Source organism: Pseudomonas sp. NFX98, from assembly GCF_047784845.1.
Taxonomy (GTDB): Bacteria; Pseudomonadota; Gammaproteobacteria; order Pseudomonadales; family Pseudomonadaceae; genus Aquipseudomonas.
This window is the reverse complement of sequence record NZ_JBLNNF010000008.1, coordinates 1-55345: the sequence shown is the minus strand read 5'-3', so window position 1 is coordinate 55345 and position 55345 is coordinate 1. Positions and strand designations below refer to the sequence as shown.

The following is a 55345-nucleotide window of genomic DNA, read 5'->3' as shown; positions in this document are numbered from 1 at the left end:
GTTGTAGTCGCCGAACAGCACGTCGGCGATGGCGTTGCCGCCTTCGGTACCGCTGAACCAGGTTTCCAGGATCGCGTCAGCCTGCTCTTTCTCTTCGAGGATCGACAGCGGACGGCCGTTCATCAGCACCAGCACCAGCGGTTTGCCGGTGGCTTTCAAGGCGCGGATCAGTTCACGCTGGTTTTCCGGGATGTTCAGATCGGTACGGCTCGACGATTCGTGGGACATGCCACGGGATTCGCCCACAGCCGCAACCACCACGTCGGCATCCTTGGCGGCTTTCACCGCTTCGTCGATCAGCACGTTCGCCGGGCGCGGATCATCGACCACTTCCGGGGCATCGAAGTTGAGGAAGTTCAGGTAGTCGAGGATTTTCTTGTCGCTGGTGATGTTGGCACCACGGGCATAGATCAGCGTCGATTTATCACCCAACGCAGTGGTCATGCCGTCGAACAGGGTCACCGATTGCGCCGGTTTGCCGGCAGCAGCCCAGCTGCCCATCATGTCGATTGGTGCCTTGGCCAGCGGGCCGACCAGGGCGATTTTCGCGGTCTTCTTCAGCGGCAGGGTTTCGTTCTGGTTCTTCAGCAGCACCAGGCTGCGGCGCGCGACATCGCGGGCCTCGGTACGGTGCAGGCGGCTGTCGGCGTAAGTGTCGGCCGGATCATCCTCGGCCTTGCCGATGCGCAGGTACGGGTCCTTGAACAGGCCCATGTCGTACTTGGCGTCGAGCACCGCACGCACGGCGTTGTCGATGTCGCTCTGCTGGATCTCGCCGGATTTCAACAACCCCGGCAGTTCTTTGCCGTACAGGGTGTCGTTCATGCTCATGTGGATGCCGGCCTTGATCGCCAGCTTCGCGGCTTCGCGACCGTCAGCGGCGACGCCGTGCTTGATCAGCTCGAAAATCGCCCCGTGGTCGCTCACCGCAAGGCCCTTGAAGCCCCATTCCTTGCGCAACAGGTCGTTCATCAGCCAGGTGTTGGCGGTGGCGGGCACGCCGTTGATCGAGTTCAGCGCGACCATCACGCCGCCGGCACCGGCATCGATCGCCGCGCGGTACGGTGGCAAGTAGTCCTGGTACATCTTGACCGGGCTCATGTCGACCACGTTGTAGTCGCGGCCACCCTCGACCGCGCCATACAGGGCGAAGTGCTTGACGCTGGCCATGATGCTGTCGGCCGCATTGGCGCCCGTGCCCTGGAATGCCTTGACCATCACACCGGCAATGCGCGAAACGAGATAGGTGTCTTCGCCGAAGCCCTCGGAGGTACGGCCCCAGCGCGGATCGCGGGAGATATCGACCATCGGTGCGAAGGTGATATCGAGGCTGTCGGATGCGGCTTCCTTGGCGGCGATGCGCCCGGACAGACCGATGGCGTCCATGTCCCAGCTCGACGCCAGGGCCAGCGGGATCGGGAAAATGGTGCGGTGGCCGTGGATCACGTCATAGGCGAAGAACATCGGGATCTTCAACCGGCTGCGCATGGCCGCGTCCTGCATCGGACGGTTTTCCGGACGGGTGATCGAGTTGAACGTACCGCCGATGTTGCCGGCCGCGATCTCTTTGCGAATCAGCTCCCGGGGCATTTCCGGGCCGATGCTGATCAGGCGCAACTGGCCGATTTTTTCATCGAGGGTCATTTGCTTCATCAAATTGCTGACGAAGGCTTCCTTGTTCTCCAGAGGTGCGGGCGTCGTGGCGGCCAATACGTTATGACTGGCCAGGCTGACGAACAGGCCCAGCAAACACAGCTTCTTCATGAATAGTTTTCTCAAGGGCCCAAACGGCGAGGTACACGCCGGCCAGCCAAAATTTAGGGAGCGACTATTGTTGTTCGGGTGCCGGTTCAAAAAATGCCGGATGCAGTTTTTTGCGCAGGGCATCTTTTAGCCCATTGCCCCGATGCAATCCAGTGGCGCGGCCGATTATGCCCGAAGAGCCGGCCGAGAGGGTTGCCGGTTGTTTTTTCAATGACTGTGAAGGGAGCATCACTGATATGAATGTACGAGAGTCTTACCGGTCGAGGCTGCAAATCGCCACCTTGCTGGTGCTGGCCACGCTGCTGACCGCCTGCGGCATCAACAACATCCCGACCCTCGATGAGCAGGCCAAGGCCGCTTGGGGTCAGGTGCAGAACCAGTATCAGCGCCGCGCCGACCTGATTCCCAACCTGGTGGAAACCGTCAAGGGCTACGCCGCCCATGAGAAAGAGACCCTGACTGCGGTGATCGAGGCGCGGGCCAAGGCCACTTCGATCCAGGTCGACGCCTCGACCCTCGACAACCCGGAAAAACTCAAGCAATACCAACAGGCCCAGGATCAGCTCAGTGGCGCCTTGAGCCGGTTGATGGTGGTGTCCGAGCGCTATCCGGACCTGAAGGCCAACCAGAATTTCCTCGCATTGCAATCGCAGCTCGAAGGCACCGAGAACCGGATCAGCGTGGCGCGGCGTGATTTCATCCTCGCGGTGCAGAACTACAACACCGAGATTCGCACGTTCCCCGGCCGCCTGTGGCACAGCGTGATGTACAGCAACCTGCCGGTGCGCGAGACCTTCGAAGCCACGCCGGGGTCGGAAAAGCCGCCTGAAGTTAAATTCTGATCGGTGCGTCACCACGGACGAGGTTCCCCATGCGCGTGTTGAAAGCTGGCCTGGTGTTGTTGCTTTGGGTGTTTGCCCTGGCGGTCCAGGCCGAATTGAAGTTCCCGGAGCTGACCGGGCGGGTGGTGGATAACGCCCAGATGATCGAGCCCTCGGTGCGTGAGCAGCTTGCCCAGCAGTTGCAGGCCCATGAGAAAGTCACGGGTGAACAACTTGTGATCGTGACGTTGCCGGACTTGCAGGGCGCCGACATCGCCGACTTCGGCTATCAACTGGGCCGCTACTGGGGCATCGGCCAGAAAGACAAGAACAACGGCGCATTGCTCATAGTCGCCCGTGATGAGCGCAAACTGCGCATTGAAGTCGGTTATGGACTGGAAGATCGCCTGACCGACGCCCAAAGTTCGGTGATCATCAATCAGGTCATCACCCCGGCGTTCAAGACCGGTAACTTCAGCAAAGGCATCAGCGACGGGGTGGCGGCGATGCTGGTGGTGCTGGGCGGCAATCCGCTGGACGAACCGTCGACGGTGTATGAATCCGGCGGCGACCCGAGTGACGATTTTCTCTCGCGGCATCCGGGGCTGTTCGTGTTTCTGGTGTTGCTGTTCATCCTGACGGTGTTTGTTTGCCAGATGCTCGGTATCCTTCCCGCCGGCCGTGGCGGCTCCGGTGGTTCCGGGGGCGGTTTCGGTGGCGGTGGTGGTTTTGGCGGCGGTGGAGGCGGGGGCTTCAGCGGCGGTGGAGGCAGTTTCGGTGGCGGTGGTTCGTCCGGCGGCTGGTAACAATAAAAATGAGCAGGCACTTCACAACATGGCATTACTGACTGAACACGAACAACGCAAAGTCGCCGAGGCAATCGCCCGGGTCGAGCGCGACACCGACGCGGAACTGGTGACCGTGCTTGCGGCGCGCGCCGACGACTATGCGTACATCCCGCTGCTGTGGGCCAGCCTGCTGGCGCTGGTGGTGCCGGGGATCGTGCATTACCTGACAGGCTGGCTGACCCTGCACAACCTGTTGCTGGTGCAATGGATCAGCTTCATCGTCCTGTGCCTGGTGTTCCGGATTCCGAAAGTCACCACTCACCTGATCCCTCGTTCAGTGCGGCACTGGCGCGCCTCGAACCTGGCGCGCCGGCAGTTCCTGGAGCAGAACCTGCACCACACCGTGGGCAGCACCGGCATCTTGATTTTCGTCTCTGAAGCCGAGCGTTATGTGGAAATCCTGGTGGACGAGGGGATTTCCAGCCGCCTCGACAACAAGAACTGGGACGCGATTGTCGCCGCATTCACCCAGCAGGTGCGGCAGGGGCAAACGCTGCAAGGCTTTGTCAGCTGCGTCGAGGCCTGCGGCGAACTGCTCAAGGTGCATGTGCCGGTGACGCATGTGCGCAATGAGTTGCCGAACCGTTTGGTGGTGCTCGGCTAAGCATTCTCCCGCGAGCGCTTTTGTGGCATTGGTCGATACAACTTCCGTGCGTTGTCCGGGAGGCGACGTGTCTTCAACATCTCTCTATTAGCGAACGCTCTGAACGGGGCGTTCTGACGTAGAGGGAGTTCTCATGTCAAAACAACAATCGCTCTACCCTCATGTGAGGGTGACACTCGAAGACGGTAAAGAAATCCCTCCGGCACAGCTGACGGCGAAAGAGACACAAACCTTGATGTGGTGCCTTAAAGGTAAAACGTCTTGGGAAATCGCCAGGATTCAGAACTGCTCGGAATCCACAGTCAATTTCCACTTCTCCAATATTCGCCGCAAGTTTGCCGTCAGCTCTCGTAGCGCGGCCCTGTTCAAGGCGATTGAGTCGGGCGCCATTACCGTTGAACCGGACGATCAGCGAGGTGCGCATGGGCCTGACTGATTCGACCTATAACAGCATCAGCGGGCTCCTTTTGGGAATGGGGATCGCAACGTTACCGGTGATTGACGGCGAGGTACTGTTCGGTGCCTCCCTCGGGGCGTGGCTGGTGACCACGACGCGCGCCAACTTCAAGGCCTGGCAGCGTATCGGCTCGTGGTTCTTGTCGGCGGGAGTCGGCTATCTGTTTACTCCCGTCGCGCTGCCGTTGGCACCCTTTTTGACGGCCGGCGTGACCGCTTTTCTGTGCGCGATGATCGTCATTCCCATCAGCATCAAGCTCATGCAGTGGATCGATGGCGCCGGTATCGGCGAAATCATTCGACATCTGAGAGGGCGAGGGTGATGGGCAATGAACTGGTTGCGCTGACAGGTGTAACGGGGATTGCGCACTTGATCAGTGCCTTCAGGCTGGCGTGTTACCAGCGCGATGAAGCGCGTCACGGCTGGCGTGACAGACTGTTGACCAGTCTGTGCGGGGGGATGTTTTGCCTGGCCGGCTTCGATGTGTTGCTGACTTTCGCCCCGGTGAGCCCATGGCATGCCGGTGTGAGTGTTTTGTCATGCGCGCTGATTGTTCGCAGCGGGGGAAATATCATTGAGTTGTGGCGTGCCTTGAGGCAATGAAGTGTCGAATGGCGGGTGCATTCAGATTTCGGTCGAGCGTGTCAGTGACGACAGGATGGTCGCCATTTCCGACAGTTTGAGTTCGAGGTCACGCAGGCGGCGCTTTTCTTCCAATGCGTTTTGTATCGCGCTGCGATCATCTTCATCGAGCATTCGCCAGAGCGCGAGGATGGTGTTTTCTCGCGTCGTACTCTCCTGATCAATTGCACAGGAGTCGGGCTGTACCTGCCGCAGGATCGGGCCTTCACCCAGCAGCAGCCAGTCGAGAGAAATGCCGCGAGTTTGCGCGAGATCTACGCATAATGAGTATGGTGTGCTGTCGCGACCTTTCCAGCTGCTGAGGGTTTGCGGACTGATCTGTAGCGCGGAGGACAAGGAAGCATCGGTTTTTGTACCGGTGACTTGCTTTAGGCGAGTCAGAACAGCTTGTGATTTTTTGCTACGCAATTTGAGCCTCTTCCTTTTGACATATTCTTTTTGAGTGCCTAGCGTATGCGCAATGAGTACTTTTTTTCTTGTAAGTAATCAATCATCAACTATGAAGCAGAAGAATACGATGTCGAAACTTCCTAATGGTATCAGGGTGATTTCCTACGAGCATGGCTCGTACCTATTGCGCGTCTGCCCGATGCACTTCCTTTTGTCGGACAGACGTTTTTCGCAAGACCGGACCGTCGCGATCAACGATTGCAGCAGTATTGCGTTTGATCAGAACGATTACCACCAGATGACCGCCGGGATTCAAGCATGAGTACCTATAAAATGGTGTGCCCACACTGCTTGAGCAGAATGCGCATTCGCACCAGCGAGGGCCGGCATATTTTCCTGCGGGTGGCGTATTTGCAATGTACGTCGGAAGCCTGTGGCTGGTCGGTTCGGGCCGAATTTGAAATGACCCATGAGCTTTCGCCCAGCGGCATGCCCAATCCCGCCGTGCATCTGCCTTGCGCCGGGCCGGAGTTGCGCCGTGCCGCCCGCCCAGTCGTCGTGAGCCCAGCGGCGACCCCTGCGCAACCGGAGACATGAACATGAAGGGAATGGATGACGATGCGGATTTGAATGAGGAACTGCTGGCGATTGCCCAAGCCTTTCTGGCCCGCCATGAAAGTGAAGTGGCGGCCGATGATCAGGTGATGTTCTGTCGTGCAGTGAAGCATTTGCAAAGCGTGGATGTGCCGATGCACCTGGCGGAAAGGCTGGTCAGCCATGCCTATGGGACACTCAAGTCCAGCAACGATCGCCGACGTCTGGATATCGCCGCAAGCTCCGAAACCGTGGCAGTGGTCACTGACCCCGCCAACGGCCTGACCTGGGCGGTGCCGGTAGGGCTGATTGTCAAATACGTCATCAACTCGCCAGTCAACCGCAAACTTCGACTGGTGGAATCCTGAGGTTTCAACCGGGTATTCAGGTCTTGGGCGATACGACCAGGACCTGCCACAAAATAACCCCGTGCCCAAAACCCCCAACCCCCCTAAAATACCCGCCATTCCTGATTCGCATTGCCCGAGGCCGTTTTTTCATGTCTGTCACCATCACTCCCGCCAGCCTCGCGCCGGATCATCACGCCCAATTCATCGAACTGCTGCAAACCAGTCTCGAACAAAACGCCTTCATCAAACTGGTTCTGGCCAAGTACGCAGGCACCGAGACCGACCTGCAGCGGATCATCATCAAACCGGTGACGGTCAAGGCGCAGCCGTGCCTGTCCTTCGTTTACCGCTACAAGACCCGCGACATCACCAAGAATCTGCCGCTGGAAGAAGGCGTCGCGCACATTGCCGACCTGCTGCCAGCGTCATTCAAAAATGCGCATTTACTGGCTCTGACCGACGAAGCCCAGCTCGAATACAGCAAAAAGGGCAAGAGTTCGCTGTTCAAGAGCAAGCCTCAGCAATTACGCGAAGTGCCATCCGCCGAGCACAACCGTGAGAAAAACCGTTTCCTGGACTTGAGCCGGCCGTTCCTCGCTGACCTCGGCGTGACAAACAGCAAGCACGAGCTGATCCCGGCGATGTCGCGCAAGTGGAAGCAGATCAACAAGTTCATCGAAGTCTTCAGCCATGCGCTGACCTCGTCGCCGCTGGCGCTGGACAAACCGGTACGGGTAGCGGACTTCGGTTCGGGCAAGGGTTACCTGACCTTCGCCATCCACGATTACCTGCGCAATACCTTGAACGCCGAAGGCGAAGTGACCGGCGTCGAACTGCGTGAGGACATGGTCACTCTGTGCAACACCGCGGCTGCCAAACTTGAGCACCCGGGGCTGGTGTTCAAATGTGGTGATGTGCGCAGCGTGGCGCCGAGCGAACTGGACGTGATGATTGCGCTGCACGCCTGCGACATCGCTACCGACTACGCGATCCATACCGGCATTCGCTCCGGCGCATCGATCATCATGTGCTCACCGTGCTGCCACAAGCAGATCCGCCTGCAAATCCAGAGCCCGGCACTGCTCAAGCCGATGCTGCAATACGGCTTGCACCTGGGCCAGCAAGCCGAAATGGTCACCGACAGCTTGCGTGCGCTGTTCCTCGAAGCCTGTGGCTACGAGACCAAGGTGTTCGAGTTCATCTCGCTGGACCACACCAACAAGAACAAGATGATCCTGGCGGTCAAGCGCGCCGAGCCGGTTGATCCGGCCCAGCTGTTGGTGAAGATTCAGGAACTGAAGGATTTCTACCACATCAGCGAGCATTGCCTGGAAACGCTGTTGCGCGCCGACGGTTACCTGAGATGATCGCGCCCCTGTAGGAGCTGCCGAAGGCTGCGATCTTTTGATCTTGATCTTTGAAATCAAAAGATCGCAGCCTTCGGCAGCTCCTACAGGGTTTATGTGGTGGCAATACGTGCCGGTATGACCGCCGTCTTGCGCCCAAGCACCACCGTCACGATCACCCCGGCCGCAAACAGCCAGGTAATCGGCTCGACGTGTTCACCGAAGAACAACGCTGAAAAAGCGATGGTGAAGAAAATTTGCAGCAACTGAATCTGACTGACCCGGGCAATGCCACCCATGGCCAGCCCGGCGTACCAGGCAAAGAAGCCGATGAACTGCGAAAACAGCGAGACGTAACCGAAGGCCCACCAGGTCTTGGTGGAAATTTCACCCTGATGCTGCAACGCCAGATACAGCACCGGGCCAATCAGCAGCGGTGTCGACAGCACCAACGCCCAGCAGATCACCTGCCAACCGCCCATCTCCTTGGCCAACCGGCCACCTTCGGCATAACCCAAACCGCCCACCGCAATCGCCCCGAGCATCAGCAAGTCACCGGCCTGAATGCTGCCGGCACCGCTGATCAGCGCATAACCGAGCACCAATGCACTGCCCAATGCGGCGCAGGCCCAGAAGGCTTTTGACGGACGTTCATGGGACAACCACGCCGCATACAGCGCCACGCACAGCGGTTGTAGGCCATTGACCAACGCGCCGTGGGACGCCGGCAAGGTTTGCATGGCCCAGGCTGACAACACCGGGAAACCGAGGATCACGCCGGCAATCACCAGGCTCAGGCCTTTGACCTGTTTCCAGGTCGGCCACTTTTCCCGGCGCCACAGCAACAGTAACGCTGCCGGAACCGCCGCGAACAATGCGCGGCCGAGGCCGTTGAGCAGCGGATGGAGTTCCTGCACGACGATCCGTGTGAAGGGCAGGGTGAGGCTGAAGATCACAACGCCGAGCAGGCCCAGGGCCATGCCGGTGTTTTCGCGGGAGGACATGATGGCAACCAGAATGTTGGGTGATGGAGTAAGGCTTCATATAGCCATAAACCGTGGGTTTCCCGCTGTTACAGCTAGGTACAGAGTTATCCGTACAGTTGGGAGCGAAGCTCCCAACGTAGGAGCTGCCGAAGGCTGCGATCTTTTGATCTTGTTTTTAGAATCACAATCAAAAGATCGCAGCCTCGTTTCACTCGACAGCTCCTACAAGTGATTTACCGTAGTAGCCGGTTGTTACCCGACCCGCCGGAATCGGACTACCTTGAATACTCCTACGCATTTTCCAGAGGAGTCCTCCCCATGGCAGCGAAAAAAATTCTGATGCTGGTCGGCGATTTTGTTGAAGACTACGAAGTGATGGTGCCGTTCCAGGCGCTGCTGATGGTCGGCCACACCGTTCATGCGGTTTGCCCGGACAAAACCGCCGGCCAGACTGTACGCACGGCCATCCATGACTTCGAAGGCGACCAGACCTACAGCGAAAAACCCGGTCACCTGTTTGCCCTGAACTTCGACTTCGCCAAGGTCAAGGCGGCGGATTACGACGCGGTGCTGATCCCGGGCGGTCGTGCGCCGGAGTACCTGCGGCTGAATGAAAAAGTCCTGGAACTGGTACGCGACTTCGACAAGGCCGGCAAGCCGATTGCCGCGGTGTGTCACGGTGCGCAATTGCTGGCGGCGGCAGGGATTCTCGAAGGTCGTGAGTGCAGCGCTTACCCGGCCTGCGCTCCGGAAGTGCGTCTGGCCGGCGGTACGTTCATCGACATCCCGGTGACGGACGGCCATGTTCAAGGCAATCTGGCCACGGCGCCCGCCTGGCCTGCCCACCCGAACTGGCTCGCCGGTTTTCTTGGACTGCTGGGCACGAAAATCACCCTGTAACGAGGAACCTGTGCATGTGCGAGCTCTACGTCAAGGCCGACCCGATTCTCTACGAATCGCGCTCCCGCTCGCTGCGCATCTGCGGGGTGGTGACCACGCTGCGGCTGGAGAATCAGTTCTGGGACATCCTCAGCGAAATCGCCGAGGTCGACGGCATGACCACCAACCAGTTGATCGCCAAGCTGTATGAAGAAGTGATGGACTATCGCGGCGAGGTGGTGAATTTCGCTTCGTTCTTGCGGGTGAGTTGTACGCGGTATTTGAGTCAGCGGCGGGTGGCTGCTCCGGAATTGTCGGTGGTGCGGGCAGTGGTGAAGTAGGAACACCGCATCGACCCCATCGCGAGCAAGCTCGCTCCCACAGGTTCAGCGCAATCCCTGTGGGAGCGGGCTTGCCCGCGATGGGGTCCATATAGGCGACAGAAATCCCGGCTTGGTCTTTACTCTGAAGCGCGCAATCTCTCAATCGCCAAGGAGAAACAGCATGTCCGGATGGTACGAAGTGAGCAAAAGCAGCAGCGGTCAGTTCAGGTTTGTGCTGAAGGCGGCGAATGCCGAAACCATTCTGACCAGTGAGCTGTACACCACCCGCGCCGCAGCCGACAAAGGCATTGCCTCGGTCCAGGCCAACAGCCCGCTGGATGAGCGCTACGAGAAGAAAGCCACCAAGGATGGCCATCCTTATTTCAATCTGAAGGCCGGTAACCACGAGATTATCGGCAGCAGCGAATCGTATTCCTCCGATGCCGCGATGGAGAAAGGCATCGCCAGTGTGAAGGCCAACGGGCCGACCAAAGTGATCAAGGACAAGACCTTGCCGGTCCTCTGAATCCAACACACATCCCTTGTAGGAGCGAGCCTGCTCGCGATGAGGCCATAACATTCAACATCTATGTTGACTGCTACACCGCCATCGCGAGCAGGCTCGCTCCTACAGGTTTTGTGTTTTAACGCAAGGTCTCGATCAACCCTTGCAACTGAGCAATCCCCGCCTCACCCAACGGAAACACCGGCAACCGCGGATCACCCACCTCCAGCCCGGTTTGGCGCAACCCCGCCTTGATCGTCGCCGGCAAACCGCCCTTCAGAATGAAATCGAGCAACGGCAACTGGCGATAGAACAGGTCGCGCGCCTTGCCCAGATCGTTGGCCCGCACCGCTTCATACAAATCCAGGTTGAGCTGCGGGATCAGGTTCGGTGCCGCCGTGCACCAGCCTTTGGCCCCGGCCGCGAAGGCTTCCAGTGCGAGCGGGTTGCAGCCGTTGTAGAACGGCACCCGGCCCTCGCCCAGGCGTTGCAGTTGATGCATGCGCTGGATGTCGCCGGTGCTCTCCTTGACCATGGTCACGTTTTCCACGCCGTTGACGATGCGCAGGATCAGGTCCACCGACATGTCGGTGCCGCTGGTGGCCGGGTTGTTATAGAGCATGATCGGCACGCCGATGCTGTCGCCGATGGCGCGGTAGTGAGCGAGGATTTCCGCTTCGCTGAGTTTCCAGTAGGACGTCGGCAGCACCATCACCACGTCGGCTCCGTGGGCCTCGGCGAAACGTGCGCGGCGGACTGCTTTGGCGGTGGTCAGGTCGGACACGCTGACGATGGTCGGCACGCGTTTGGCCACATGCTTGATGCTGAATTCGGCGACCTGATCCCACTCCGCGTCGCTCAGGTAAGCGCCTTCGCCAGTGCTGCCCAGTGGCGCGATGGAATGCACGCCGTCGTCGATCAAGCGATTGATGGAGCGCCCGAGCGCGTCAAGATCAACGCTTTCGCCGTTGGCGGTGAACGGGGTGATGGTGTAGCCGATGATGCCGTGAATGTTTGCGGTGGACATGGTGTCTCTCCGTTGAAAAAGGTCTGGATTCAGTTCAGGCAATCGGCGTGTTGACGCAGGTTCTGCCGAGCGTAGTAATTGAAAGCGGCGGCGTGGCGCTTGGGCCGGGCGATCCAGTCATGGGCTTCACGGCCCAGCTCTGGAATGATCGGCTTTATGGTCCCGGCGCTCATCGCCAGCAGCTGCAACTTGGCGGCGCGTTCGATCAGCTGCGCAATCACACAGGCTTCCTCGATGGTGGTGCCGGTGGACAACTGGCCGTGGTGGGAAAGCAGGATCGCCCGTTTGTCGCCCAGTGCGCCGGCAATCAGGTCGCCTTCTTCGTTGCCCACCGGCACGCCTGGCCAGCCTTCGAGAAACGCACAGTCTTCGTAGAGCGGGCAGAGGTCCATGTGCGAGATCTGCAGTGGCACTTCGAGCATCGACAGTGCGGCGACATGGGTCGGGTGGGTGTGAATGATGCAGTTCACATCCGGCCGCGCGCGGTACACCCAGCTGTGGAAGCGGTTGGCCGGGTTGGGCATGCCGTGGCCTTCAAGCACTTCCAGGTCTTCGTTGACCAGCAACAGGTTGCCCGCGGTGATTTCGTCGAAACCCAGGCCCAGTTGTTGAGTGTAGTAAGTGCCCGGTTGCGGGCCACGGGCGGTGATTTGCCCGGCCAGACCGGAATCATGGCCATTCTCGAACAGAATGCGGCAGGTCAGGGCCAGCTTTTGCCGGTCGGTCCACGTATTATCCGCGAGGGTATTTTGCATCTGGCTGAGCGCTTGCTTGACCAGTTGATCTTTGGGCAGTGCTAATGTCTTCGCCATATCGGAGTCCTCTTTGGCAGGGTCATGCGGATGACACGAAAGATGCTATATGACACTTTGTGTCATGAGCAAGGACAATTTGTCGCCTCCTTGATGGATTAATCGTTTTAAATGTCTATCCGTTTGAAATTATTGAGAAAAAAACTTGGCGTAACCCTTGAGGCACTGGCGGAAAAATCCGGCATGACCAAGAGTTACCTGTCAAAGGTCGAACGCGGGCTTAACACGCCGTCAATTGCGGCTGCGCTGAAACTGGCCAAGGCGTTGAACGTGAAGGTCGAGGAGCTGTTCTCCGAAGACAAGGTCAGCCTCGACAGCTACAGCCTGGTGCGCAGCCACGAGCGCCAACCGTTGGGAGCCAGCGACGAAAGTCCGGGATACGCGGTGCTGGCCCATCAGGTTAGCGAGCGCAGCCTGTTGCCGTTCATCATCTATCCGCCGACCGAATTCACCGACAAGGCCTTCAAGGAGCATTTGGGCGAAGAGTTTTTGTTCGTCCATGAAGGGCAGGTGGAAGTGGATTTTGTCAGCGAACGTGTGCTGCTGAGTCGCGGCGACGCGCTGCACTTCAACTCACAGAAACCGCACCGGATTCGCTCGGTGGGCGAGGTGCAGGCGCAGTTGCTGGTGGTGGTGCATAGCGCGGAGGAATGAGGCCCGCTAAAAGATCGCAGCCTTCGGCAGCTCCTACATGGATCGGTGTAGGAGCTGCCGAAGGCTGCGATCTTTTGATTTTGTTCTAAACCTCGACTGGAACCGTCAGCTTCGAACTACCCAAAGCATGCGTCTTCGAATCAAAAAACCGCAGCTCAACCCCGGTCCCCTCAAACACCTTCGCGTAATGCCGCTTCTGATGCTGGATGAACGCCTTGCTGCGCGGATAAATCGAGATCGCCACCACGGCCGGTTTCGCCAGACGCAAGGCATGGATGATGTGACTGTCCTGCTCACCCAGCGCATGCCCGAAAATGCACAAACCATCACCATGGCCGAGTAACTGCTGGTAGCAGAACGACAGGTAATCCGAACTGCGAATGGTCTTGAGCTTGTCCGCACTCGGCCCTTCGTTGACGAACAACGGCACGTCGTCGAGGGTCTTGATCGTGTTGTTGATGGCGAAATTACCGAGCAACGTGCCCTCGGTCGACATCAGCTTGCGCGCCGTGCCGTCCTGGTTGCGCACCAGGTGCAGGCCGCCGTGCAGGTACAGCAAACGGGTTTTATCGGTGGCGGTGGCGCTCAGGTCGAAGGCGGGTTCGGCACCCTGGAACAGATCGGTGATCGACTCGGGCTGGTGTTGCAACGCCCAGTAGTTAAGCAAGTCGTAATTGGTGGTAAACACCGTGCGATAGCTGGCCAACTCCTGATTGATCGTCGCCAGCGTCGAAGGCACGACCAACCGCCAGGGGATGTGCACCGCATGCACGGTATTGATTAGCGCTTCCTTGATCGCGTAGTAACGATTGCGCGGCGCGGCGGAACTGACGGCCAGGGCCTTGTTGACCCGGCTGGTGGTTTTCAGCGCGCTCAGCACTTGTTCGAAACTGCGGCTCTGCATCGCCTCGAACACACTCAGCTCCGAGGGGCTCAGCGGTTTTTCTTCAACGGTGCGGGCATTTTCGAACAGCGAGTCGTAGCCGAAATCGTCCCACACCGCGCGGCTGGCGCCGTTGCCCACCAGCAGGCCACCGAACGCGGCGCTCGTGCGCAGGGCGTTCCAGTCTTCAAGTTGGGCATCGACATCCTGGAAATCGGTCATTGCGTTGTTCGACTCACGGCAAAAAGGGGCTGATGGGCGGCGACTTTATCACGGTCGCGTGGGGAGCCTGGTCAGCATCACGCAGATCATCGCCGCCAAGGCCAGCAAGTTGCAGAACAGCGACAAGGGCCATGCCTGCGCACTGGCGATGAAACTCGCCATCGCCCCGATGGTGGCAGCCATCAGTTGATGGATGAAGCCGCTCAGCGCCATCGCATAGGCACCGCCGATCGGCGCGCCATCGTTGGCCAAAGACAGGCTGATGGGATAGTTGAGTGATTGCCCGAGCACGGCAAAGCAATAAGGCAACCAGAACAGAAGCGCTATGGAGGTGGCCGCTACGCTCCCCAGCAACATCACGGCGGTTCCGGCCAGCACCAGTCCGACACCTACGGTCATAAGCCAGAGTCGACCAGTGCGAAGTACCAGACCGTTGACCCCCAGCGCCCCCAGAAAGTACGCCGCGCTGATGGGCCATCCCAACAATCCGTACTCTACGGGTGACCAATAGAACGGTCCTTGCAGAATCACGGGTGCAGCGGTGTTGAAGGCAATGATTACTCCGTAGCCCAATCCCCCGGCCAGCGCCGGCAACAGAAAGTCCCGATGGCGAAGAATCTGCCAGTAGCTCGGCCAGGTGGATGACCGGGCATTTTCCTCCACGCGGGTCGCAAAAGTGATCCGCGCCACGACCACCGCCATCGCGAGACTGACGCCACCCAACCAGTAGAAAATTGCCGGCCAGCCCAACGCCACTTGAATGATCGACCCCAGGTACTGGCCGATACCCAGTGCCACAACAAAAGAAATGGATAGCCAGGACAACGCCTTGGCCAGCAGGTCACCGCTGAAGCTGTCGCGGATCAACACCCGGGCCATCACCGAAATGCCGCTGGCCCCGACTCCCTGAAGCAGGCGCAGGACCAGAAAAGACTCCAGTGTCGAGCCCAGGGGCAAAGCGAGATTTCCCAGACCGTAAATAACCAGTGCCGCCAGCAACACCGGTTTGCGGCCGATACGCTGGGCCAGGCTGCCCCAGAACAGCATCGGCAGGGCCATGCCGATCAGGTACACCGCCAACCCCCATGAAACCAGCGAAGCGTCGACAGTCAGTTCACGTGCAATGTCGGGCAATGCCGGCAGGTAAATGCTCATGCCCAATTGAGCGAGAAACACTGTGCTACAGGTGACGAGGAGGGTGGTGGTGCTCTTCATTGAATCGTCCTTGGGATCAGCGGCAGACATCCCGACCATGAGCCTGCAGCAGCTCGGCGATGAGTCCACAAAAATGGCGAATCAGCATGGGCTCCATATCGGCCCGCAAGGTGATTCTGATGGCGGCGTTACCTTGCGCAACCACCGGAAAGAAAACAGCCGAGGTAAAGAAACCGAGATCGGCCAGTTTAATGGCAATACGGTTCGCCAACGTCGCTTGCCCGCAGGGAACCAACCGAATGGCCATGTTGCTTTGGTGCTGGTCGGTTTGTATGAGGCTGTCAAAGAGCTGGATGTTGGCCTGAAGCTTTTCCTGCAACGCGATAAATTCTTGCGTGCGATGCAAGACGATAGAGGCTCTGCCCGCGCCAATGGCCGCACTGTTCAGACTTTGTGACCAATTGCTTGGGCCGCCGTAGCGCTGAATCAGCTTCTTTTGCCGCTCACTGCCCAGCATGACTACACCACCGCTGGCGCCAAAAGATTTCGCCAACGATGCAACGATCAGGCAATTATCATCCAGCGAGTGAAGCCTGGGACGTACCAGACCAACGCCGAATTTTCCTATGGCGGACAGAGCGTGGGAATCGTCCATGTAGAGAAACAGCCCGTAGCGGTTCTTCAAATACAAAAGACTGTCCAGGTCCGCGACGCCCCCCATGCTGTAGGCGCCATCGGCGATGTACGCAACTGTCGGGTGTTGTCGGCATTGCTTCTCCAGAAAATCCATGTCGTTGTGCGGGCAGGTCACAACCTTGGTTTCATCGGCACAAGCGGCCTTGAGATGGTTCATCGAGTAATGCGCCATCCGGTCAAAGACCATCACGGGCGGACGATTCTGCGTGAACACGCCACTGGCCAGCAACGGTAGCAGTCCGGCGCTCGCTGCACTGCACGACAAGGTGCTCAGGCAATGGGCGCCGAACAATGCCGAGAGCTCGGCTTCGTAATGTTCGAGAACCGCCAGCTTGCAACGATTCTTTGAGTTGGCGACTCGCAAAGTGCCGGTTTCCCATAGCGTGGTCATGGCCCCTTGAAGCAGGGCAGGGTGATGATCCAGACCCAGATAGGACGTGGTACAGAAGTGATGGAACGCACGTCCGTATTGGTCAACCATTCGGTTCGCGCTCTTGATCTCGACATTGAGCCCGGCGATCTTTCCGGCTTCGGCGGTTTCCCAGTCATGATCTGCCAGCGAGATCAGTTTTCGATAGTTGGTGAAGGTATTTGCCGCAAATGCTGTCTGGTCCATTGGGATGAATCCGTCCTTGAGTGATGTAACTGTCCGTGTGTATTTCCAGACTTTACGTGGCGCGTGCAGGACTTTGAATCGGCTGATTCCGGTACGCTTGAGTGTTACGAGAGATTTACGTGTAGGGCGTTGCCTTGTGATGTTGTGGTCCATTTGCTTTGGCAGCCCAGGCCTGAATAGGGCTATCCTGCCGACTCAGATGAACGCCAAGCCCTCGAGCCCCCCATGCTGCAAAAAAGCCTGATCCGCCGCCTCGACCTGATCACCCTGCAACTGTTTGTCGCCGTCCACGAAGAGGGCACCCTGACCCGTGCAGCCGCGCGCGAAGCGATCGCCGTGTCGGCGGCGAGCAAGCGCTTGATGGAATTGGAGGAAGCGCTGGGCATCAGCCTGTTCGTGCGTCAGGCGAAGGGCATGACGCTGACGCCGGCCGGCGAAACCCTGTTGCACCATGCGCGGCAGATGTTGTTCAACGTCGAGAAAATGGGCCTGGAGTTGGGCGAGCACAGCCACGGCGTGCGCGGTTATGTGCGGATGCTCGCCAACCTGTCAGCGATCATTCAGTTCTTGCCCGAAGACTTGCGGGACTTTTCCGAGCGTCATCCGCAGGTCAAGACTGACCTCGAAGAACGGCCCAGCGCCGGGGTGATTCAGGGGGTTCTGGATGGCGTGGCGGATCTCGGGATCTGCTCCATCGACAGCGACATCAAAGGCCTGCGCAGCGTGTTGTACCGTCAGGACAAACTGGTGGTGTTGATGCCGCCGCATCATCCACTGGCCGGCCATTCGAGCGTGGCCTTCGCCGATACGCTGGCCAGTGATTACGTCGGCCTGCACGCCGCCAGTTCGATCAACATGCGCACTCACGCGGCGGCGCGTGAGGCCGGCAAAGTGCTGCGGGTACGCATTCATGTGCCGGGGTTCGACGCCATGTGCCGCATGGTCCAGGCCAATATGGGCATCGGCGTTCTGCCGCAGCGGGCATATGAATTGTTTGGTCGAGCGCTGGGACTGACGGCGGTGCCGTTGACCGACGACTGGTCGGATCGCGCCTTGATTGTGGTCGTGCGCGATGAGGCCTTGCTGTCGCCGGTGAGCCGGATGTTGTTTGAGCATTTGCGTGGACCAGCCTGAAGATCCCGGTTGGTAGCATTGGCTCCATCGCGGGCAAGCCCGCGATGGCGGCCTGGAGGTCACGATAATTTCCGCAGGCGTTCGCATTTCGCGAACGCCCGTTGCCAACTGAAGGTTGGATTCCTTTGCCCCCGGTCCTCTAGCCTTGGCATCAATTCCAAGAACAACTAGAGGTACCCCGCGATGACTGCCCCCCTGAGTGCAATCAAAGTGATCGAGATCGGCACGCTGATCGCCGCGCCATTCGCCGCGCGCATGCTCGCCGAGTTCGGCGCCGAAGTGATCAAGATCGAAGCCATGGGCCAAGGCGATCCCTTGCGCAAATGGCGCAAGCTGCACGAAGGCACTTCGCTGTGGTGGTACCTGCAATCGCGCAACAAGAAATCCCTGGCACTGAATCTGAAATCCCCTGAAGGCATCGAACTGGTCAAGCAACTGGCGACCAGCGCCGACGTGTTGATCGAAAACCTGCGCCCCGGCGCCCTGGAGAAACTTGGCCTCGGCTGGGACGTGCTGCATGCCCTCAACCCCAACCTGACGCTGGTGCGGATCTCCGGTTACGGCCAGACCGGCCCGTACCGTGATCGTCCGGGTTTCGGCGCCATCGGCGAGGCCATGGGCGGGATTCGCTACACCACCGGCACCCCCGGTTCGCCACCGGCACGGGTGGGTGTCAGCCTCGGCGATTCGCTGGCGTCGTTGCACGCAGTGATCGGCGCGCTGATGTCGCTGCTGCGGGTCAAGACCGGGCAGGGCGGTGGGCAGATTGTCGATGTGTCGCTGGCCGAAAGCGTGTTCAACGTCATGGAAAGCCTGGTGCCCGAGTACGACATGCTCGGCCATGTGCGTGAGCGCAGCTGCGGGGCCTTGCCGGGCATCGCGCCGTCCAACACTTACCTCACGGCGGATGGCGCCTACGTGGTGATCGCCGGCAACAGCGACCCGATCTACAAGCGCCTGATGGAAACAATCGGCCGCCGCGATCTGGCCGACGCGCCTGAGTTCGCCCATAACGACGGGCGTGCAGCCAAGAGCGGACTGCTCGACGCGGCCATCACCCACTGGACCAGCAGCCTGCCAATCGACGACGTTCTGGCCGCTCTGGAAGCCGCCGAAGTCCCGGCCGGGCGCATCTATTCGGTGGCCGACATCGTCGCCGATCCGCACTATCAAGCGCGGGACATGCTGCTCAACGCCGAGCTGCCGGGCGGTGCCACAGTGAAGATGCCGGGCATCGTGCCGAAACTCTCGGAAACCCCCGGCGGCGTGAACTGGTCCGGTCCCGGTTTGGGCCAGCACACCGACAGTGTTCTCGCGCAATTGGGCCTGACCGCAGCAGACATCGAACGCCTGAAAGTTGAAGGAGTGGTGCAATGATCGCTGATTATTCCGGGCGCCTGATCGTTCAGGAAGTCTCCCCGCGCGACGGCTTGCAGATCGAGCCGACCTGGGTTGAAACCGTCGACAAAATCGCCCTGATCGATCAACTGTCGCTGGCGGGTTTCGGCCGCATCGAAGCCGGTTCATTCGTATCGCCAAAAGCCATTCCGGCATTGCGCGATGGCGAGTTGGTGTTCAAGGGCATCACCCGGCAACCGGGAGTGATCTATGTTGCGTTGATCCCCAACCTCAAGGGCGCGCAACGGGCGTTGGCGTGCAGTGCCGATGAACTGAACCTGGTGATGTCCGCCAGCCAGACGCACAACCTGGCGAACATGCGCATGCGCTGCGAAGATTCGCTGGCCGCTTTTGGCGATATCGTGCATTTCGTGCACGGCTCCAAGGTGCGACTCAACGCCAGCATCGCCACCACGTTCGGCTGCCCGTTCGAAGGCAAGATCGATGAGGACCGCGTGTTGAAAATCGTCGAGGCCTATCAGGAACTCGGCATCCAGGGCATCACCCTGGCCGACACCACCGGCATGGCCAATCCGCGTCAGGTTGATCGGTTAGTCCGACGTGTTTTACAGCGGGTATCACCAGCGGATTTGACCCTGCATTTCCACAACACCCGAGGTCTTGGCCTGTGCAATGTACTGGCGGCCTACGAGGCTGGCGCACGGCGTTTCGACGCGGCACTGGGCGGGCTCGGCGGTTGTCCGTTTGCGCCGGGTGCGTCGGGCAACATCTGCACTGAAGACCTGGTGAACCTGTGCGATGAAGTCGGCATTCCAACCGGTATCGACTTGCCGTTGTTGCTCAAGTTATCCCGAAAATTGCCGGCGCTGCTGGGGCACGAAGTGCCCGGTCAACTGGCCAAGGCCGGACGCAATTGCGACCTGCACCCCGTGCCTTCCTGACCCACCACATTCCCCTGTAGGAGCCGAGCTTGCTCGCGATGACGGCATCACATTCGACTCAGATGGCGACTGATGCACCGCTATCGCGAGCAAGCTCGGCTCCTACAGAAAATCGCCTCTAAACCAGACAACAAAAACAATCGGACACCCCAAGGGAAGTCCGCCTGGAGAACCACAATGAGCCTCAATGCACTGGAGGCCGGCGCGAGCCCGGCCGTTAGCCACGATGAAGAAAAAGCCCTGGTCAGCAAGGTCGCCTGGCGCCTGATGCCGCTGATCATGGTCTGCTACCTGTTCGCGTTTTTTGATCGCATCAACATCAGCTTCGCCAAGTTCCAGTTGCAGACCGACCTGAGCCTGAGCGACACCGCGTACGGCCTTGGCGCCGGGTTGTTCGTGGTCGGTTACGTGATTTTCGAAGTGCCGAGCAACATGATGCTGTACAAGGTCGGCGCTCGTCGCTGGATCGCCCGGATCATGATGTCCTGGGGCCTTGCGACCGCACTGATGGTCTTCGTCAACAGCGAATGGCAGTTCTACACCCTGCGTTTCGTGATCGGTGCGATGGAAGCCGGTTTCGCCCCCGGCGTGCTGTATTACCTGACGCTGTGGTTCCCGCAGCACTATCGCGGCCGCATCACCTCGATGCTGTTTCTGTCCTCGGCCTTCGCCGGTCTGGTCGGCGCGCCGTTCTCCGGTCTGGTGCTGCAACACCTCGACGGTTTCATGGACATGCGCGGTTGGCACTGGTTGTTCCTGCTCGGCGGTGTGCCGTGCATCGGCCTCGGTTTGCTGGTGCTGACCTTGCTCAAGGACCGCATCGAAGACGCCCATTGGCTGACGCCGTCAGAGAAGACGCTGCTGGCCAGCCGCATCGCTCACCATGAACCACACAAGAGTGGCGGCTCGCTGCTCGCGGCGCTGCGGATTCCGGGCTTCCTGACCCTCGGCTTGATCTACTTCCTGATTCAGGTGGCGTCCTACGGCTTGAACTTCTGGGCGCCGCAACTGATTCGCAGCGCTGGGACCGAGAGCCCGGTGATGATCGGTCTGCTGACTGCCATTCCGTACATCTGCGGCGCGATCAGCATGGTGGTGATCGGGCGCTTGTCCGATGCTTCCGGCGAACGCCGCAAGTTTGTCGCCGGACTGGTCGCGGTGGGGGCCATCGGCTTCTTCTGCGCGGGGATTTTCGCTAACCACACGACGTTCCTGATTGTCGCGCTGGGCCTGCTCGGCGCCGGGATCATCGCCTCCATCCCGAGCTTCTGGACACTGCCGCCGAAACTGCTGGCCGGTGCCGGCGCGGGGGCTGCGGGCGGGATTGCGGTGATCAACACCCTGGGCCAGTTCGGCGGCATCGTCAGCCCGGTCATGGTTGGCCGGATCAAGGACCTGACCGGCAGCACAACTCCGGCGCTGTATGTCATTGGTGTCTGTGCGCTGATCGCCGTGGCATTGCTGATGTGGGGACTGCCGCAGAAGCTGCGTACCCTCGACAAGTTTTAAAAGATCGCAGCCTTCGGCAGCTCCTACGCGGACCACGCATCCCTGTAGGAGCTGCCGGAGGCTGCGATCTTTTGATCTTCAAGAAGTCGCTACCACTGCTTTCCCCGCCGCCCCACCAAACTGAATCAACACCACCCCGCCAATCAACAACACCGCTCCAAACACCTTGGGCAATGTCACCTGCCGCTCCACCAATCCAAACCAGCCAAAGTGATCGAGCAACAGCGACGCTACCACTTGTCCCGCCAACGCCAAAGCCATGAACCCCGATGCGCCGAGCTTGGGCAACAACACCAGCGCCAGCGAAATAAAACACACACCAAACGCGCCACCCGCCCACATCCACAACGGCGCCTTACTGATAAACGCCAGCGAAGGCAGCGGCAAACGCAGCGCCAGCATGATTGGCAACAACACCAGAATACTCACCACCAATGATGCCAATGTTGCCCACAACGGATGACCCAAGCCGCGCCCGAGATTGACGTTGATTGCACTCTGAAACGGCACCACGGCCCCGGCGAACGCGGCCAGCAGCAACAGGCCGGCCCAATGCAACGTACTCATGTTCATTCTCCAACAGGTTTTGCTGGACTCTAGAGTATTCGTCGCGCAGATTTAAATTCCGTTTTGCTATACAGAGCATGCATCAGATGAATGATCTGCGCCGCATCGACCTCAACCTGCTGGTGATCCTCGACGCCTTGCTCAGCGAGCAGCACGTCACCCGTGCCGCCGAACGTTTGCACCTGAGTCAACCGGCGGTCAGCCATGCGTTGGCGCGATTGCGCGATTTGCTGGGTGATCCGCTGCTGGTGCGCGCCGGTGCCAGCCTTGTGCCGACGTCGCGAGCGCTGGAACTGATGGCGCCGCTGGCCGAAGCCCTGGCCCAGGTGCAATCGCTGTTGGCACCGAACGCTTTCGATCCGGCCACCGCCAAACGCACCTTTCGCCTGGCCATGTCCGACTACGGCGCCGCCATGGTCTTGCCGGGACTGATCCGCACGCTGCGTCGCGAAGCCCCCGGCATCGACCTGCAAATCAGCCACGCCAGCCGCGAAGGCATGCTCGACGGCGTACTCAACGGTGATATCGATATCGCCGCCGCCGTATTTCCAGAAATCCCCAACGAATTACGCAGCACCTCACTGTTCGAAGAGCACTATGCCTGCCTTGTGGATCGCAGCAGCCTGCCCGCAAACGGCGTCCTCGATCTGCCGACTTATCTGAGTCGCCCCCATGTCCTGCTGGAAATGCGCGGCAGCGGCACCCCGGAAATCGAGCGTGCCCTGACCAGCCTCCGTGAACGCCGCCGCGTCGCCGTCAGCCTGCCGCACTGGCGCGTAGCCCCGGAGTTCATCAGCGGCACCGACCTGATCCTCACTGTCGCCTCCCGCGCATTGCGCGACATCGACACGTCAACGTTGGTCGTCGTGCCGCCGCCGTTTGAGATTCCGCCGTTTACCTTTGTTTTGGTGTGGCACAAGCGGCGGGGCGGGGATCAGGCGTTGAATTGGTTGAATGAGCGGATTACCGAAGGGATCAAAGGCTGATGAAGTTCTTCGACGATCAGTCAGTCGGCAACCAAAGACCTGATATAGACTGGCGACCATTCACCAAACAGTTCAAAAGGACTTCCCATGACCCCCTCGCTGCTGATGGCCGTGCTTGCTTCGGGATTCATTTATGGCATCACCCCGGGACCGGGCGTGCTGGCTGTGTTTGGCATTGGTGCGGCGCATGGGCGACGGGCGGGGGCGGGGTTTCTTTGTGGGCATTTGCTCGGCGATGTGATCTGGTGCAGCACTGCGCTGGTGGCGATTGTCGGCGCGCGGGAAATCGGCAGCACCGCGTTTGACGTGCTTGGCGTGCTGAGCGGGCTCTATCTGTTCTGGCTCGGCTGGCGTGCGGTGCGGGCGCGTCGCAACGCTGCCGAGGCGCCGCAAGGCCCGGCGCGTCAGCCGTTCTGGCATGGCATTCTGTTCGGCTTGACCAATCCCAAGGCGTACCCGGTGGCCGTGGCCACGTTCACGGCATTGTTGTCGAGCCGCGCCGAGTTGCTGACCTGGTCGATGCTGCCATGGCTGATCTTCCTGAGCTTCGTCGGTGGCCTTTTCGCCTACGCTATCCTCATCGGCATTGTCGGGGCGCGCCGGGTGCGCACCTTGTACCAACGCCACGAACTGGCGATTACCCGGTTGTGCGGGGTGATGTTCATCGGTTTCGCCATCAATGCTTTGGCCCATGCACTGCCGGGGCTGGTGACGAACAAGGCTTGAAGCTGATCGCAGGGTTGCATCAGTTGCACACGTGTTATTGGTCAGGGATGGTTTTTTGTTTGCAGCATTGTTCGGACATTCGCTCGGCACCATGACCACCAGAAATTCCGCTCCCTTGGCGAGCTACATCGACCTCTTGCTGGACGCCGTTTGCGCGGTCGACAAACAAGGTCGCTTCGTTTTTGTCAGCGCAGCCTGTGAGCGCATTTTCGGCTACAGCCCTGACGAATTGATCGGCCAGCAAATGATCGATCTGGTGCACCCGGCCGATCGCCAGCGCACCCTTGATGCTGCACGCGAAATCATGGGCGGCGATCCCAAACTCAATTTCGAGAACCGCTACCTGCGCAAGGATGGCCAGGTGGTGCACATCCTCTGGTCTGCGCGCTGGTCGGAAGTCGATCAACTGCGCATCGCCGTCGCCCGCGACATCACCGAGCGCAAGCAGGCCGAGTCCCGGCAAGCGGCGTTGTATGCGATTTCCGAAGCGGCGCATGCGGCGGAGGATTTGCTGGCGCTGTTCAAGCGCATTCACTTGATCATCGGCGAGTGGTTGCCGGCACTTAATTTTTCCGTGGCGCTGTATGACGAACATTGCGCGCAGCTGAATTTCCCCTATCACGTCGACGACCACGAATCAGAACCCGAACAGCCCGGCACCATCACCGGGCGGCTGTGCGCCGAGGTCATCCGTACCGGCCTGCCGATCCTGCTGACCCCGGACCAGGAAAATCCACCCGAGGGCTTCGAGGTTCTGGTGACCGGGCAGAACTCGCCTTGCTGGCTGGGCGTGCCACTGAATTCGCAGAACGGCACCATCGGCGCACTGATCGTCAAAAGCATTCCCGGCGGCGAGCGCTACACCGAGCAGGATAAAGAGCTGTTGCAGTACGTCTGCGCCCAGGTCGCGACGGCGATTGAGCGCAAGCAATTGCATGCGCGGCTGCAACGTATGGCCCAGTACGATCAATTGACCCAACTGCCCAATCGCGAATTGTTGCGTGACCGGCTGAAGCTATCAATCGAGGCGGCCCGCGCGGATTGCGGACGCATGGCGTTGTTGTATGTCGATCTCGACCGCTTCAAGCAAGTCAACGACACACACGGCCATGCGGTCGGCGATATGTTGCTGCAAACCGTAGCCAATCGTCTCAAGGGCTGCGTGCGCGAAACCGACACCGTGGCGCGTATTGGCGGTGACGAGTTTGTGGTGTTGTTGCACAGCATCCACGCCTCGGGCGATGCCGACTGCGTGGCCGGCAAAATCCGCCAGGTGCTGGCCGCACCGCTGCGCCTGGACGGACACAGCCTGCATATCCAGCCAAGCATCGGCGTGGCTCAATACCCCGAACACGGCACGGAAGAAAAGCAGCTATTCCGTCACGCCGATGAAGCGATGTACACCGCCAAGCGCGAACATCACCTGCGGCTCGTCTGAAAAAAATCGCCACCGTTCGTCGTGGCGATTTCAGGTTTTCTAAACCTTTTGGTGCGCGAAAATTCAGATTCTATGCGGGCTCAAGCTCGCCGCGATCATTACCAAGAGGTAGAGAATCATGCCTAACTCAAGAAACTCGAACTCGGGAAACTTCGCCAACGATCGAACGAAGGCGTCTGAAGCCGGTCGCAAAGGTGGGAAAACCACCACCACGACTGTCGATAAAGAGCCTAAACCCGATATAGGCCGCAAGCCCGCACAGAAATCGAAGTAATGGATGAAGGTAGTTTTGATTGAGAAGCGGGGGCGAAAGCTCCCGTTTGAATTTGAAGAGGAGGGCGCGACCATGAACCGCATGGCCACCCGATTACGCAACAGCGGTTTTGCCGTGTTACTGGGCCTGATTGCCAACAGTGCCTTCGCTCAGACACCCACCGAATTCATCAACGATGCCTCGGCCAAAGGGGTGGCCGAAATCGAAGCCAGCCGCTTGGCGCATCAGAAGTCCGAATCCAAAGAGGTCAAGGATTACACCATCGTCGTGATCAACGACCGCACCACCGCCAACCAGCACCTGGCGAAAATCGCCAAGCAACTGGATCTGCCGGTGGCGCCGCGAGAGGAAGTGGTGGAAAAAGCCAAGACCTTGATGCCAGAGGTTTTGGAAGGCACGACGTTTGACGAGGCCTACGCGGCGAGCCAAGTGAAAACCACTCAGGAAGCCATCGAGCAGCTTGAGCAAACGGCGCAAACCACCGACGTGCCGGAAATCAAAGCCTTCGCCGAAGAAACCCTGCCCAAACTGCAAAATCATCTGCAGATGGCCAGGGCGCTGCAGGCCAGTCGCTAGCCACTGATCAGCATTTATTCAGATCCTGCTTGCCATTTTCCTGGACGACGGTGCCGTCCAGGGAAACGGTCTGGCCCTCGCCAAGAGTTCGATACTGCTTTCTCAGCGCCTCCAGTTCCTTGAGGTCCAACGCCTCAAGCCCGAGCATCGCGTTCTGCGCTTCCTTGGTCACCCGCAACAACTCATCGACCTTCAAATGCAAAATGTCCGTGTCGCGGTTCTGCGTGTTCTGGATCAGGAACACCATCAGGAACGTGATGATCGTGGTCGAGGTGTTGATCACCAGTTGCCAGGTGTCGTTGTAACCAAAAAACGGCCCACTCACCGCCCACAAGAAAATCAGAATGATCGCCCCCATGAAGGTGGTGGGGCTGCCGGCCCACAGGGCGAGTTTCTGCGCGACTTTTGCGAATTTCATGGCCGTGTTCCTTATGAGAGGGCGCTTGAATTTCAGACAGTGGCGGCAAGGTGAAAATTCGATATGACTGAACAACCGGTTTTCTGAAACCTTTGATGATGTTCAACGCGGTATCGTAGCGACCCGAGGACAACACACCGACAGGAGAACGCAATGAGTTGGTCCGCCAAACAATACGTCGCTTTTGAAGATGAACGCACCCGTCCAGCCCGTGACCTGCTGGCGGCAATTCCCGCCGGGGATGTGCGCTCGGCCATCGACATCGGTTGTGGTCCGGGTAACTCCACCGAGTTGCTGGTGGAGCGTTTTTCCGGCGCTGCGGTCCGTGGCTTGGACAGTTCCACCGACATGATCGAGGCCGCGCGCAAGCGCTTGCCGAATGTGCAGTTTGATATCGCGGATATCGACACCTGGAACGACAGCGGTCCGTTCGATGTGATTTTCGCCAACGCGGTATTGCAGTGGGTGCCTGATCACGCCACGTTGCTGCCTGCGCTGGTGAACAAACTTGCGCCCGGTGGCAGCCTGGCAATTCAGATGCCGGACAATCTCAACGAACCTTCACATCGCTTGATGCGCGAAGTCGCCGCTGATGGACCGTGGGCAGGCAAACTGGCGGGCGCTGCTGGGCAGCGAACTGACATGGAAAGTGCCAGCGGCTACTACTCGATACTGAAAGCCTGCTGCACCCGCGTCGATGTGTGGCGCACCACTTACCATCATCCGCTGGCGGACGGTGCCTCGGGCGTAGTCGAGTGGTTCAAGGGCAGCGGTTTGCGACCGTTTCTCGAACCGCTGAATGAGGTGGAACGGGCGCAGTATCTGAAGCAGTATCAGGCGGCTATCGAAAAGGCTTATCCGGCGCTCAGCGATGGTTCGGTGCTGCTGCCGTTCCCACGTTTGTTTTTGGTGGCAACGCGCTGATGTGAAAAAGGGACAGATGACCTCGAGAGTCATCTGTCCCTTTTCTTGACCGCCCGAATCATTACGGCAGCTTGTTCTTTTTTGAGCGGCGGGCGCTCAAGTATTCAAATGCAAACGAGGCAAAGCCGAACAACCCGATCATTGAAATGATCATGATCCCCAACTCTGAACTGGCCATGTTGATCTCTTAGCGATAGGTGAGCCGGGAGAGTAAGTGATCTTTCTCCGGGCTCAACGCCTTGCTACTGCATCTTTACTGAGAAGCGAGGATCTATACGAAAACTATACGAGCGCCAGGGTGGCAGGGGCGTCTTCAGCGTTGAACCGCGACCAACATCATCGGCCGCTCCCGTTCTTCGGCAAGCGCCGCTTGTGCGGCGACGTTTTGGGTCATCAGTGGGAAGCTTCGGTTAATTCAATTTGTACGCATCTTTATGTCCACCAGCGCCCACACACAACCGGCATATTTTGGATTGGCCGCATGCAGCGCAACTTCGTTGGCTGATGGAATCGGGTCACCGTCTTCGAAGAGAATCTCGAAATGACCCTCAATGGCTTCGCGAGCCATGGCCATTACATTCCCCAGATCTTCGCCAGCAGAAAAACAACCAGGCACGTCGGGCACTTCTGCGCCCCACGCCTGTTCATCATCACCCTTTGAAATCGCAATCGGATAAAACATGTTCATCGTCCTCCATGGACTTCGCCCTTGGCGCTCTGAAACATAAAGGGCGCCTGGAAAGGCGCCCAATCAATCATCAAGCCTGCTCTGCATCCATGCGCCGAGCGATCACATCCAGCACATCGCAGCCGTCACGCAGAGGGATGCAGCACAACAATGCGAAGTCGCTGAGAATGACCGAGTCGGTGTTGATTTCACCACGCATCGCGAGGTTTTCGAGAACCTGCGTCACCGCACCGATTCGGTATCGGGCGCTGCTGAGCAATGAGTGCAACGGTTGGGTGGTGTTGACGTAAAACGAGGGGAGATCGTCGGCGTTGCTGGTTAAAGCCATGAACTCTTGCATGAGTGATTTCCGTGTAATTTTGAATTAACCACTCCATCGTCGCCAAACAAAGGGTGGCAGCTGTACGCGGGTTGGCGAACCGGGACACGGCAAAACCGGCAGATCCTAAGATCTCCCACGCACAGCTACCAAAAAACAGGCAGCACAGTGCGTTCAAAAGCGCACCGATTAACCACTCGGAAGCTTCTGCACCGTATCGTCGAGTCGCCAAACCCGACACGCCATTTGGGCGCGTTCGGACTATAGGGCTCATGACAAAGACACAGCAATGCGCAAGTGTACGGACATTTCCCAGACTATTGTAGGACGTTGCTTTTTCTATAAAACGGCTTCGTTTTCGCGCTCAAAGGTCGGGTGGTTCACGAAACCCCGGTCAAAAAAAACCGGCCACATGGGACCGGTTGATTTCTCGCTGACGCAATCTCATCAGCCCTGCTGCAACACCTTAAGTGCCGCCGACGCCAGAAAGCCCGAACGGCTTTTCTCCTCCGGATGGTGCAGTACATATTCATCAATACGGTTGAGCAGGTAGCCGGGGAGCGTGATGTTCAGTTTCTGGGCTTTGCCCAGGTATTTGGTCACGTCAATGTCCACCAACGCCCACGCACACCCCGCATATTTTGGATCAGCCGCGTGCAAGGTCACTTTGTTGGCGGGCGGAATGGGCGAACCATCTTCGGCCAGAATCTCGAAATGGCCTTCAATGGCTTCGCGGGCCATCGCCATCGCGTCATCAAGATCTTCCCCGGCGGAAAAGCAGCCCGGAATATCGGGGACTTCAACGCCCCAGGCGTGCTCGTCGTCGCCCATTGAAATCGCAATTGGGTAAAGCATGTTCATTGTCCTCCGAGGACTTAGCGCCTAGCGTTCGTCAAAGCAGCGCCTGTTGCAAAATACTGATGGCCGTTTTCTTGAGCAGATCTTTCTTCGGGTGAGGGACGGTCACCAACCCCGGCTTGGTCGGGTGCTTGAAGTGGTGATGACTGCCTCTGATTCGTACCAGATACCAACCGTCCGCAACGATTTGGCTTATCAAAAATCGGCTATTCACATCACCTCCCTGTGGTGTGCTTGTGGTTACTATACCTACTGATTTTTTGTAATCAACACTATAACCACCAAACCTTCCTGGTTCGGTGATGCAGCGATAGGACTCGAGTCTAGGAGGGCCCTGCCGAAATGGGTTTGTGCAAGGTTGGGTTTACGTGTTTTGTGTATTGCGAGGTTTTTCCGCTGGGCAATGCTCGTCTTCGTACTTTTCGATGAGCGACGCAAGAATCTCCAGCTCATCGCCTTCCGGAGAGCGGACTTCCGAGCCCCACAATTGCTCAACACGGGCAAGTGCAGCGGTCAGGTCTTCTTGGCTGCGAATAGGTTTAATGTTCATCACACAGTCTCTACGTTGAGCTGGCCTTACTGGGTGTGGGGCCGTCGGATCGTATGAAAAAAGATCAGTAGCCGGTATAAGGTATTTGTTGCTACCGATTTCAAGGACGAAATTCGTTACCGAGACAAGTAAAACGTTAACAAAACGCAGATCTTGCGGAAAAACGCTAATTTTCCGTTTATGGAAAAGCGAACCAAATCGCGCCCATAAAAAAACCGGCCATCAAGGCCGGTTTTTTCTGTCTCTACATCCCCCGTCAAAACCCTCTTAACGTGAGACCAAAATTCGATTGGAGCGGGTGAAGGGAATCGAACCCTCGTTATCAGCTTGGGAAGCTGGAGTAATGCCATTATACGACACCCGCTCAGAGCGGTGACTTTGTACCAGATGTGCGCGTGGAAATGAAGTTTTTCTTTATACCAGACGGCTTTAGCGCAGATGACACGGGGCATCGACCGCATGACGGTCTGTCGCGGGCGAGCCTCGCATCTACAGGAATGCGTTCAACACTGTAGAGCGAAGCTTGCTCGCGATGACGCTGTTTCAGATGGACAATGCATGGTGGTCCTGGACGTAGTGGTAACGCGGTCGGCTTTCGTGCTGTGCCGGTTTCAGGAACCCCATCAGTGCGTTGCGGCTGTCTCGGCAGGCGGCTTTGTGTTCCATGTCGAGAAAGTGGCCGGTGGCTTCAAGAGTGGTGAAGGTGGCGTGTTGCACGTGGTTGGCGAACAACCGGGCGCCATCGGCGGCGGTGTATTCGTCCCACTCGCCGTTCATGAACAGGACCGGCACGTTGATTTTCTGTGCGGCTTTGAAAAAGCACTGGCGATCACTGTGCAGCAGGTCGCTGATGTGGAAGTGCATCTGCCCGTATTCATGCTCGGCCAGGGAACTGACGTGCCGATAATTGAAGCGCTTGAATAACGTTGGCAGGTGTTTGCCGATGGTGCTGTTCACCAGGTTGCCGACCCGGTCGCCGTCCCGGCTGCCGAGGTAATCGACGCCGCGCTCGAGGTAGTCGAGCATGTGCGAGTTGATTTCCGGGGAGAACGAGCTGATCACGGCTTTTTCGATGCGTCGTGGCTGTTGCGACAGCGCGACCATGGTCGCGGCACCACCCCAGGAAAACGACAGCACGTGTTCGGCGGCGAAGTGGTCGATCAGCTCCAGGAGGATCTGCCCTTCGATTTCCTTGGTGAGCATTTTCTCATGCAGGTTGTGGGCTTTTGACTTGCCCGCGTAGGGCTGGTCGTAGCAAACCACGTTGAACTGCGGGTGAAGGTTTTTCACGGTTTGTGCAAACGACGCAGTCGTGGCCATCGAGCCGTTGACCAAGATAATGGTCTTCTCTGCGGCGTCTGCGCGATAGAACTCCGTGTAAACCCGATACTGACCCTGTATATCCAGCACAGCGATTTCTGGCCTCATGTCATAAGACTCCTGGCAAGCGGGTATGCGCGCAAAAGAGATTGCACGAGCTTTGTGACAGGTAGGCATATGCCTGGAATTTGGAGGCCCATGTCGATCCAGTGCAGTCCGGTCGACGGGTATTGTTATTGGCGGGCAGTCTGCCGGGTGAGGCCGGAACCAAAGGGTTCCTACCGGCAAAAAGTTTCTTAGAAGTATGTTGTGACTCGTCGGTCACATTTCGGCCGACGTCCTGATTCAAGCAGGGGTCACATCATTGCGCAAGTGCCTTTGGTAAATTGTTCGACAACTTCTGCTGAGCGGTAGGCTGCTTAGATCAATCCGATCTCTTCATCGGTCAGTGGGCGGTATTCGCCCGGTTTCAACGCATCGTCGAGCACCAAGGGGCCCATGCGTTCGCGGTGCAGGCGCATCACTTTGTTGTTGAAGTGGCCGAACATGCGCTTCACCTGGTGATAGCGGCCTTCGACGATACTCAGGCGTGCCGACTTCGGCCCGAGCAGCTCTAGCCCGGCCGGTTGGGTGGTGAGGTCTTCGAACGCGAAGTACAGCCCTTCGTTGAAGGTGATCGCGTATTCGGGGCCGATGTCCTGCTCGGTTTCAACGTAGTAGATCTTCGGCAATTTGGTCTGCGGTTGGGTCAGGCGGCGCGACCAGCTGCCGTCGTTGGTGATCAGCATCAGGCCGGTGGTGTTGAAATCCAGGCGCCCGGCGATGTGCAGTTCGCCCTTGTCCGGTTCGTGGATCAGGTCGAGCACGGTCGGGTGTTGAGGATCGCGGGTGGCACTGACGCAACCGGCGGGTTTGTTCAGCATGAAGTGGCGCAACGGTTTGCCGACTTGCAGCAATTCGTCGTCGACCTCGACGCGGCTGAACTCGCGGACTTCGCTGTGCGGGTCGCTGACGATATTTCCGTCAATCCGGACGCGCTTTTCGACCAGCAACAGGCGCACCTGCTTACGGTTGAAGCGGGGCAGGTTGCTGAGGAAACGGTCGACGCGCATGGCTAAGGATCGGCGAAGAAAGGGCTGCGCATCTTACGTGATCGGCCGCGCCGCTGCTTGCAACTGCACTTCGACTTCAGCACAGCGCGGACACAGGCACGAGGCGTTGCGCAGTTCGGCGGGCAGCGCTTCAAGCACTGCCGGGTCGATGCTGACGCCGTAGCACCAGCACGCCCGGTCAGCGGTTCGCGGGTCGGCCAGGGCGCAGTCGTTGGGTGCGCCGCAGGCGGGGCAGAGGTCAGGCGGGTTCATAGCTGGAGTAAGGCTTTTCCACACAAGTTCGGTTGCGGCCACTTTGTTTGGCCCGGTACATCGCATGATCAGCCCGCGACAGTAGGGTGTGCAAGGTATCGTCGGTTTGCAGGGTGGTCAGGCCGATGCTGACGGTCAGATGCAGGGTGCTGCCGTTGTATGCATATCGCTGTTGTTCGACATGATGACGAATTTTCTCGGCGATCATCAGACCGGTCTCACCGTCGGTGTCCTTGAGCAGCACGATGAATTCTTCACCGCCCCAGCGGCAGACGATGTCGGAGTGCCGCAGGCAGCTCTCCAGGTCGCGGGCGAAGCCGATCAGCACCTGATCGCCGGCCAGATGACCGTAGGTGTCGTTCAAGGCCTTAAAGTGGTCCAGATCCAGCAACAACGCCGTCAGCGGTTTCGGCTCGCGCTGAGCCTCGTGCATCGCTTGCGCGGCCAGCAGGTCGAAACCGCGACGGTTGGGCAGGTCAGTCAGGCTGTCGAGGGTGGCCTGGGCCTGAATCTTGTGCTGATAGCGCTTGATCACCCGATTGAGCAGGGCCAGCACGGTCAACGTGACGATCAGGCAGATCAGCAGGTTGAGGTACAGCGAGCGACGGATGTCACTGAGGTCGCCGTCTTCGCGTTTGTCGACGAACAGGTACCAGTTCAGCTCGGGGATGAAACGAACGTTGAGGAAATGTCCCTGGCCTTCGCCGGAATATTCGTAGCTGCCGCTGTGGGGTTTTGGCAACTGGCTGACCAGGTTCTTCATGCTGTCGAGTTCGCCCAGGGTTTGCCCGATACGTGCGCCATCCGGCCCACCCTCTGCGCCGGTCAGCACCACGCGTCCAAACGTGTCGACGAAGTACACGCTACGCTGGTAGCGCTGCTGGTATTTGTCGATCAGTTTTATCACCGCATCGACCGTCAGCCCGACACCCGCAGCGCCGATGAAACGGTCGTTGTAGTCGTGGACTTTGTAATTGATGAAGACGGTCAGGTTGTCCTTGTTGGCGAGGTCCGGGTCGACGTTGATCTCGTAGGGATCCTTCATGTCGCGCACACGAAAGTACCAGGCATCGCGCGGTTCCGTGGCCTTGACCTGCTTGAGTACGCCCTTGGCGTGGTAGTAAGTCAGGCTGGTGTTGGAGACGAAGAACGCGGTGTAGGCGCCGTAGTGGGTCATGACCTCGTTGAGGTAGCGGGTCATCTGGTCGGAATCTTTTTCACCGTTGACCACCCAGTCGCGCATGAAGGTGTCGCGGGCCATCATCGAGGAAATCAGGATCGGTCTGACGAGGTCTTTCTGGATTTCCGAATAGACCGTGTCGGATGTCAGCGGCAGTTCGGTGTTGACGATGTTGTCGCGGATCGACGCCCGCGAAGCGTAGTAACTGAGGAATGACGTGGCGAGGAAACCCGCGCCCAGCAACGCGACCAGCGTAAGGACCAACGAACGTTGAGAATACAGCGGTGAGCGAAGCGGCATGGCAATTCCATTGTCAGTATTCCGATGGCATGCATTCTAGTGGCACTGCCCGGAAATAACTGCTCTATGTGCGCCGCGAATGGTCGTTCCTACATTCCTTAATGGTTACACCCGTCCCTGTAGGAGCTGCCGAAGGCTGCGATCTTTTGATCTTTAAAAACAGAATCAAAAGATCGCAGCCTTCGGCAGCTCCTACAGGATTGTTGTCAGGCGAGGCTTTTAAGGTAGGCACGCCATCCGCCGAGGTGGCTGATGTCGGTCGCCCCCTCCAGCCCATACGCCTCACAGATAAACCCGCTCTCCCACCGGCCATCCGCCAATTGCACCTTGCCCAACCCCAGCGGTGCCGGAATCCCGGTCAGGAACGAGCCCAACTCACTGCTCGGCAATTCCCACACTTCCACGGCAATCGATACGCCGCCGTCCTTCACCCGGACCATGCCCGGACGAAACGGTGGGCCACCGGCCAGGGCGTAGAGTTGATAGTCAGGTGAGCTGAATGTCGTTTCCACCCATCGGGCGCCGCGCTGCTTGAGCTGCCAGTTCAGCGCCAAGCCGTCCAGGTGGGCGCCGCAGACCACCAGCCGCGCACGGTCATTGCGTGCAACAGTCGTCGACGCAGGTGCAGCCGAAATCTGCTGGCGCTGCAAACCATCCGCCACGCTCAACAGATATTGATCGGTGAACGCACGTCCAAACAGCGTCACGCCCCACGGCAAACCGTTGCCCATGAAACCGCTCGGCACGGCGATGGCGGCGTAGTCGAGCAGGTTCATGAAGTTGGTGTAGTAGCCCAGTTCGGAGTTGCGCAGCACCGGTTCGGCGTCGAGTTCTGCCAGGGTGACCGGGCGGCCAATGGTTGGCGTAACCACGCAATCGAGTCCATCCAGCGCTTTGTCGCACAGCGCTTTCAACGCTTGCAGTCGATACTGGGCACGGAAGGTTTGCACGCCGTTGACGACCGGCGCCTTGGCCAGTACGGCGCGGATCACCGGCAACACGGCTTGGGGATTTTGTTCCATCAGTTCGCCAGCGACGCTGTAGCGCTCGGCCACCCATGGGCCTTCGTAAAGCAGGCGTGCCGCTTCAAGAAACGGCGTCAGGTCCAGTTCCACCGCTTCGCCGCCCAAGCGCTTTAGTTGATCGATCGCACCACCGAACAACAGCGGTCCTTCAGCGCAACCGAAAAATTCCAGGTCTAGCGCGCGGGGCACGCCGAAGCGGAACGGACGCGGTGCGCCGAATGCCGAGCCGTCATTCCACAGCGGATTGCTGCGGCTGTATTCGTCCCGTGGATCGAGTCTGGCGGTCAATGCCAGTAACTGACTTGCTTCCTGGGCTGTGGCTGTAAACGTGGTCACGCAATCCAGCGTGCGGCAGGCCGGCACCACCCCAGCGGTGGAAATCAAACCTTTGGTGGCTTTCATTCCCACCAGATTGTTCAACGCCGCCGGCACGCGTCCGGAGCCTGCGGTGTCGGTGCCCAACGAAAAACTCGCGACACCGAGCGCCACCGCAAGCGAAGAACCGGCGCTAGAGCCACCCGATGGATACTCCGGCAACACGCTGTTCGGGCACGCGCCATAGGGCGAGCGACTGCCATTGAGACCAGTGGCGAATTGATCGAGATTGGTCTTGCCCAATGGCACCGCGCCCAACGCCAGCAGTTGCTCGACGATGGTTGCCGAGCGTTCAGGTATATAAGCAAATGCGGGGCACGCCGCTGTGGTCGGAATGCCCGCCAGATCGATGTTGTCCTTGATCGCGAACGGCACGCCGTACAGCGGCAGGCTGTCGATTTCGCGACCGTCGAGGGCGGCGAGGTGCGGTTCCAGTTCATCGACACTCAGTAAGTGAATGAACAAGTGATAGTCCGGGTTCAGCGCGGCGGCTTTGTCCCGCAGGTTCAGCAGCAGTTGCCGGGGCGTGGTGCTGCCGTCGCGGTAAGCGTTGCGCAGGGCGTCGAGTTGCAGATTGATGTTCATGGCGTGAGTCCTTTTCAAAATGGGTTCAGTCGAGTTCCAGCACCACGACGCGCTGTCCGGCGCGCACGGCCGAACCGGGTTGCACGCGAATCTCGCGGACCACGCCGGCCATCGGCGCGAGCACGGGGATTTCCATCTTCATCGACTCCAGAATCACCAGCACATCACCGGCCTCGACCCGACTGCCGGTCTCGACCTGAACCTGCCAGAGGTTGCCGGCGATGTGGCTGTCGACGCTCTGTTGACCGCTGCCCAGCGGTGCGTCTTCGGTCGCTTCCGGGGCCAGTTCCTCGCTGTCGAAATGCGCTTGGCCGCTGGCGATCCAGCGCTCGCGCTCGGCGTTGAATGCAGCTTGTTGCTGATCGCGAAAAGCGCCGATGGTTTGGGCCTCTTTCGTCAGAAAATCCTGGTAATCCGCCAGGTTCAGCTGGCTGTGTTCGATGTTCAGGTCGAAGCGCCCAAGGGGGAAATCCCGGCGAATACGCAGCAGTTCATCAGCGCTGACCGGATAGAAACGGATCTGATCGAAAAAGCGCAGCAGCCATGGTTTGCCATCGAACGCGGCCACGTCGCGGTAGCGGTTCCACATCTGCAAGGTGCGGCCGACAAACTGATAACCGCCGGGGCCTTCCATGCCGTACACGCACATGTAAGCACCGCCGATGCCCACCGAGTTCTCGGCGGTCCAGGTGCGGGCCGGGTTGTACTTGGTGGTCACCAGGCGATGGCGCGGGTCGAGTGGGGTGGCCACCGGCGCACCGAGGTAAACGTCGCCCAGACCCATCACCAGATAACTGGCGTCGAATACTGTGCGCTGCACCTCATCGAGGTTCGGCAAATCGTTGATGCGGCGGATGAACTCCAGATTGCTCGGGCACCACGGTGCGTCCTTGCGCACGGTGGTCATGTATTTTTCGATCGCCAACTGACACGCCGGGTCGTCCCAGGACAGCGGCAAGTGCACGATGCGCGACGGTACTTGCAGGTCCTTCGCGGCGCACACCGCGTCCCATTCACCGGCGATGATGCCGAGCAGATCGGCCTGTGGTAGTTGTTCGGGTTGGTAGTGGATTTGCAGTGAGCGGATGCCGGGCGTGAGGTCGATCACGCCGTGCAAGTGTTTGCTTTCCAGGGCTTGCATCAGGGCGTGGGCGCGGAAGCGCAGGACGAGGTCCAGTTCGGGGGCGCCGATTTCCAGCAACAGGTGGGTGTCGCCGGAAAGGCGTGCCACCAGCCGCGTATCGTCCTGGCCCAAATCCAACACCACAGGCGACACAATCCACTGTAGGAGTGAGCCTGCTCGCGATTGCGGTGTTTCAGTCAAAGAAATTTCGGATGCGATGTCCTCATCGCGAGCAGGCTCACTCCTACAGGGGGGAGTCCATTTCAAGGCGAGGTTGCGGGCGGTTTTGATATCGACCGGCAAGAACTGCACCTTGTCCCCAGCCTTCAACTGCCCCAACTGCCAAAGATCCGCCTCGATCACCGTCACCGGGCACACGAACCCGCCAAGGCTCGGGCCATCGGGGCCGAGGATCACCGGCATGTCACCGGTGAAATCCACCGCGCCGATTGCATACGGATTGTCATGAATATTCGATGGATGCAAACCGGCCTCGCCACCGTCGGCACGCACCCATTCCGGTTTCGGTCCGATCAGACGCACGCCGGTGCGGCTGGAGTTGAAATGCACTTCCCACTGCGTGGCGAAGAACGTGCCGATGTAGTTTTCAGTGAAGTATTCCGGCGCACCGTGGGGACCGTAGATCACTCGAATTTGCCGCACTGCCGGTAGCTCGGTGACCTGTTCATCGTCCAGTTGTTGACCGGCGCTGCGGTCAAGCAAGGCGGGTACATGCAACACGTCGCCGGCCCGCAACGCGCGACCGCCATGACCACCAAACTGACCAAGCGTGAAGGTGCTTTTGCTGCCCAGATAGTCCGGCACTTGCAGGCCACCGCGAAGGCACAGGTAGCTGCGCGCACCGGCGCCTGCGATGGTCCCGAGGCTCAACGTCGCCCCCGCCGCAATCTGCAGCCCAGTGTTCATCGGCACGTTTTCACCGTTCAATGTCAACGGAATCACCGCCCCGGTCACCGCCACCACGGCATCGCAGTTGAAGCGCAACAACGGCCCGCTCATGGTGATTTCCAGCGCTGCCGCGCCTTCGTCGTTGCCCAGCAAACGGTTGCCCAGACGCAATGCGCGACTGTCCATCGGTCCCGACGGCGGCACGCCGACTGCCCAGTAGCCGAGGCGACCGGGATAGTCCTGCACGCTGGTCTGGGTGCCGGCGCTGATCACCTCGAACGTATGGGCCTGATACACCAGACCTTCCAGGCAACGGGTCCATGGCTGGCCGCTGGCGAAGGGCGCATCGAGCAGAATCTGCCGCAGGTAATCGCGGTTGGTTTCCACGCCATACAGCTGGCTGTCGCCGAGGGCTTGATGCAAATCGGCGCGGGCCTCTTCGCGAGTCGGTGCCCAGCTGATGACCTTGGCGATCATCGGGTCGAAGTACGGCGGAATCTCACACCCGGCCTCGACCCACGTGTCGATGCGCAGTTGAATGCCATTGGCTGGTGGGAAATTCACAGCAGTGAGCAAGCCCGGGCTCGGCTGAAAATCCCGCCCCGGATCTTCTGCATACAGCCGCGCCTGAATCGCATGGCCGTCCGCTTTCAAACCCCTGATCAGTTCACCCAGCGGCGGCAAATCACCGGCCGCCAGTTGCACCATCCAGCGCACCAGATCAACGCCCCACACCTGTTCGGTGACGCCGTGTTCCACCTGCAAGCGAGTGTTCACTTCCAGAAAATAGAAACGCTGGGTCTCGCTGTCGAACACGAATTCCACAGTGCCGGCGCTGCGGTAACTCACCGCTTTGGCCAGTTTGATCGCCGCTGCACACAGCTCTTCGGCCATGCCGTCGGGCAGGTTCGGCGCGGGGGTTTCTTCGAGGACTTTCTGGTTGCGGCGTTGCACCGAGCAATCGCGCACGCCGAGGGCGATCACTTCACCATGACCGTCGCCGAACACCTGCACTTCCAGATGCCGAGCGCGCTGGATGTATTTCTCGATGAACACCCCGGCGTCGCTGAAATTGTTCTGGCCCAGGCGTTTGACCGCTTCGAAGGACTCGCGCAACTCCGCCGCACTGCGACACACGCGCATGCCGATGCCGCCACCGCCAGCGGTGCTTTTGAGCATCACCGGGTAGCCGACGTGTTCACCCGCGATCAGGGCTGCGTCGAGGCTGTCCAGCAGCTCGGTGCCTTCAAGCAATGGCACGCCATGTTGCTTGGCCAGTGCGCGAGCGGTGTGCTTGAGGCCGAATACGCGAAGCTGTTCGGGCGTAGGGCCGATGAAGGCGATGTCGGCGGCTTCGCAAGCTTCGGCGAACGCGGCGTTTTCCGAGAGAAAACCGTAGCCGGGATGGATTGCCGTAGCGCCCGCAGATTTGGCGATGGCGAGGATTTTATCCACCGCCAGGTAAGTGCCGGCGGCCGCGCCTTCACCGAGGCTGTGGGCCTCCTCGGCTTGCAGGATGTGCAAGCTGGCGGCATCGGCTTCGGAGTACACGGTAACGCCCTGTACTTCGAGCTCACGCAGGGTGCGCAGAATGCGACAGGCGATGGCGCCACGGTTGGCAATCAGGACTTTTTCGAACATGGCATAACCCCTGATGGGGATGCGGGCCGTCCCGCAGTTTTTTGACAGTCCCCCGGGCCGTCCCGGATGACAGAAACTGGCACCATCCCCCGTAGGAGCTGCCGAAGGCTGCGATCTTTTGACTTTGATTTTTTAAGATCAAAAGATCGCAGCCTTCGGCAGCTCCTACAGGGGTGGGTTATTTAATGCACTGCCCGGAACGGGCCTGGCACAGGGCAAACAACCAACGCCGCAACCGCGAAAATTTCAGTTCCATACCAGCAGCTCCGCAGGCGTCGGGTTGTAGGCGTTGCACGGGTTGTTCAGCTGCGGGCAGTTGGAGATCAGCACGATCACATCCATCTCGGCGCGCAGGTCGACGTATTTGCCCGGTGCGGAAATACCATCCTCAAAGGTCAGCCCCCCATCAGCGGTGACCGGCACGTTCATGAAGAAATTGATGTTCGGCCCGATGTCGCCTTTTCCCAACCGCCCGTCATGCACGCAGGCACGCAGATAGTTGTCGCGGCAGCTGTGCATGTAGCGTTTTTCCAGGGCGTAGCGCACGGTGTTGCTCTCTTGCGCGCAGGCGCCACCGAGGGTGTCGTGACGCCCGCAAGTGTCGGCGACGATGGTCAGCATCGGCTTGCCGAGGTTGGAATACAGCACGCTGCCGGTGCTCAGGTACACGCTGTTCTGCCGGCGCAAAGTGCGTTGCACGTCGTAGCGTTCTTTCGGGTTGGCGACGCTGTAGAACAGCGTGTCGACGGCCTGATTGCCTTCCAGATCGAGGATGCGCAATGTCTGGCCGGCCTTGACCTCCATCAGCCAGGGTTCGCCGGCGGGGATGGTGGCGCGGTATACGGCCGTTTCAGGCGACTGTGGAGCGGTGGCGATAGCGAGTGACATGGCAGCGATCCTCAGGCGAACAGACGGTCGGTGTTGATGAAGCCGCGCTCGTTTTCCGGGCGCGACGTGCGGCAGTGTTCGGCGACGCTGGCGTCGGCGTTCATCCAGCTGAGCTTCAGTGGTTTTGGTGCGTACTCCGGCGATGGATCCATCGGATGCTGCAGGGCGGTGAGCACCACCAGCGTGTCCATCGGTGCGTACAACTCGATGTAATCGCCAGCCTTGGAGTTACCCTCGACAAAATGGAAGCGCCCGGCGTCATCGACGTTGACGCGGCTGAACAGGTTCAGGGTCATCAGCAAGTCCGACAGGCCCAAACCCCACTTGCCCAGTTCAACCAGCAGATTGTCGGTACCGTTGCGGAAGAAGCCGTTGCGCAGTTCCTGATAGCGGCCCGCACCGTATTTTTCGGCGACCTCTTCAGCGCAGAGCACGCCGCCGAGGCTGTCGCTCCAGCCGCAGGTATCAGCGGTGATCGCAGCCAGCACACGACCCATGTCCGAGTACAGGCAATGGCCGGTGGTGAGCTTGGCGGTGTGTTGGCATTTGAGGCTGTCGGGCAGGTTCAGGCGCTCGGTTTTTTCATTGGCGTTGAGCAGTGTCAGGCTGGCGTTGGCGCCGCCGCGAATATCTGTCAGGCGCAGCAGTTGGCCGCGTTTCAAAACGAAGGAACGATGGCCGCCGCCGGGGAGCATTTCTTCGGCGAACGGTGGGAACAGTTGAGTCGAATCAGTCATTGTCAAAATTCCTCTAAGCGATACGAAGCGTGCCCGCCAGTTGCACCGGCAAGGCGTCGACGGCGGCACGGGTGGCGCGGCGGTCGCTGTTCAAAGGGATGTCGTAGGTGATGCGCGCGCCATAGGCGCCGGGGGCGTGCGGGTCGATGCGGACCTTGTCGAACACCAACAAACGCGTACCGAGGCTGAAACCTTCGGACAGGTCATGGGTGACCATGAACACCGTCAGTTGCGTCTCGCGCCACAGTTCCAGCAGCAAGGCGTGCATGTCTTTGCGGATGCCCGGATCGAGGGCGCCGAACGGTTCGTCGAGCAGCAACACGCGGGGCTTCATGATCAGCGCCTGGGCGATAGCCAACCGTTGTTGCATGCCACCGGAAAGCTGCGCCGGGTACTTGTCCAGCGAATGCCCGAGACCGACTTTGTGCAGCAGCACCGAGGCCTGTTCGCGGGCGTCTTTTTTCGCGTTACCGAACAAGCGACCGAGCAATGGCGAGCGCGGCAGTTCGAGGCCGAGGGCGACGTTGTCCAGCACGCTCAGATGCGGGAACACCGAGTAGCGCTGGAACACCACGCCACGGCTGGCATCCGGCTCACCGGCCAGCGGCTGACCGTCGAGCAGGATCTCGCCGCGACTGGCTTGTTCCTGGCCGAGCAGCAGGCGCAGGAAGGTCGATTTACCGCAACCGGACGCGCCCACCAGCGTGCAGAACTCACCCTCGTTGACGCTCAGGTTCAGGCCTTCGAGCACAATCTGATCGGCGTATTGCTGCCAGACGTTTTTCACGGTGATGAAGCTCATGCCCGGGCTCCTTCGTACCAAGGGAACGCACGCTGGGTCAGGCGCTTGAGGCCCCAATCCATCAGCCAGGCGAGCAGGGTGATCCACACCACGTACGGCAGGATCACGTCCATCGCCAGGTAGCGGCGCACCAGGAAAATCCGGTAGCCGAGGCCATCAGTAGAGGCAATGGCTTCGGCGGCAATCAGGAACAGCCATGCCGAGCCCAGCATCAAGCGCAGCGAGATCAACAGGCGTGGCAGCAATTGCGGCAGCACTACGCGAAGCATCAAGGTCCAGGTGGAAGCGCCGAGGGTCTGGGCCTTGATTAGCAGTTCCACGGGAATTTCCCGGGCGCGCTGTTCCAGATCACGGGCCAGTGCCGGGGTGATGCCGATTACGATCAGCATCACTTTCGACAACTCGCCCAACCCGAACACGATGAACAGAATCGGCAGGATCGCCAGCGGCGGCACCATCGACAGCACCGTCAGCAACGGCGACAACGGCGCGCCGAACAGCGGCAAGGTGCCGGACGCCATGCCCAGGCACAGCCCGGCCAGCGCACTGATGCCCAAGCCGATGGCCAGGCGTCGCAGGCTGGAGGCGGTGTCCTGCCACAGCACGTATTCACCGGTGCGGCCGTCGGCCACAAACGCCAGGCGTTTTACCGCGTCGGTCATTTGCACAGCGCTGGGCAACAGCTTGTCATTGGGGTTGTCCGCCAGTCGCTCGGCCGAGCCCATGAAGTAGGCGAACAGCACCAGGGCGAACGGCAGGATCACCAGCAACAGGCGACTCGGGCGATCCGGGTGGCGATTGATCAGGCGCATGGCCAAGTCCTCTTCTTACAACTTGGCGTCGGCGGCCATTTGCACGTAACTCGGGTCGAAGCGCAGCTTGAGGTTGCCCTTGTCGCCGCTGGTCACGCCGTTGGCGAAGGCCATGCCGACCGCGCTGGTGTCCTTGGCGCCTTCACCCAGCAAGCCGTGCTGGAAGGAGAACTCGGCGACCTTGCGCATGGTTTCCGGCAGTTGCTTGCTGGTGGAAAACGCCAGGGCTTCTTTCGGCGTGGCGAACAGCTTGGTGGTGTCCAGTTGTGCCTGGAAACCTGCAAGGTCGGTGCCCGAGGCTTTGGCCATGTGTTCGAGTGCAGCTTTGCTGGCGGCGTTTTTCGCGTTCATCAACTCGACCACTTCGAACCACGCGCCGGTCAATGCTTTGCCCAGGGCCGGGTTGTCTTTGAGGGTGGCGCTGTTGACCACCATCATGTCCATGATTTCGCCGGGGATCTGGCTGGAGTTGAAGACTTCGGTCACCGCAGGCTTGGCCTTGATGTCCGAGAGCATCGGGTTCCAGGTGGTGACGGCGTTGACTTGATCGGTGTTGAAGGCGGCCGAGATATCGGCGTCGGAGGTGTTGATCACTTTCAGGTCTTTCTCGGTGAGGTCCACCGAATCCAGGGCCCGAGCCAGCAGGTAATGGGATACCGAAAGCTCGACCAGATTGACGTCCATGCCCTTGAGGTCGGCGACTTTCTTGCCTTCGCCCTTGAGCACGATGCCGTCGTTGCCGTTGGAGAAGTCGCTGACGATCAGTGCGGTGCTGTCGACGCCGCCTGCGGCTGGAATGGTCAGCGCATCCATGTTGGTCATGGTGCAGCCGTCGAACTGGCCGGCGGTGTATTGGTTGATCGATTCGACGTAGTCGTTGAGCTGCACTACATCGATCTTGATGCCGTATTTCTTCGCCCATTTGTCGACGATGCCTTGGCTGCCGGCGTATTCCCACGGCATCCAGCCGGCGTAGATCGTCCAACAGACGCTGAAGTGGTCTTTCGGTGCGGCCTGGGACTGGGTGCAGAGCAACGCTGCAAATGCAGCGGCGAGCAAGGCGGGGAAACGTAGTCGGGACATTTCGAAATCTCCAGTTGATCAAGGGCGGGCAGGAGGCAACGCGGCACCGCGAACGGTGGCTTGTCTCCCGGGCTTTTGTCCCGCCGTGTAACCTCAACTGGAGGTCGCCAACTCTCGGACCAGTCACTCGAGATTGCGAGCCGGAACCCTAGTCAGCCATTGCAAATTGTGGTGCCGCGAACCTGTGATGACTCCTTGCACGTGGTTGCTAAAGCGAGAGGCGTGCCAAGTTCGGAAAATGCGTCTAGCGCGGGGGTGTTGAAGAATCGAGAGGCGGGGGTAAAGGTCGGGCTGCTTTGTGATGGTGCACCGATGCACTGAGATGCAGCGTCATCGGCCGCTGATCTGAAGCTCGGAGCGATCCGGCACTAGATCGGAGAATGCCAGTCAAAACAGGTGTCAGTCGGCCTGTACCGGCTGCGGGTCTTTCAGGAGGCCGCCATGTTTCGTCGACTGTTGCTCGGTGCTGTTCTCGGTCTGGGGTTGTCCGGTTGTTATTACTATGCCGGCTCCTACGATGTGTACTCCTCGCCTTATTACTACCCTGGCTATTCGCCTTATTCCTACTATTACGGCCCGCGCTATTACTACGGTGGCCCACGCTTTTATGGTGGCTATCGCTATTACAATTGGGGCGGCCACGGGCCTCGTTATTACGGCGGTGGATATCGCCACGGGCACCATTAATCAGCGCGTGAATAGATGAAAAACCTTTCATCGGCGAGATGTTTCAACTTGTTGCGAGAACGCACCAGATTCCGAATTCGATGTCTGATCTTTCGACAGTCAGCGAATAATTGACTGTCGCCTGCCAGCGTCGCTGGTGTGGCTCACTCGCGGTCCAGGAGGCCGCCATGCTCTGTCTAAAACAGCTGCGAACAATTCTACTGATTGCTGTATCGGGTTTGTCCCTTGGTGGATGCGTGCCTTATTCCGATGGAGGAGTCAGTTACTACAGTTCCGAGGTTTACACCTCACCAGCGCCGGCTTATTACGCTGGCGGTAATTCCTACTATTCCAATGGCGGTTATTACGCACCGCCAGCCCGTTACTACGCACCACCTGCGCGCTATTATCAGCCAACGCCGCGCTACTACCACCAGCCTCGGGTCTATCAACCGGCGCCGCGCTATTACCAATCGGCACCCCGTTACTACCCGTCGCGATCCGACTACCGGGCGCACCAGAATCATGGCTGGGACGGCCGCAACCGTGGCGGCTGGAACAATGACTACCGTGGCAATGGCGGGCGCAACAACAACCATGGCGGTCGAGGCGACCATAACGGACGCGGCGATCACGACGGCCGGGGAAGTCACCGTTAACCGTCCATAAAAAAGCGGCGCATCAAGCGCCGCTTTTTTATGTCCGGAATTCAATACTCCGACAAATCCGCCAACGGGTGTCGACCTTCCCACACCTTGTGGAAATGCGCCTCCACCACCGCATCCGGCACATTGTTGATGTCCGGCCAGTGCCAATGCGGCTTCTGATCCTTGTCGATCAACCGTGCACGCACGCCTTCGCTGAACTCCGGATGACGACAGCAATTGAGGCTCAGCGTGTATTCCATCTGAAAGACTTCAGCCAGTGACAGGTGCCGGGCGCGGGCGATCTGTTCCCAGACCAGATGAGCGGTCAGCGGTGAGCCTTCACTCATGGTCCGCGCGGCGCGACTAAGCAGCAGGTCGGTGTCATCGCGCAATGGGCTGATGGCCTTCCACGCGCAACGCACATCGCTGACATCCAGCAATTCATCAATGCGCTGGCGTCGCGGTAGCCATTGGGGCTCGGGCATCTCTGCGACGGCTTCCTGTTGCAACGCCTTGAGCAGACTGTTGAGCTGCATCGGTGTCTGTTCCTGCCAATTCAATTGCAGCAGGCCTTCGATCAGCTGTTCCTGTTGCTCATCGAGCAGGAAGCGGTCGGCCAGGTCCAGGTCGATCGCATCACGAGCGTTCATGTGGGCGCCGGTCAGGCCGAGGAACAATCCGAGCTTGCCGGGCAATCGCGACAGGAACCAACTGGCGCCGACATCCGGGTACAGACCGATGGTGATCTCAGGCATGGCCAGCCGACTGCTCGGCGTGACGATACGGATGTTTGCCCCTTGCAGCAGGCCCATGCCGCCGCCGAGCACATAACCGTGCCCCCAGCAGATGAGCGGTTTGGGATAGGTGTGCAGGCTGAAGTCCAGGCGATATTCAGCGGAAAAGAAATGCGCGGCCAGGGGCGGCACTTCGCCGGGATGGGCGCGGCAGGCCTCAACCAGGCTGCGCACTTCACCGCCGGCGCAGAAGGCTTTGGCGCCGTTGCCACGCAGCAGCACGCAAACGATTTGCGGCTCTTTGGCCCAGGCATCCAGTCGGTCGCGCAAGGCGTTGATCATGGGCAAGGACAGCGCGTTCAGCGATTTTTCGGCATCCAGCGTGGCGACGCCGATGCGGGCGCCGTCGGTGCCGGTGAGTTCTTCGAAGTGCAGATTCATCGTGACCTCGATCGGGAAATTGAGGGTTAAGTATGATCGCTGTGTAGGAAAGTGCCGGATCTGTGTCAGATCAATTGACAAGCGTGATGCGCTTTCCTAGGGTTCGCCCCATTGTTTTTGCCGGATGTAACCATGACTGCTGACGACCGTATCAAACTCGAACCGAGCTGGAAGGAGGCTTTGCGTGCCGAATTCGACCAGCCCTACATGACAGAGTTGCGAAACTTTCTGCAACAGGAGCGGGCGGCCGGCAAGGAGATCTATCCACCGGGGCCGATGATCTTCAACGCGCTCAATTCCACGCCTCTGGACAAGGTCAAGGTCGTCATCCTCGGTCAGGACCCGTATCACGGCCCGGGCCAGGCTCATGGTTTGTGCTTCTCGGTGCAACCGGGCGTACCGGCACCGCCGTCGCTGGTGAATATCTACAAAGAATTGAAGCGCGACCTGAACATCGACATCCCCGGTCACGGTTACTTGCAGAGCTGGGCTGAGCAGGGCGTGTTGATGCTCAACACCACCATGACCGTCGAGCGCGCAAACGCCAATGCGCACAAGGACAAGGGCTGGCAATTTTTCACTGACCGGATCATTGAAGTGGTCAGTGAGCAGCAGCCACATCTGGTGTTCATGCTGTGGGGCGCCCATGCGCAGAGCAAGCAGAAACTGATCGATGCCACCAAGCATCTGGTGCTGACGTCGGTGCACCCGTCACCGCTGTCGGCCTATCGCGGCTTCCTCGGTTGCGGGCACTTCAGCCGGACCAACAAGTTTCTGGAACAGAATGGCGAGACGCCGATTGAGTGGCGGTTGCCGCCGGTTTAAGCGAGTAGACCGAGTCACGCCCATCGCGGGCAAGCCCGCTTGTATGTTTAGACTTGAAGGGGTGGGTGGGACTAAAGCCTCGCTTCTGACTCTGACCAGTACAGACTGTGGGAGCGGGCTTGCCCGCGATGAAGGCGACTCGGTCTATCAGACTGAATCCGGATTGCGGTTCCAATACTTGAACAACGGCTCCGCCAGAAACAGCACAAACAGCAGCCGCATCACCTGCATCGCCGTCACCAGTGGCACCGACAGTTGCAGGGTTTCCGCCGTCAAACTCATCTCCGCAATCCCGCCGGGCATCATGCCCAATGTCAGCGAACGCAGGTCCAGATGGGTCAATGCACTCAAGCCCAACGCCGCTGCGGTCGCGATCAACATGGTCAACACCGTTCCGATCAAGGTCCGGCCCATGAACGAAGGCGCGCGACGGAAAAACTGTCGGTTGAAGTGACAGCCCAGCCCACTGCCGATCAGCCACTGGCCGATCTGGCTGCCACCGTTGGGCAAACCGATGTGCAGATCCCATCCGATACTCACCGCCGCACTGACCAGCAATGGTCCGAATAACCACGGGTTGGGTTGACGCAGACGTTCCCAGATCAAAGCCGCCAATGCGCCAGCCGGAAACAGAATTGCCAGCCAGCGCCAATCAATGCTGCCGGCGTGGGAAATCGGTGCACCGTCGCCCAGCAGGTATTTAAAGGCTGCCGGCACACACAGTACGACAACCAGCACGCGCAAACTCTGCCCCGCCGCAACACGGCTAAGCACCGCGCCATTACGCGCACCGAGGTTGACCATCTCCCCGGAACCACCAGGCATGCTGGAGAAGAACGCAGTGGCCCGATCTTCACCGGTACGCCGCATCAGCCACACGCCGACGACCGCCGACAGGCTGGTGACCAACGCACCGAAGAAGATCAAACCGAAATGACTCAGCACCTGCTCCATCACCACCGGGGTGAAGTGCAGGCCTATGCCGATGCCGACGATCCACTGGCCGCACTTGCGCCCGCCAGGGATTTCCGCGAGTTGCCACGGTGTCAGGCAGCGCACGAGGATGATCGCCAGCAACGAGCCGACCATCCACGGCAGAGGCCAGCCGACCTGGCTGGCGAGGTAACCGCCCAGCAGGCCGACCAGCGGGGTTCCCCACCAGTTTTTGAAGGGGACCCGATCAGACATCGGCGATAGCGCGTTGCGCGGCCGAACGTTTGCGCCAGATGCGGATCAGCGGCATCAGCAGCATGATCGCCGTCAGGACCCAGCAACCGAAAGTGATCGGGCTCGACCAGAGGATTTCCAGCGCACCGTTGGAAATCGACAGGGCACGGCGCAGGTTCTGCTCCATCAAACCTCCGAGGATGAAACCCAGCAACAGCGGCGACAGCGGGAAGTCCAGCTTGCGCAGGATGTAGCCGAAGATGCCGATACCGATCATCAGGAACAGGTCGAACGTGGTGGCGTGCACCGCGTAGACGCCGATCCCGGTAATGATCGCGATCACCGGCACCAGTGCCCAGTTTGGCACGGCAAGGATGCGGGTGAAGATGCGGATCATCGGGATGTTGAGGATCACCAGCATCACGTTGGCGATGAACAACGAAGCGATCAGGCCCCAGACGATATCGGGCTGCTGTTGGAACAACAGCGGACCCGGGGTGATGTTGTACAGCGACAGTGCGCCGATCATCACCGCCGTGGTACCCGAACCTGGAACGCCGAGGGTCAGCATCGGCACCAGCGCACCGCAGGCCGCGCCGCCGATGGCGGTTTCCGGCGCCGCGAGGCCACGAGCGTCACCTTCACCAAACTTGCCGCTGGCACCGGCGATGCGCTTCTCGGTCATGTAGGCCACGGCGCTGGCCAGCGTCGCACCGGCACCCGGCAACACGCCCATGATGAAGCCCAATACGCCGCAACGAATGTTCACCACGAACACCGATGCCGCTTCCTTGAAGTTGAACATCATGCGGCCGGTGGCTTTCACCGCTTCCTGACCGTGGTGGGTTTTTTCCAGCAGCAGGAGGATTTCGCTGATGGAGAACAGGCCCAGCACCAACACGACGAACTGGATGCCGTCAGTCAGGTGGATGTTATCGCCAGTGAAGCGATAGACGCCGCTGTTGGCATCGATTCCGACGGTCGACAGGAACAGACCGATCAGCGCTGCGATAAAGGTCTTCAACGGTCGGTCGCCGGCCATGCCGCCCAGACACACGATCGCAAACACCATCAACACGAAGTATTCGGCCGGCCCGAAGGCAATCGCCCATTTCGCCAGCAGCGGGGCGAACAGCACCATGCCGCAGGTGGCAATGAACGCGCCGATGAACGAACTCCACGCCGACAAAGACAGTGCGACACCGGCCAGGCCTTTGCGGGCCATCGGGTAGCCGTCGAGGGTGGTCATCACGGTGGACGCTTCGCCCGGAATGTTCAGCAGGATCGAGCTGATCCGGCCGCCGTATTCGCAACCCAGGTACACCGCCGCCAGCAGGATCAGCGCCGACTCCGGTGGCAGACCGAGGGCGAATGCGATCGGGATCAACAATGCCACACCATTGATCGGGCCCAGGCCCGGCAGCAGGCCGACGACGGTACCGATCAGGGTGCCGCAGAGGGCGGTCACCAGGTTGTACGGGCTGAGCGCGACGCCGAAGCCCTGACCCAAATAGCCAAGAGTATCCATATCAGTTCTCCAGAACGCCGAGCAGGCCGAGGGGCAGCGGTACGTCCATCAAACGGTCGAACAGCAAGTACAGACCGACAGCCATCAGGCTGATGATCACGATGCTCGGCACCCAACGGCCGCCATACAGGCGTGCCATCGGAACACCGGTGATGATGCTGGCGACGATGAAACCCAGGGGTTCGAAAGTGCCGGCGAACACCAGCAACAGCGCGACGCAGATGCCGATTTTGGTCAGGGTTTCGCGGTCCAGTGGCGGCTCGTCATCGTTGTGCTTGATCGGCGCGGGACGAAACACCATGTACAAAAGGGCCGACCCCATCAGGCCGAGCATCAGCAATGGAAAGGCCCGAGGTCCTACCGGTTCGTAGGAAAAAGCCGCTTGATACGGCCATGCCATCAGTGCGAGGCCGAGACAGACCAGCAACAGCACCGAAGCAAAAATGCGTTGTAAGAGCATGGGGAACTCCTGTGCCGCGGCTCCGCCAAACGGAGCCGCGGCCACTAGACAGAGACGATCACTGGATCAGGCCGAACTCTTTGGCCAGCACTTTGTAGTCGGCAACTTGCTTTTTCACGTAGGTGTCCAGTTCCGGGCCGGTCATGGCGAACGGGAACAACTCACGCTGGTCGCGCAGCTTGGCGAACTCGGGGGAAGCCAGCAGTTTGTCGAAGGAGTCTTTCCACCAGGCGTAGTCTTCGTCGCTGACTTTTGGCCCGAGGTAGAAACCGCGAACCACCGGCCAGACGATGTCATAGCCTTGCTCGCGAGCGGTTGGAATGTCCTTCATTTCCGGCTCGTCCAGACGCTTGTCGGAGAACACCGCCAGCAGGCGCATGTCGCCGCTCTGGATGTGTGGCATGGAGTCGGAAATGTCAGTGCTGCCGACCTGGATGTGGCCGCCGAGCAGAGCCGTGGCGATTTCGCCGCCGCCTTCGAGAGCAACGTAACGCAGGTCACGCGGGTTGATCCCGGCGGCCTTGGCGATCAACGCGGTTTGCATCCAGTCCTGGCTGCCGACGGTGCCGCCGGAACCGATGACCACTTTGCTCGGATCTTTCTTCAGTGCCTGCACGAGGTCGTCGAGGGTCTTGTAGGGCGAATCGCTTTTCACCGCGATGGCGCCGTAGCTGGTGCCGACGGCAGCCAGCCAGCGCACGTTGGTTTCATCGAAACGACCGAACTTGCCTTGAGCCAGATTCAGCAGCGAACCACTGGACCAGGCGACCAACGTGCCGGCATCCGCCGGGCGCTGGGCGACCACCGCGTTGTACGCCACCGCGCCGACACCACCGGGCATGTAGGTTACGCGCATCGGTTTGGTCAGCAGTTTTTCGTTGACCAGCGCGCTCTGCGCCAGTTTGCAGGTCAGGTCGAAACCACCACCCGGCGAGGCCGGGGCGATGCATTCCGGGCGTTTTGGTTCGGCAAGCGCTTGGCCGGTGAACAGCAGGACGCTGGCGGCGAGGGCTAGTTTACGCATTGACAGGTTCATTCAAGTCTCCTTGGGAGTTGTTGTTATCGACGCACTGAATTACCAAAGGGCAACGCTATAGCTCACCAGCAGACGCACTTCATCGGCATCGCGAGCAGAGTAGTTGGAGCGGTAGGTGGCATTGCGCAGGCGAACGGCGACGTCCTTGAGGGCGCCGCTTTGTACTACGTATTTGATTTCGGTGTTGCGTTCCCACTCTTTACCCTCGTCGCCGTTCTTGAGCTTGATGTTGTCACCGCTCAGGTAACGGCTCATGAAGCTCAGGCCCGGTACACCGAGCTTGGCGAAGTCAAAGTCGTAGCGTGCCTGCCAGGAGCGCTCTTCGGCGCCGGCAAAGTCGTTGATCTGCACGAAGTTGACCAGGTACGGGTCGGCGCCATCCACATAGGGAAACGCACTGTCGCCGGACATGTGCTGATAGCCGGCGCTGAACTTGTGCCCGCTCAAGGCATAGCTCACCAGACCATTGAGCGATTTGTTGTCGATCTTGCCGCCACGGGCCTGGCCCTCATCGTCACTGATGGCCAGGCGCAGATCGGTGCCGAACGTGCCCGGCCCGAACGGTTGCGAGGCAACCACGCCGAGGAAGTGCTGGTTGTAGACTTCATCGAGTTGCGCGAAGTGGTAACTGCCGGTGATTTTGTCGGTGAACTTGTAATCCACGCCGCCAAAGTCGAAGTGCTTGCCGGCCACCGTACCGGCGAAGCGGCTGTTCTTGTTGTTGAGGGCGATGTCCTCGAAGTCGGTGCTGTCGCGGTCCTTGGCTTTTTCCAGACGCCCGCCGGTGAAGGTCAGGTTCTTGATCTCTTTGGAGGTCAGCAGGCCACCTTCAAACGTCTGCGGCAGGATGCGCCCGTCGTTGGGCTTGAGGATCGGCAGTTCCGGAATCAGGCTGCCGATTTTCAGTTCCGTGGCGGAGATTTTCACTTTACCGGTCAGGCCCAGCTTGGAGTATTCGTCAGCCGCGCGGCCATCGTCGTGGGTTGGCAGCAGGCCGGTGCCGGTACGGTCGGGACTCGAATCGAGCTTGACCCCCAGCATGCCCAGCGCATCGACCCCGAACCCCACGGTGCCGTCGGTGTAACCCGATTGCAGGTTGAGCATGAAACCCTGGGCCCACTCGTCACGCTTTGACTGTTGGGCGCTGGTGCCATCGCGAAAATCGCGGTTGAAGTACATGTTGCGGGTTTCGAACGTGGCCGTACTGTCTTCGATGAAGTCGGCCTGGCTCAACGGCGAAAAACCGGCAAGCGCGGCGGCACTGGCAAGGGCGGTGTTGCTGAAACGGGAGAGGCGGGCAGGCGCGATAGCCTGGGTCTGCAAGGACTGCATGGATGACTTACTCCGTTTATTGTTCTTATTTGTCGAAAACGCTTCGAGGCGTTTTTCGGATCGCTGTGTGGCAGCAGCGACGGCAGTCGAAACTGTCCGTGGTCCGACTCTAACGGGCTAACCTTTCGCTAACCTTTCAGAAGGCTTTCACGTTTTTTCAGGCTTCACAGCGACCGATGCCGCTGTAAACTCCGCGCCAAAGAATGGCGTCGACCATCCCTGAATGAGGTAAAGATCCATGCGTGTCCTGCTCGTCGAAGACCATCTGCAGCTCGCCGAAAGTGTCGCCCAGGCGCTCAAGAGCACCGGCTTGACCGTGGATGTGCTGCACGATGGCGTGGCGGCCGACCTGGCGCTCGGCAGCGAGGAATACGCCATGGCGATTCTCGATGTCGGTTTGCCGCGCATGGATGGTTTTGAGGTGCTCGCGCGACTGCGCGCTCGCGGCAAGAACTTGCCGGTGTTGATGCTGACGGCCCGTAGCGACGTCAAGGATCGGGTGCATGGCCTGAACCTCGGCGCCGACGATTACCTGGCCAAGCCTTTCGAACTCACCGAACTCGAAGCGCGGGTCAAGGCCCTGCTCCGACGTAGTGTGTTGGGCGGTGAACGCCTGCAGCGTTGCGGAGTGTTGGCGTATGACCTCGACACCCGGCGCTTCACTCTCGGTGAAGAACTACTGACTCTGACCTCCCGCGAACAAGCGGTGCTTGAAGCCCTGATCGCCCGTCCCGGCCGGGTGATGAGCAAGGAACAACTGGCCTCCCAGGTTTTCGGTCTCGACGAAGAGGCCAGCCCCGATGCGATCGAAATCTACGTGCACCGTTTGCGCAAGAAACTCGATGGCCAGCCGGTCGCTATCGTGACCTTCCGTGGTCTCGGCTACCTCTTGGAAAGCCGCGATGCATAAGCCCAGCAGTCTGCGCTGGCGGTTGCTGTGGAACCTGGCGCTGCTGCTGGTGGTGTTGATGCTGGCCAGCGGATTGAGCGCCTACTGGAACGGTCGCGAAGCCGCCGACACGGCCTATGACCGGACTTTGCTGGCCTCGGCGCGGACCATCGCCGCTGGCCTTTCCGAGCGCGACGGCAGTCTCAGCCTCGACGTGCCTTACGTGGCGCTCGATACCTTCGCCTACGACAGTGCCGGACGGATTTTCTATCTGGTCAACGACATCAATCAGAAGCTGATTTCCGGCTACGAAAATCTGCCGGCGCCACCTCCGGGAACGCCGCGCACCGATAACTATCCGGCGCTGGCGCGGTTCTACAACGCGACGTATCAAGGGCAGAACGTGCGCGTGGTCAGCTTGCTCAAAGCGGTCAGTGAACCCAACATGAACGGCATGGCGGAAATCCGTGTGGCGGAAACCGACGAGGCGCGCGTCAGCATGGCTCGCGGTCTGGCGGCCGATACCTTACTGCGTCTGGGCATGTTGGCAATCGGCGCACTGATGATTGTGTGGTTTGCGGTCAGCGCCGCGCTGCGTCCGCTTGAGCGTTTGCGCACGGCGGTGGAAGAGCGGCAATCCGACGATTTGCGTCCACTGCCGTTGGTGGAAGTCCAGCGCGAGTTGTGGCCGCTGGTGCGTGCGCTCAATCACTTTACCGAACGCTTGCGTGGGCAGTTCGAGCGACAGGCGCAGTTCATTGCCGATGCCGCTCATGAGTTGCGTACACCGTTGGCAGCCCTCAAGGCGCGACTGGAACTGGGCTTGCGGGCGAGCGAACCCGAAACGTGGCGCAGCACGCTGGAAACTGCTGCGCAGGGTACTGATCGCTTGACCCACTTGGCCAATCAATTGCTCTCACTGGCGCGGGTCGAAAACGGCGCTCGGGCGATTGCCGAGGGCGGTGCGCAGTTGCTGGATCTCAGTCAGTTGGCCCGTGAACTGGGCATGGCCATGGCGCCGCTGGCCTACAAACGAGGTGTGGCGTTGGCGTTGGAGGCTGACGAACCGGTCTGGCTGCGCGGCGAACCGACGCTGCTGAACGAGCTGTTGAGCAATCTGGTCGACAACGCGCTGGCCCATACGCCGCCGGGCGGCAACGTCATTCTGCGGGTCTCGGCCCCGGCGATATTGGAGGTTGAGGACGATGGCCCCGGGATTCCCCTTGAAGAGCGTGACCGGGTGTTCGAACGCTTTTACCGGCGCAACCAGCAAGTGGCAGGATCAGGGTTGGGCTTGGCGATTGTCGGCGAAATCTGCCGCGCGCATTTGGCGCAGATCAGCCTGCACGATGGCGAGCAGGCGGGGTTGAAGGTGCGGGTGAGCTTTATCGCCGGAGAGTGATGGCGTCTGTCCTGGCCCCATCGTCGGAACGCCGGCCGGAACAGGCTCGCTTGTATGCTAGGACTTGAAGGGAGGAGGAGGGACAAGGCTCGATTCTGACTGTTAGCGCAGTACAGATCCGTGGGAGATTTCGCCCCTCCTCCTTTCACCCAAGCGCCGATAAAGAATGCATCTGGCTAGACCGACGATAGGAACAAGCCTGCGCCTCTGGGTGAGCCCTTCAAGTGCTCAAA

General features: G+C 59.6%; 58 protein-coding genes, 1 tRNA gene, 2 pseudogenes and 1 riboswitch (1 of these 62 cut by a window edge). Of the genes and pseudogenes, 28 read left to right on the top strand and 33 right to left on the bottom strand.

Annotated features, from left to right (window positions below; all coding sequences use genetic code 11):
* On the bottom strand, positions 1-1764 hold the 5' portion of the coding sequence (bglX, locus tag ACM110_RS12330) for a beta-glucosidase BglX (RefSeq protein ID WP_416127981.1). 528 nt of this gene lie to the left of the window's left edge; the window shows 1764 of its 2292 coding nt (coding positions 1-1764); it begins with the start codon at positions 1762-1764; its stop codon lies beyond the left edge, outside the window.
* A gap of 236 nt (positions 1765-2000) precedes the next feature.
* On the opposite strand from bglX, the gene ACM110_RS12325 reads away from it, so the two are divergent.
* From ACM110_RS12325 to ACM110_RS12300, 6 genes are all read left to right on the top strand, one after another.
* Entirely contained in the window at positions 2001-2606 is a 606-nt protein-coding gene (locus ACM110_RS12325) for a LemA family protein (protein WP_338585165.1), read from the top strand.
* A gap of 29 nt (positions 2607-2635) precedes the next feature.
* Complete coding sequence (locus ACM110_RS12320) at positions 2636-3391, top strand: TPM domain-containing protein (protein ID WP_338585166.1); 756 nt, start codon at positions 2636-2638, stop codon at positions 3389-3391.
* A 28-nt stretch (positions 3392-3419) separates the two neighbouring features.
* The gene (locus ACM110_RS12315) at positions 3420-4037 is read left to right on the top strand and encodes a TPM domain-containing protein (RefSeq protein WP_416127980.1); all 618 of its coding nucleotides are present in this window, start codon (positions 3420-3422) and stop codon (positions 4035-4037) included.
* A gap of 133 nt (positions 4038-4170) precedes the next feature.
* Complete coding sequence (locus ACM110_RS12310) at positions 4171-4473, top strand: helix-turn-helix transcriptional regulator (protein WP_416127979.1); 303 nt, start codon at positions 4171-4173, stop codon at positions 4471-4473.
* A complete protein-coding gene (locus ACM110_RS12305; RefSeq protein ID WP_416127978.1) occupies positions 4460-4816 on the top strand; it encodes a putative holin in 357 nt (118 codons plus the stop codon). The genes ACM110_RS12310 and ACM110_RS12305 overlap by 14 nt, the downstream gene beginning before the upstream one ends.
* Positions 4816-5097, top strand: coding sequence for a phage holin family protein (locus ACM110_RS12300; protein ID WP_416127977.1), 282 nt, complete (start codon positions 4816-4818; stop codon positions 5095-5097). The genes ACM110_RS12305 and ACM110_RS12300 overlap by 1 nt, the downstream gene beginning before the upstream one ends.
* A gap of 21 nt (positions 5098-5118) precedes the next feature.
* Here the strand turns inward: ACM110_RS12300 and ACM110_RS12295 are convergent, their stop codons facing one another.
* Positions 5119-5544, bottom strand: coding sequence for a helix-turn-helix domain-containing protein (locus ACM110_RS12295; protein WP_416127976.1), 426 nt, complete (start codon positions 5542-5544; stop codon positions 5119-5121).
* 300 nt (positions 5545-5844) lie between these two features.
* On the opposite strand from ACM110_RS12295, the gene ACM110_RS12290 reads away from it, so the two are divergent.
* From ACM110_RS12290 to ACM110_RS12280, 3 genes are all read left to right on the top strand, one after another.
* Positions 5845-6123, top strand: a complete 279-nt coding sequence (locus ACM110_RS12290; protein WP_416127975.1) for an ogr/Delta-like zinc finger family protein — start codon at positions 5845-5847, stop codon at positions 6121-6123.
* 2 nt (positions 6124-6125) lie between these two features.
* Complete coding sequence (locus tag ACM110_RS12285) at positions 6126-6488, top strand: hypothetical protein (RefSeq protein WP_416127974.1); 363 nt, start codon at positions 6126-6128, stop codon at positions 6486-6488.
* Positions 6489-6619: 131 nt separating this feature from the next.
* Positions 6620-7837, top strand: a complete 1218-nt coding sequence (locus tag ACM110_RS12280) for a class I SAM-dependent methyltransferase (protein WP_416127973.1) — start codon at positions 6620-6622, stop codon at positions 7835-7837.
* 92 nt (positions 7838-7929) lie between these two features.
* On the opposite strand, the gene ACM110_RS12275 is transcribed toward ACM110_RS12280, so the two are convergent.
* Positions 7930-8820, bottom strand: a complete 891-nt coding sequence (locus ACM110_RS12275) for a DMT family transporter (RefSeq protein ID WP_416127972.1) — start codon at positions 8818-8820, stop codon at positions 7930-7932.
* Positions 8821-9120: 300 nt separating this feature from the next.
* On the opposite strand from ACM110_RS12275, the gene ACM110_RS12270 reads away from it, so the two are divergent.
* The 3 genes from ACM110_RS12270 (at position 9121) to ACM110_RS12260 (ending at position 10530) form a co-directional block, all read left to right on the top strand.
* Positions 9121-9702, top strand: coding sequence for a DJ-1/PfpI family protein (locus ACM110_RS12270; RefSeq protein ID WP_338585170.1), 582 nt, complete (start codon positions 9121-9123; stop codon positions 9700-9702).
* Between the two features lie 14 nt (positions 9703-9716).
* Complete coding sequence (locus ACM110_RS12265; RefSeq protein ID WP_137804664.1) at positions 9717-10022, top strand: ribbon-helix-helix domain-containing protein; 306 nt, start codon at positions 9717-9719, stop codon at positions 10020-10022.
* Positions 10023-10185: 163 nt separating this feature from the next.
* Complete coding sequence (locus ACM110_RS12260) at positions 10186-10530, top strand: YegP family protein (protein ID WP_416127971.1); 345 nt, start codon at positions 10186-10188, stop codon at positions 10528-10530.
* 118 nt (positions 10531-10648) lie between these two features.
* Here ACM110_RS12260 and ACM110_RS12255 read toward each other — a convergent pair whose 3' ends face one another.
* Positions 10649-11536, bottom strand: coding sequence for a dihydrodipicolinate synthase family protein (locus tag ACM110_RS12255; protein WP_416127970.1), 888 nt, complete (start codon positions 11534-11536; stop codon positions 10649-10651).
* A gap of 29 nt (positions 11537-11565) precedes the next feature.
* Entirely contained in the window at positions 11566-12348 is a 783-nt protein-coding gene (locus tag ACM110_RS12250; protein WP_416127969.1) for an aldolase, read from the bottom strand.
* 111 nt (positions 12349-12459) lie between these two features.
* Between ACM110_RS12250 and ACM110_RS12245 the strand changes: the two genes are divergently transcribed.
* Complete coding sequence (locus tag ACM110_RS12245) at positions 12460-13002, top strand: XRE family transcriptional regulator (RefSeq protein WP_338585176.1); 543 nt, start codon at positions 12460-12462, stop codon at positions 13000-13002.
* An 85-nt stretch (positions 13003-13087) separates the two neighbouring features.
* Here ACM110_RS12245 and ACM110_RS12240 read toward each other — a convergent pair whose 3' ends face one another.
* Genes ACM110_RS12240 through ACM110_RS12230 form a run of 3 tightly spaced genes read right to left on the bottom strand, consistent with a single transcriptional unit; the run spans position 13088 to position 16574 of the window.
* Entirely contained in the window at positions 13088-14107 is a 1020-nt protein-coding gene (locus ACM110_RS12240; RefSeq protein WP_416127968.1) for a DUF4917 family protein, read from the bottom strand.
* 48 nt (positions 14108-14155) lie between these two features.
* Positions 14156-15322 (bottom strand): MFS transporter, encoded by a 1167-nt coding sequence (locus ACM110_RS12235; RefSeq protein ID WP_416127967.1) that lies wholly within the window; start codon positions 15320-15322, stop codon positions 14156-14158.
* A 16-nt stretch (positions 15323-15338) separates the two neighbouring features.
* Positions 15339-16574, bottom strand: coding sequence for an aminotransferase class I/II-fold pyridoxal phosphate-dependent enzyme (locus ACM110_RS12230; protein WP_416127966.1), 1236 nt, complete (start codon positions 16572-16574; stop codon positions 15339-15341).
* Between the two features lie 225 nt (positions 16575-16799).
* Here ACM110_RS12230 and ACM110_RS12225 point away from each other — a divergent pair, with 225 nt between their 5' ends.
* From ACM110_RS12225 to ACM110_RS12210, 4 genes are all read left to right on the top strand, one after another.
* Positions 16800-17708, top strand: a complete 909-nt coding sequence (locus ACM110_RS12225) for a LysR family transcriptional regulator (protein ID WP_416127965.1) — start codon at positions 16800-16802, stop codon at positions 17706-17708.
* A 183-nt stretch (positions 17709-17891) separates the two neighbouring features.
* The gene (locus ACM110_RS12220; protein ID WP_416127964.1) at positions 17892-19085 is read left to right on the top strand and encodes a CaiB/BaiF CoA transferase family protein; all 1194 of its coding nucleotides are present in this window, start codon (positions 17892-17894) and stop codon (positions 19083-19085) included.
* Positions 19082-20008: a hydroxymethylglutaryl-CoA lyase gene (locus ACM110_RS12215; protein ID WP_416127963.1), complete on the top strand. Its 927-nt coding sequence runs from the start codon at positions 19082-19084 to the stop codon at positions 20006-20008. Before ACM110_RS12220 ends, ACM110_RS12215 begins: the two co-directional genes overlap by 4 nt.
* A gap of 177 nt (positions 20009-20185) precedes the next feature.
* Positions 20186-21517 carry an MFS transporter gene (locus ACM110_RS12210; protein ID WP_416127962.1) on the top strand — a complete coding sequence of 444 codons (1332 nt, stop codon included), beginning with the start codon at positions 20186-20188 and terminating at the stop codon, positions 21515-21517.
* 78 nt (positions 21518-21595) lie between these two features.
* Here the strand turns inward: ACM110_RS12210 and ACM110_RS12205 are convergent, their stop codons facing one another.
* Positions 21596-22084, bottom strand: a complete 489-nt coding sequence (locus ACM110_RS12205) for a DMT family transporter (protein WP_416127961.1) — start codon at positions 22082-22084, stop codon at positions 21596-21598.
* Positions 22085-22161: 77 nt separating this feature from the next.
* Here ACM110_RS12205 and ACM110_RS12200 point away from each other — a divergent pair, with 77 nt between their 5' ends.
* From ACM110_RS12200 to ACM110_RS12180, 5 genes are all read left to right on the top strand, one after another.
* The gene (locus tag ACM110_RS12200; protein ID WP_416127960.1) at positions 22162-23070 is read left to right on the top strand and encodes a LysR family transcriptional regulator; all 909 of its coding nucleotides are present in this window, start codon (positions 22162-22164) and stop codon (positions 23068-23070) included.
* An 87-nt stretch (positions 23071-23157) separates the two neighbouring features.
* On the top strand, positions 23158-23796 hold the full coding sequence (locus ACM110_RS12195) for a LysE family translocator (protein ID WP_416127959.1): 639 nt from the start codon (positions 23158-23160) through the stop codon (positions 23794-23796).
* A gap of 91 nt (positions 23797-23887) precedes the next feature.
* The gene (locus tag ACM110_RS12190) at positions 23888-25234 is read left to right on the top strand and encodes a diguanylate cyclase domain-containing protein (RefSeq protein WP_416127958.1); all 1347 of its coding nucleotides are present in this window, start codon (positions 23888-23890) and stop codon (positions 25232-25234) included.
* A 118-nt stretch (positions 25235-25352) separates the two neighbouring features.
* On the top strand, positions 25353-25508 hold the full coding sequence (locus ACM110_RS12185; RefSeq protein WP_416127957.1) for a KGG domain-containing protein: 156 nt from the start codon (positions 25353-25355) through the stop codon (positions 25506-25508).
* A gap of 72 nt (positions 25509-25580) precedes the next feature.
* Positions 25581-26084 (top strand): DUF4142 domain-containing protein, encoded by a 504-nt coding sequence (locus ACM110_RS12180; RefSeq protein WP_416127956.1) that lies wholly within the window; start codon positions 25581-25583, stop codon positions 26082-26084.
* A gap of 7 nt (positions 26085-26091) precedes the next feature.
* On the opposite strand, the gene ACM110_RS12175 is transcribed toward ACM110_RS12180, so the two are convergent.
* Entirely contained in the window at positions 26092-26502 is a 411-nt protein-coding gene (locus ACM110_RS12175) for a low affinity iron permease family protein (RefSeq protein WP_416127955.1), read from the bottom strand.
* 153 nt (positions 26503-26655) lie between these two features.
* Between ACM110_RS12175 and tam the strand changes: the two genes are divergently transcribed.
* Positions 26656-27426 carry a trans-aconitate 2-methyltransferase gene (gene tam, locus ACM110_RS12170; protein ID WP_416127954.1) on the top strand — a complete coding sequence of 257 codons (771 nt, stop codon included), beginning with the start codon at positions 26656-26658 and terminating at the stop codon, positions 27424-27426.
* A gap of 433 nt (positions 27427-27859) precedes the next feature.
* On the opposite strand, the pseudogene ACM110_RS12165 reads toward tam, so the two are convergent.
* From ACM110_RS12165 to ACM110_RS12085, 17 genes and pseudogenes are all read right to left on the bottom strand, one after another.
* Positions 27860-28108 (bottom strand): annotated as a pseudogene (locus ACM110_RS12165) (type II toxin-antitoxin system HicB family antitoxin); the annotation flags it as partial.
* A 76-nt stretch (positions 28109-28184) separates the two neighbouring features.
* Positions 28185-28454 carry a short-chain dehydrogenase gene (locus ACM110_RS12160; RefSeq protein WP_416127953.1) on the bottom strand — a complete coding sequence of 90 codons (270 nt, stop codon included), beginning with the start codon at positions 28452-28454 and terminating at the stop codon, positions 28185-28187.
* A gap of 426 nt (positions 28455-28880) precedes the next feature.
* On the bottom strand, positions 28881-29288 hold the full coding sequence (locus tag ACM110_RS12155) for a type II toxin-antitoxin system HicB family antitoxin (RefSeq protein WP_034150108.1): 408 nt from the start codon (positions 29286-29288) through the stop codon (positions 28881-28883).
* 37 nt (positions 29289-29325) lie between these two features.
* Entirely contained in the window at positions 29326-29505 is a 180-nt protein-coding gene (locus ACM110_RS12150) for a type II toxin-antitoxin system HicA family toxin (protein ID WP_007984690.1), read from the bottom strand.
* Positions 29506-29688: 183 nt separating this feature from the next.
* Positions 29689-29841, bottom strand: a pseudogene (locus ACM110_RS12145) (transcriptional regulator); the annotation flags it as partial.
* A gap of 290 nt (positions 29842-30131) precedes the next feature.
* Positions 30132-30205 (bottom strand) — tRNA-Gly (locus tag ACM110_RS12140).
* A 179-nt stretch (positions 30206-30384) separates the two neighbouring features.
* The gene (locus ACM110_RS12135; protein WP_416127952.1) at positions 30385-31269 is read right to left on the bottom strand and encodes an alpha/beta fold hydrolase; all 885 of its coding nucleotides are present in this window, start codon (positions 31267-31269) and stop codon (positions 30385-30387) included.
* 311 nt (positions 31270-31580) lie between these two features.
* A complete protein-coding gene (locus ACM110_RS12130; RefSeq protein ID WP_416127951.1) occupies positions 31581-32273 on the bottom strand; it encodes a pseudouridine synthase in 693 nt (230 codons plus the stop codon).
* A 33-nt stretch (positions 32274-32306) separates the two neighbouring features.
* Positions 32307-32525, bottom strand: coding sequence for a cysteine-rich CWC family protein (locus tag ACM110_RS12125; RefSeq protein WP_416127950.1), 219 nt, complete (start codon positions 32523-32525; stop codon positions 32307-32309).
* Positions 32512-34005, bottom strand: a complete 1494-nt coding sequence (locus tag ACM110_RS12120; RefSeq protein WP_416127949.1) for a diguanylate cyclase — start codon at positions 34003-34005, stop codon at positions 32512-32514. The genes ACM110_RS12125 and ACM110_RS12120 overlap by 14 nt, the downstream gene beginning before the upstream one ends.
* Before the next feature lie 206 nt (positions 34006-34211).
* Entirely contained in the window at positions 34212-35990 is a 1779-nt protein-coding gene (atzF, locus tag ACM110_RS12115) for an allophanate hydrolase (protein ID WP_416127948.1), read from the bottom strand.
* Positions 35991-36015: 25 nt separating this feature from the next.
* Positions 36016-39663: an urea carboxylase gene (gene uca / locus ACM110_RS12110; protein WP_416127947.1), complete on the bottom strand. Its 3648-nt coding sequence runs from the start codon at positions 39661-39663 to the stop codon at positions 36016-36018.
* Positions 39664-39909: 246 nt separating this feature from the next.
* Positions 39910-40551 (bottom strand): urea amidolyase associated protein UAAP2, encoded by a 642-nt coding sequence (locus tag ACM110_RS12105; protein ID WP_007996701.1) that lies wholly within the window; start codon positions 40549-40551, stop codon positions 39910-39912.
* A gap of 11 nt (positions 40552-40562) precedes the next feature.
* Entirely contained in the window at positions 40563-41288 is a 726-nt protein-coding gene (locus ACM110_RS12100; protein ID WP_416127946.1) for an urea amidolyase associated protein UAAP1, read from the bottom strand.
* A gap of 13 nt (positions 41289-41301) precedes the next feature.
* Entirely contained in the window at positions 41302-42090 is a 789-nt protein-coding gene (locus tag ACM110_RS12095; protein WP_416127945.1) for an ABC transporter ATP-binding protein, read from the bottom strand.
* Positions 42087-42902: an ABC transporter permease gene (locus ACM110_RS12090; protein ID WP_416127944.1), complete on the bottom strand. Its 816-nt coding sequence runs from the start codon at positions 42900-42902 to the stop codon at positions 42087-42089. The genes ACM110_RS12095 and ACM110_RS12090 overlap by 4 nt, the downstream gene beginning before the upstream one ends.
* Before the next feature lie 15 nt (positions 42903-42917).
* Positions 42918-43985, bottom strand: a complete 1068-nt coding sequence (locus ACM110_RS12085; protein ID WP_416127943.1) for a putative urea ABC transporter substrate-binding protein — start codon at positions 43983-43985, stop codon at positions 42918-42920.
* Positions 43986-44047: 62 nt separating this feature from the next.
* Positions 44048-44148, bottom strand: a riboswitch (guanidine-I (ykkC/yxkD leader).
* 278 nt (positions 44149-44426) lie between these two features.
* Here ACM110_RS12085 and ACM110_RS12080 point away from each other — a divergent pair.
* Together ACM110_RS12080 and ACM110_RS12075 are read left to right on the top strand one after the other, a co-directional pair.
* Entirely contained in the window at positions 44427-44672 is a 246-nt protein-coding gene (locus ACM110_RS12080; RefSeq protein WP_416127942.1) for a hypothetical protein, read from the top strand.
* A 167-nt stretch (positions 44673-44839) separates the two neighbouring features.
* Positions 44840-45310, top strand: coding sequence for a hypothetical protein (locus ACM110_RS12075; protein WP_416127941.1), 471 nt, complete (start codon positions 44840-44842; stop codon positions 45308-45310).
* Between the two features lie 50 nt (positions 45311-45360).
* On the opposite strand, the gene ACM110_RS12070 is transcribed toward ACM110_RS12075, so the two are convergent.
* A complete protein-coding gene (locus ACM110_RS12070) occupies positions 45361-46473 on the bottom strand; it encodes an enoyl-CoA hydratase/isomerase family protein (RefSeq protein ID WP_416127940.1) in 1113 nt (370 codons plus the stop codon).
* A gap of 132 nt (positions 46474-46605) precedes the next feature.
* Here ACM110_RS12070 and ung point away from each other — a divergent pair, with 132 nt between their 5' ends.
* A complete protein-coding gene (ung, locus tag ACM110_RS12065) occupies positions 46606-47298 on the top strand; it encodes a uracil-DNA glycosylase (RefSeq protein WP_416127939.1) in 693 nt (230 codons plus the stop codon).
* Between the two features lie 147 nt (positions 47299-47445).
* Here ung and ACM110_RS12060 read toward each other — a convergent pair whose 3' ends face one another.
* Genes ACM110_RS12060 through ACM110_RS12040 form a run of 5 tightly spaced genes read right to left on the bottom strand, consistent with a single transcriptional unit; the run spans position 47446 to position 52821 of the window.
* The gene (locus tag ACM110_RS12060) at positions 47446-48486 is read right to left on the bottom strand and encodes an AbrB family transcriptional regulator (RefSeq protein ID WP_416127938.1); all 1041 of its coding nucleotides are present in this window, start codon (positions 48484-48486) and stop codon (positions 47446-47448) included.
* Positions 48479-49993 carry a tripartite tricarboxylate transporter permease gene (locus ACM110_RS12055; protein WP_416127937.1) on the bottom strand — a complete coding sequence of 505 codons (1515 nt, stop codon included), beginning with the start codon at positions 49991-49993 and terminating at the stop codon, positions 48479-48481. The genes ACM110_RS12060 and ACM110_RS12055 overlap by 8 nt, the downstream gene beginning before the upstream one ends.
* 1 nt (position 49994) lies before the next feature.
* Positions 49995-50453 (bottom strand): tripartite tricarboxylate transporter TctB family protein, encoded by a 459-nt coding sequence (locus ACM110_RS12050; RefSeq protein WP_416127936.1) that lies wholly within the window; start codon positions 50451-50453, stop codon positions 49995-49997.
* Between the two features lie 58 nt (positions 50454-50511).
* Positions 50512-51489, bottom strand: a complete 978-nt coding sequence (locus tag ACM110_RS12045) for a tripartite tricarboxylate transporter substrate binding protein (protein WP_338585212.1) — start codon at positions 51487-51489, stop codon at positions 50512-50514.
* Between the two features lie 39 nt (positions 51490-51528).
* Positions 51529-52821, bottom strand: a complete 1293-nt coding sequence (locus ACM110_RS12040) for an OprD family porin (RefSeq protein ID WP_416127935.1) — start codon at positions 52819-52821, stop codon at positions 51529-51531.
* Between the two features lie 238 nt (positions 52822-53059).
* Between ACM110_RS12040 and ACM110_RS12035 the strand changes: the two genes are divergently transcribed.
* A complete protein-coding gene (locus ACM110_RS12035) occupies positions 53060-53731 on the top strand; it encodes a response regulator (RefSeq protein ID WP_075947499.1) in 672 nt (223 codons plus the stop codon).
* Positions 53724-55112, top strand: coding sequence for a sensor histidine kinase (locus ACM110_RS12030; protein WP_416127934.1), 1389 nt, complete (start codon positions 53724-53726; stop codon positions 55110-55112). Before ACM110_RS12035 ends, ACM110_RS12030 begins: the two co-directional genes overlap by 8 nt.
* Positions 55113-55345 lie beyond the last annotated feature (233 nt).

Excerpts from the sequence above, each read along its gene's own strand:
- ACM110_RS12325 (WP_338585165.1), top strand. The coding sequence starts at position 2,001 with ATGAATGTACGAGAGTCTTACCGGTCGAGGCTGCAAATCGCCACCTTG.
- ACM110_RS12320 (WP_338585166.1), top strand. The coding sequence starts at position 2,636 with ATGCGCGTGTTGAAAGCTGGCCTGGTGTTGTTGCTTTGGGTGTTTGCC.
- ACM110_RS12315 (WP_416127980.1), top strand. The coding sequence starts at position 3,420 with ATGGCATTACTGACTGAACACGAACAACGCAAAGTCGCCGAGGCAATC.
- ACM110_RS12310 (WP_416127979.1), top strand. The coding sequence starts at position 4,171 with ATGTCAAAACAACAATCGCTCTACCCTCATGTGAGGGTGACACTCGAA.
- ACM110_RS12305 (WP_416127978.1), top strand. The coding sequence starts at position 4,460 with ATGGGCCTGACTGATTCGACCTATAACAGCATCAGCGGGCTCCTTTTG.
- ACM110_RS12300 (WP_416127977.1), top strand. The coding sequence starts at position 4,816 with ATGGGCAATGAACTGGTTGCGCTGACAGGTGTAACGGGGATTGCGCAC.
- ACM110_RS12290 (WP_416127975.1), top strand. The coding sequence starts at position 5,845 with ATGAGTACCTATAAAATGGTGTGCCCACACTGCTTGAGCAGAATGCGC.
- ACM110_RS12285 (WP_416127974.1), top strand. The coding sequence starts at position 6,126 with ATGAAGGGAATGGATGACGATGCGGATTTGAATGAGGAACTGCTGGCG.
- ACM110_RS12280 (WP_416127973.1), top strand. The coding sequence starts at position 6,620 with ATGTCTGTCACCATCACTCCCGCCAGCCTCGCGCCGGATCATCACGCC.
- ACM110_RS12275 (WP_416127972.1), bottom strand. The coding sequence starts at position 8,820 with ATGTCCTCCCGCGAAAACACCGGCATGGCCCTGGGCCTGCTCGGCGTT.
- ACM110_RS12270 (WP_338585170.1), top strand. The coding sequence starts at position 9,121 with ATGGCAGCGAAAAAAATTCTGATGCTGGTCGGCGATTTTGTTGAAGAC.
- ACM110_RS12265 (WP_137804664.1), top strand. The coding sequence starts at position 9,717 with ATGTGCGAGCTCTACGTCAAGGCCGACCCGATTCTCTACGAATCGCGC.
- ACM110_RS12260 (WP_416127971.1), top strand. The coding sequence starts at position 10,186 with ATGTCCGGATGGTACGAAGTGAGCAAAAGCAGCAGCGGTCAGTTCAGG.
- ACM110_RS12255 (WP_416127970.1), bottom strand. The coding sequence starts at position 11,536 with ATGTCCACCGCAAACATTCACGGCATCATCGGCTACACCATCACCCCG.
- ACM110_RS12250 (WP_416127969.1), bottom strand. The coding sequence starts at position 12,348 with ATGGCGAAGACATTAGCACTGCCCAAAGATCAACTGGTCAAGCAAGCG.
- ACM110_RS12245 (WP_338585176.1), top strand. The coding sequence starts at position 12,460 with ATGTCTATCCGTTTGAAATTATTGAGAAAAAAACTTGGCGTAACCCTT.
- ACM110_RS12240 (WP_416127968.1), bottom strand. The coding sequence starts at position 14,107 with ATGACCGATTTCCAGGATGTCGATGCCCAACTTGAAGACTGGAACGCC.
- ACM110_RS12235 (WP_416127967.1), bottom strand. The coding sequence starts at position 15,322 with ATGAAGAGCACCACCACCCTCCTCGTCACCTGTAGCACAGTGTTTCTC.
- ACM110_RS12230 (WP_416127966.1), bottom strand. The coding sequence starts at position 16,574 with ATGGACCAGACAGCATTTGCGGCAAATACCTTCACCAACTATCGAAAA.
- ACM110_RS12225 (WP_416127965.1), top strand. The coding sequence starts at position 16,800 with ATGCTGCAAAAAAGCCTGATCCGCCGCCTCGACCTGATCACCCTGCAA.
- ACM110_RS12220 (WP_416127964.1), top strand. The coding sequence starts at position 17,892 with ATGACTGCCCCCCTGAGTGCAATCAAAGTGATCGAGATCGGCACGCTG.
- ACM110_RS12215 (WP_416127963.1), top strand. The coding sequence starts at position 19,082 with ATGATCGCTGATTATTCCGGGCGCCTGATCGTTCAGGAAGTCTCCCCG.
- ACM110_RS12210 (WP_416127962.1), top strand. The coding sequence starts at position 20,186 with ATGAGCCTCAATGCACTGGAGGCCGGCGCGAGCCCGGCCGTTAGCCAC.
- ACM110_RS12205 (WP_416127961.1), bottom strand. The coding sequence starts at position 22,084 with ATGAGTACGTTGCATTGGGCCGGCCTGTTGCTGCTGGCCGCGTTCGCC.
- ACM110_RS12200 (WP_416127960.1), top strand. The coding sequence starts at position 22,162 with ATGCATCAGATGAATGATCTGCGCCGCATCGACCTCAACCTGCTGGTG.
- ACM110_RS12195 (WP_416127959.1), top strand. The coding sequence starts at position 23,158 with ATGACCCCCTCGCTGCTGATGGCCGTGCTTGCTTCGGGATTCATTTAT.
- ACM110_RS12190 (WP_416127958.1), top strand. The coding sequence starts at position 23,888 with ATGACCACCAGAAATTCCGCTCCCTTGGCGAGCTACATCGACCTCTTG.
- ACM110_RS12185 (WP_416127957.1), top strand. The coding sequence starts at position 25,353 with ATGCCTAACTCAAGAAACTCGAACTCGGGAAACTTCGCCAACGATCGA.
- ACM110_RS12180 (WP_416127956.1), top strand. The coding sequence starts at position 25,581 with ATGAACCGCATGGCCACCCGATTACGCAACAGCGGTTTTGCCGTGTTA.
- ACM110_RS12175 (WP_416127955.1), bottom strand. The coding sequence starts at position 26,502 with ATGAAATTCGCAAAAGTCGCGCAGAAACTCGCCCTGTGGGCCGGCAGC.
- tam (WP_416127954.1), top strand. The coding sequence starts at position 26,656 with ATGAGTTGGTCCGCCAAACAATACGTCGCTTTTGAAGATGAACGCACC.
- ACM110_RS12160 (WP_416127953.1), bottom strand. The coding sequence starts at position 28,454 with ATGCAAGAGTTCATGGCTTTAACCAGCAACGCCGACGATCTCCCCTCG.
- ACM110_RS12155 (WP_034150108.1), bottom strand. The coding sequence starts at position 29,288 with ATGCTTTACCCAATTGCGATTTCAATGGGCGACGACGAGCACGCCTGG.
- ACM110_RS12135 (WP_416127952.1), bottom strand. The coding sequence starts at position 31,269 with ATGAGGCCAGAAATCGCTGTGCTGGATATACAGGGTCAGTATCGGGTT.
- ACM110_RS12130 (WP_416127951.1), bottom strand. The coding sequence starts at position 32,273 with ATGCGCGTCGACCGTTTCCTCAGCAACCTGCCCCGCTTCAACCGTAAG.
- ACM110_RS12125 (WP_416127950.1), bottom strand. The coding sequence starts at position 32,525 with ATGAACCCGCCTGACCTCTGCCCCGCCTGCGGCGCACCCAACGACTGC.
- ACM110_RS12120 (WP_416127949.1), bottom strand. The coding sequence starts at position 34,005 with ATGCCGCTTCGCTCACCGCTGTATTCTCAACGTTCGTTGGTCCTTACG.
- atzF (WP_416127948.1), bottom strand. The coding sequence starts at position 35,990 with ATGAACATCAATCTGCAACTCGACGCCCTGCGCAACGCTTACCGCGAC.
- uca (WP_416127947.1), bottom strand. The coding sequence starts at position 39,663 with ATGTTCGAAAAAGTCCTGATTGCCAACCGTGGCGCCATCGCCTGTCGC.
- ACM110_RS12105 (WP_007996701.1), bottom strand. The coding sequence starts at position 40,551 with ATGTCACTCGCTATCGCCACCGCTCCACAGTCGCCTGAAACGGCCGTA.
- ACM110_RS12100 (WP_416127946.1), bottom strand. The coding sequence starts at position 41,288 with ATGACTGATTCGACTCAACTGTTCCCACCGTTCGCCGAAGAAATGCTC.
- ACM110_RS12095 (WP_416127945.1), bottom strand. The coding sequence starts at position 42,090 with ATGAGCTTCATCACCGTGAAAAACGTCTGGCAGCAATACGCCGATCAG.
- ACM110_RS12090 (WP_416127944.1), bottom strand. The coding sequence starts at position 42,902 with ATGCGCCTGATCAATCGCCACCCGGATCGCCCGAGTCGCCTGTTGCTG.
- ACM110_RS12085 (WP_416127943.1), bottom strand. The coding sequence starts at position 43,985 with ATGTCCCGACTACGTTTCCCCGCCTTGCTCGCCGCTGCATTTGCAGCG.
- ACM110_RS12080 (WP_416127942.1), top strand. The coding sequence starts at position 44,427 with ATGTTTCGTCGACTGTTGCTCGGTGCTGTTCTCGGTCTGGGGTTGTCC.
- ACM110_RS12075 (WP_416127941.1), top strand. The coding sequence starts at position 44,840 with ATGCTCTGTCTAAAACAGCTGCGAACAATTCTACTGATTGCTGTATCG.
- ACM110_RS12070 (WP_416127940.1), bottom strand. The coding sequence starts at position 46,473 with ATGAATCTGCACTTCGAAGAACTCACCGGCACCGACGGCGCCCGCATC.
- ung (WP_416127939.1), top strand. The coding sequence starts at position 46,606 with ATGACTGCTGACGACCGTATCAAACTCGAACCGAGCTGGAAGGAGGCT.
- ACM110_RS12060 (WP_416127938.1), bottom strand. The coding sequence starts at position 48,486 with ATGTCTGATCGGGTCCCCTTCAAAAACTGGTGGGGAACCCCGCTGGTC.
- ACM110_RS12055 (WP_416127937.1), bottom strand. The coding sequence starts at position 49,993 with ATGGATACTCTTGGCTATTTGGGTCAGGGCTTCGGCGTCGCGCTCAGC.
- ACM110_RS12050 (WP_416127936.1), bottom strand. The coding sequence starts at position 50,453 with ATGCTCTTACAACGCATTTTTGCTTCGGTGCTGTTGCTGGTCTGTCTC.
- ACM110_RS12045 (WP_338585212.1), bottom strand. The coding sequence starts at position 51,489 with ATGAACCTGTCAATGCGTAAACTAGCCCTCGCCGCCAGCGTCCTGCTG.
- ACM110_RS12040 (WP_416127935.1), bottom strand. The coding sequence starts at position 52,821 with ATGCAGTCCTTGCAGACCCAGGCTATCGCGCCTGCCCGCCTCTCCCGT.
- ACM110_RS12035 (WP_075947499.1), top strand. The coding sequence starts at position 53,060 with ATGCGTGTCCTGCTCGTCGAAGACCATCTGCAGCTCGCCGAAAGTGTC.
- ACM110_RS12030 (WP_416127934.1), top strand. The coding sequence starts at position 53,724 with ATGCATAAGCCCAGCAGTCTGCGCTGGCGGTTGCTGTGGAACCTGGCG.